37 protein-coding genes are annotated in these 43,730 nt (G+C 39.5%); 6 read left to right on the forward strand and 31 right to left on the reverse strand.

Annotated elements, in window-relative coordinates:
* Together RM545_RS15075 and RM545_RS15080 are read right to left on the reverse strand one after the other, a co-directional pair.
* The coding region (locus tag RM545_RS15075; RefSeq protein WP_311496119.1) for a DMT family transporter at window positions 1-375 on the reverse strand (375 nt) is incomplete at its 3' end.
* Window positions 376-438: 63 nt separating this feature from the next.
* Complete coding sequence (locus RM545_RS15080) at window positions 439-1,983, reverse strand: hypothetical protein (RefSeq protein ID WP_311496120.1); 1,545 nt, start codon at window positions 1,981-1,983, stop codon at window positions 439-441.
* Window positions 1,984-2,130: 147 nt separating this feature from the next.
* On the opposite strand from RM545_RS15080, the gene RM545_RS15085 reads away from it, so the two are divergent.
* The 4 genes from RM545_RS15085 to leuB all read left to right on the forward strand — a co-directional run bounded on the left by RM545_RS15085 (window position 2,131) and on the right by leuB (window position 6,523).
* Window positions 2,131-3,300 carry a 2-isopropylmalate synthase gene (locus tag RM545_RS15085; protein WP_311496121.1) on the forward strand — a complete coding sequence of 390 codons (1,170 nt, stop codon included), beginning with the start codon at window positions 2,131-2,133 and terminating at the stop codon, window positions 3,298-3,300.
* Window positions 3,300-4,682, forward strand: a complete 1,383-nt coding sequence (leuC, locus tag RM545_RS15090) for a 3-isopropylmalate dehydratase large subunit (RefSeq protein WP_311496122.1) — start codon at window positions 3,300-3,302, stop codon at window positions 4,680-4,682. The genes RM545_RS15085 and leuC overlap by 1 nt, the downstream gene beginning before the upstream one ends.
* Window positions 4,682-5,293, forward strand: a complete 612-nt coding sequence (leuD, locus tag RM545_RS15095) for a 3-isopropylmalate dehydratase small subunit (RefSeq protein WP_311496123.1) — start codon at window positions 4,682-4,684, stop codon at window positions 5,291-5,293. Before leuC ends, leuD begins: the two co-directional genes overlap by 1 nt.
* 114 nt (window positions 5,294-5,407) lie before the next feature.
* Entirely contained in the window at window positions 5,408-6,523 is a 1,116-nt protein-coding gene (leuB, locus tag RM545_RS15100) for a 3-isopropylmalate dehydrogenase (protein WP_311496124.1), read from the forward strand.
* Between the two features lie 203 nt (window positions 6,524-6,726).
* On the opposite strand, the gene argH is transcribed toward leuB, so the two are convergent.
* The 29 genes from argH to RM545_RS15245 form a co-directional block, all read right to left on the reverse strand.
* A complete protein-coding gene (gene argH, locus RM545_RS15105) occupies window positions 6,727-8,010 on the reverse strand; it encodes an argininosuccinate lyase (RefSeq protein ID WP_311496125.1) in 1,284 nt (427 codons plus the stop codon).
* A gap of 240 nt (window positions 8,011-8,250) precedes the next feature.
* Window positions 8,251-9,321, reverse strand: coding sequence for a M20 family metallo-hydrolase (locus RM545_RS15110; protein ID WP_311496126.1), 1,071 nt, complete (start codon window positions 9,319-9,321; stop codon window positions 8,251-8,253).
* Entirely contained in the window at window positions 9,321-10,100 is a 780-nt protein-coding gene (argB, locus tag RM545_RS15115; RefSeq protein ID WP_311496127.1) for an acetylglutamate kinase, read from the reverse strand. The genes RM545_RS15110 and argB overlap by 1 nt, the downstream gene beginning before the upstream one ends.
* A gap of 60 nt (window positions 10,101-10,160) precedes the next feature.
* Window positions 10,161-11,105, reverse strand: a complete 945-nt coding sequence (locus tag RM545_RS15120) for an N-acetylornithine carbamoyltransferase (protein WP_311496128.1) — start codon at window positions 11,103-11,105, stop codon at window positions 10,161-10,163.
* A gap of 108 nt (window positions 11,106-11,213) precedes the next feature.
* On the reverse strand, window positions 11,214-12,341 hold the full coding sequence (locus RM545_RS15125) for an aspartate aminotransferase family protein (protein ID WP_311496129.1): 1,128 nt from the start codon (window positions 12,339-12,341) through the stop codon (window positions 11,214-11,216).
* A gap of 2 nt (window positions 12,342-12,343) precedes the next feature.
* Window positions 12,344-13,138 (reverse strand): pyrroline-5-carboxylate reductase, encoded by a 795-nt coding sequence (proC, locus tag RM545_RS15130; RefSeq protein ID WP_311496130.1) that lies wholly within the window; start codon window positions 13,136-13,138, stop codon window positions 12,344-12,346.
* Window positions 13,139-13,354: 216 nt separating this feature from the next.
* A complete protein-coding gene (gene argC / locus RM545_RS15135) occupies window positions 13,355-14,320 on the reverse strand; it encodes an N-acetyl-gamma-glutamyl-phosphate reductase (protein WP_311496131.1) in 966 nt (321 codons plus the stop codon).
* Window positions 14,317-15,504: an argininosuccinate synthase gene (locus tag RM545_RS15140; RefSeq protein WP_311496132.1), complete on the reverse strand. Its 1,188-nt coding sequence runs from the start codon at window positions 15,502-15,504 to the stop codon at window positions 14,317-14,319. Before RM545_RS15140 ends, argC begins: the two co-directional genes overlap by 4 nt.
* Window positions 15,505-15,598: 94 nt before the next feature.
* Window positions 15,599-16,228: a GNAT family N-acetyltransferase gene (locus RM545_RS15145; protein ID WP_311496133.1), complete on the reverse strand. Its 630-nt coding sequence runs from the start codon at window positions 16,226-16,228 to the stop codon at window positions 15,599-15,601.
* A gap of 333 nt (window positions 16,229-16,561) precedes the next feature.
* Window positions 16,562-17,836 (reverse strand): threonine ammonia-lyase IlvA, encoded by a 1,275-nt coding sequence (gene ilvA, locus RM545_RS15150; RefSeq protein WP_311496134.1) that lies wholly within the window; start codon window positions 17,834-17,836, stop codon window positions 16,562-16,564.
* Window positions 17,836-19,311, reverse strand: coding sequence for a ketol-acid reductoisomerase (gene ilvC / locus RM545_RS15155; RefSeq protein ID WP_311496135.1), 1,476 nt, complete (start codon window positions 19,309-19,311; stop codon window positions 17,836-17,838). The genes ilvA and ilvC overlap by 1 nt, the downstream gene beginning before the upstream one ends.
* Complete coding sequence (gene ilvN, locus RM545_RS15160) at window positions 19,308-19,847, reverse strand: acetolactate synthase small subunit (RefSeq protein WP_311496136.1); 540 nt, start codon at window positions 19,845-19,847, stop codon at window positions 19,308-19,310. The genes ilvC and ilvN overlap by 4 nt, the downstream gene beginning before the upstream one ends.
* A complete protein-coding gene (gene ilvB / locus RM545_RS15165) occupies window positions 19,847-21,580 on the reverse strand; it encodes a biosynthetic-type acetolactate synthase large subunit (protein ID WP_311496137.1) in 1,734 nt (577 codons plus the stop codon). The genes ilvN and ilvB overlap by 1 nt, the downstream gene beginning before the upstream one ends.
* Before the next feature lie 11 nt (window positions 21,581-21,591).
* On the reverse strand, window positions 21,592-23,265 hold the full coding sequence (gene ilvD, locus RM545_RS15170; protein ID WP_311496138.1) for a dihydroxy-acid dehydratase: 1,674 nt from the start codon (window positions 23,263-23,265) through the stop codon (window positions 21,592-21,594).
* Between the two features lie 672 nt (window positions 23,266-23,937).
* Window positions 23,938-25,479, reverse strand: a complete 1,542-nt coding sequence (locus RM545_RS15175; RefSeq protein ID WP_311496139.1) for an acyl-CoA carboxylase subunit beta — start codon at window positions 25,477-25,479, stop codon at window positions 23,938-23,940.
* A 10-nt stretch (window positions 25,480-25,489) separates the two neighbouring features.
* Window positions 25,490-26,929 carry an acetyl-CoA carboxylase biotin carboxylase subunit gene (gene accC, locus RM545_RS15180; RefSeq protein ID WP_311496140.1) on the reverse strand — a complete coding sequence of 480 codons (1,440 nt, stop codon included), beginning with the start codon at window positions 26,927-26,929 and terminating at the stop codon, window positions 25,490-25,492.
* 78 nt (window positions 26,930-27,007) lie between these two features.
* The gene (locus tag RM545_RS15185; RefSeq protein ID WP_311496141.1) at window positions 27,008-27,493 is read right to left on the reverse strand and encodes an acyl-CoA carboxylase biotin carboxyl carrier protein subunit; all 486 of its coding nucleotides are present in this window, start codon (window positions 27,491-27,493) and stop codon (window positions 27,008-27,010) included.
* 141 nt (window positions 27,494-27,634) lie between these two features.
* On the reverse strand, window positions 27,635-28,048 hold the full coding sequence (locus RM545_RS15190) for a hypothetical protein (protein WP_311496142.1): 414 nt from the start codon (window positions 28,046-28,048) through the stop codon (window positions 27,635-27,637).
* Between the two features lie 210 nt (window positions 28,049-28,258).
* Complete coding sequence (locus RM545_RS15195; protein WP_311496143.1) at window positions 28,259-28,747, reverse strand: DUF2231 domain-containing protein; 489 nt, start codon at window positions 28,745-28,747, stop codon at window positions 28,259-28,261.
* 2 nt (window positions 28,748-28,749) lie between these two features.
* Window positions 28,750-29,064: a hypothetical protein gene (locus tag RM545_RS15200; RefSeq protein ID WP_311496144.1), complete on the reverse strand. Its 315-nt coding sequence runs from the start codon at window positions 29,062-29,064 to the stop codon at window positions 28,750-28,752.
* Window positions 29,065-29,199: 135 nt separating this feature from the next.
* A complete protein-coding gene (locus RM545_RS15205; protein ID WP_311496145.1) occupies window positions 29,200-30,255 on the reverse strand; it encodes an MBL fold metallo-hydrolase in 1,056 nt (351 codons plus the stop codon).
* Between the two features lie 18 nt (window positions 30,256-30,273).
* Complete coding sequence (locus tag RM545_RS15210; protein WP_311496146.1) at window positions 30,274-31,314, reverse strand: cytochrome d ubiquinol oxidase subunit II; 1,041 nt, start codon at window positions 31,312-31,314, stop codon at window positions 30,274-30,276.
* A 2-nt stretch (window positions 31,315-31,316) separates the two neighbouring features.
* The gene (locus RM545_RS15215; protein ID WP_311496147.1) at window positions 31,317-32,618 is read right to left on the reverse strand and encodes a cytochrome ubiquinol oxidase subunit I; all 1,302 of its coding nucleotides are present in this window, start codon (window positions 32,616-32,618) and stop codon (window positions 31,317-31,319) included.
* 292 nt (window positions 32,619-32,910) lie between these two features.
* Window positions 32,911-33,255 (reverse strand): rhodanese-like domain-containing protein, encoded by a 345-nt coding sequence (locus RM545_RS15220; protein WP_311496148.1) that lies wholly within the window; start codon window positions 33,253-33,255, stop codon window positions 32,911-32,913.
* Window positions 33,256-33,444: 189 nt separating this feature from the next.
* A complete protein-coding gene (locus RM545_RS15225) occupies window positions 33,445-34,845 on the reverse strand; it encodes a TolC family protein (protein WP_311496149.1) in 1,401 nt (466 codons plus the stop codon).
* A 2-nt stretch (window positions 34,846-34,847) separates the two neighbouring features.
* Window positions 34,848-36,203 carry an HlyD family secretion protein gene (locus RM545_RS15230; protein ID WP_311496150.1) on the reverse strand — a complete coding sequence of 452 codons (1,356 nt, stop codon included), beginning with the start codon at window positions 36,201-36,203 and terminating at the stop codon, window positions 34,848-34,850.
* Window positions 36,204-36,209: 6 nt separating this feature from the next.
* Window positions 36,210-37,874, reverse strand: coding sequence for a peptidase domain-containing ABC transporter (locus RM545_RS15235; RefSeq protein ID WP_311496151.1), 1,665 nt, complete (start codon window positions 37,872-37,874; stop codon window positions 36,210-36,212).
* Entirely contained in the window at window positions 37,874-38,554 is a 681-nt protein-coding gene (locus tag RM545_RS15240) for a TetR/AcrR family transcriptional regulator (RefSeq protein ID WP_311496152.1), read from the reverse strand. The genes RM545_RS15235 and RM545_RS15240 overlap by 1 nt, the downstream gene beginning before the upstream one ends.
* A gap of 765 nt (window positions 38,555-39,319) precedes the next feature.
* A complete protein-coding gene (locus tag RM545_RS15245) occupies window positions 39,320-39,736 on the reverse strand; it encodes a Dabb family protein (RefSeq protein WP_311496153.1) in 417 nt (138 codons plus the stop codon).
* Between the two features lie 759 nt (window positions 39,737-40,495).
* Here RM545_RS15245 and RM545_RS15250 point away from each other — a divergent pair.
* Both RM545_RS15250 and RM545_RS15255 read left to right on the forward strand, forming a co-directional pair.
* Complete coding sequence (locus RM545_RS15250; RefSeq protein WP_311496154.1) at window positions 40,496-42,178, forward strand: alpha/beta hydrolase-fold protein; 1,683 nt, start codon at window positions 40,496-40,498, stop codon at window positions 42,176-42,178.
* A 349-nt stretch (window positions 42,179-42,527) separates the two neighbouring features.
* Entirely contained in the window at window positions 42,528-43,712 is a 1,185-nt protein-coding gene (locus RM545_RS15255) for an MFS transporter (protein WP_311496155.1), read from the forward strand.
* Window positions 43,713-43,730 lie beyond the last annotated feature (18 nt).

Below are 43,730 nucleotides of genomic sequence, written 5' to 3' on the forward strand. Positions count from 1 at the left end.
AAACTCGGGAACCAGAAAATAAATTCCGAAGAGAACTAAAACTGCCAGTCCCAAATGCATTTTGCTGAACCTGGTCTTCAGCAGTAAAGGCTCCAGAAAAGTAGTAATAACAGGATATGTATAAATAGACAACATCCCAATCGCCACGCTGGAAAGGCTGAGTGAGTGAAAATAGGTTACCCAGTGGATTCCCATTAGACAACCTCCAATAATGACTTTAAGCAAATCTTTTTTATTGGCGATGCTAATTTTGAATTTCCTGAACCTGCAAAAAATGTACAAAACTATCCCAGCCAAAATTGCCCGGAAGGTAATAATCACAAAAGGATCTAATGTAATGTACCTGCCCAAAGTCCCGGAGGTACTTATAAGCATTACCGCAAAATTGAGTTGAAGAATATGCCGGAAATGGCTGGATTTAATAGTCAAATTATGAGATTACCTTATTACTTGCTGTGCTTTTTCACTAATTATTTTCCCTACCGGTTTATTTTCTATCTTGCTCTCAAGCCACGAAATTATGTCCAGATAAAGAAAAGCCCTACGCTCAAAAGGATGATCTTCGTATTGCTTTAAAGTTGCATGCAACTGCCGGAACTCATTTTTAATTTCCAGAGGAGAAACGTCGGGTAGATTTCTAAGAAATTTGATCATTTCCAGTTGCACTTCATGTAAATCATTCATTCGAATCAGGAACTTGTAAGTAGATTTTATAAGTCTTTCCAGATGATAATCCAGTCCGGCTTCGTAATGTGCAACAAGGTTAAGAATACGCGCAAAGCACATAAGGTCTTCCCGCATTTCCAGATCTTTGTTATTGATGATCTTTTTCAGAAAATCTATGGATTTTTTATTTTCCCCATTACCAAAATAGAGACAGGCGATCTTATAGTAAAACACCATAATATGATGCTCGTCTATCCTGCTTCGGTACTTCTTAATTTTCTTCTGAATTTTCTCTACCAGCCCATCTCCATCAGCAAATTCTCCTTTCATAAACCGAAGGTTCAGTTTATTGGAGTATAAATACAGGAAAGAAAGCGCAGCAATATTATCATCATCCGGAACCCTTGGATCTTTCAGGCTTGTTTCTAAATCTTTCAGTACCTTCTCGAATAACGTAGCGTGGTTCAGATAAAAAAGCGCTTCCAGTAAATAATGATTTCCTTTTAAGTAAGAAACGGGGTGAACGGCAATTAAATGCTTATTGTCATTAAAAAGTTCTATCCACTTTGAAGCGTATCTAAAGCATGCTAAAAAATCCTGGGTAATAAAACTGTACCATAAATAAGCTTTATAAAGCCACAATTTTTCTCTGAATCCCAAATCGCTGAATTTGTACTCCGGAAGTCCTCGCTGGAAATCCTCTTTTACCTGTATGGCCTCTGCCTCGGTACGGGCATATCCCATTTTCAGGAAAATCGCATAAAGATGTAGCGATAAATTAGAAAGTTTGCTGGCAACAACGCTCAGTTCAGTAAGTTCTTCGGTTTGATTAATAAGCGTTTCTGCACGATTATGGATACTGCGGGTAATATACTGTGATTCAATTATTTTCTCCCAGTCCAGAATCTCGTAAGCGATATTCTTTTCCTCATAATATAAAGCGGTGGATTTTACCTTATCAAGCAGTTTCAGGCTTTGCTTGTAAAGACCCTTCCGGTACAGGATAATTGCAAAATCCAGTTGTTCCCTTATTTGAACCGGCATGCTTTGATGCGACGGATTCAGTCTTAAACTGATAAGAATCTGACGGTACAAATGTGCTTTTACATTCGATAATTGCCGTTTACTGATCTTCGTATTCTTGAGGATAACATCTTCATCATACTTTTTCAGTTTCGACATTACCTTGAATAAATTTAGAAATTTACTATCGGTGTTTACTCCAATCCTACCAACATAGAGCGAAAATTGCCGTTTTTCTGAAGGGGAAAGCGATTGAATGAGAGAAAAAAGATTATCTGATAATTCGTTGGTCATTGTAACAAAAAGCTTTTTAACTAGCTGTGTATCAGCATGATTACGTTCTTATCTACGGTTTAATTATCGTAACGATCACTTATTGAAGGCCTTAAATTGTAGATGTAAGTAATACTTTAGTTAAAGATAAAGTAAAAAATATCGCTTATGAGTACTGAAAAGGTAGAAATTTTCGACACAACGTTACGGGATGGGGAACAAGTACCAGGCTGCAAATTAAACACAGCCCAAAAATTAAAAATTGCTGCACGACTCGATGACCTGGGAGTAGATGTTATTGAAGCAGGTTTTCCTGTTTCCAGCCCCGGTGATTTCCAATCGGTTTCTGAAATATCAAAGCTGGTGAAGAATGCCGCTGTTTGCGGATTAACGCGTGCTGTTAGAAAAGATATCGAAGTTGCTGCTGAAGCACTCAAACATGCAAAGAAACCAAGAATTCACACGGGAATAGGAACTTCCGATTCTCACATTAAATATAAATTTAATTCTACACCAGAGAAGATAATCGAAAGGGCTAAAGATGCAGTTGCTTACGCAAAAACCTTCGTAGAAGATGTGGAATTTTATGCTGAAGATGCAGGTCGTACAGATAATGTGTTTCTCGCTAAAGTTTGCGAAGCAGCAGTTAAAGCCGGTGCTACCGTTTTAAATATTCCCGACACTACCGGATATTGTCTTCCGGAGGAGTATGGTAAGAAAATCAAATATTTAAAGGAAAATGTGAAAGGCATTGAAAATGTGCGTATTTCCTGCCATTGCCATAATGATCTTGGCCTTGCCACCGCAAATGCCCTTGCAGGCATCACCAATGGAGCGAGACAAATAGAATGTACTATTAATGGAATTGGAGAACGTGCAGGGAACACTGCTTTAGAAGAAATCGTGATGATCTTAAGGCAACATCCTACGCTGAATTTCCACACTAACATTAATCCTAAGTTCCTTTTTGACACCAGCGTAATGGTGTCCAGGGAAATGGGAATGTTTGTACAACCGAATAAAGCAATTGTTGGTGCCAATGCCTTTGCCCACAGCTCAGGAATTCACCAGGACGGAGTAATTAAGAACCGGGAAACCTATGAAATTATGGATCCCGCAGATGTTGGTGTAACCGAATCTGCGATTGTACTAACCGCAAGAAGCGGAAGAGCTGCTTTGGCTTACCGTGCCAAGAAAATGGGGTACGAACTAACAAAACTTCAATTGGATTGTGTCTATAATGAATTTTTAGACTACGCCGATTGTAGAAAAGAAGTCGTCGATAATGACATCCATGAAATCGTGGCGATGTCTAGAAAACACATGGCTATTGCATAATGAAGAAAACACTTTTTGATAAAATCTGGGATTCTCATATTGTAGAATCTATACCTGACGGGCCTGATATTTTATATATCGACAAACACCTTATCCACGAGGTAACGAGTCCGCAGGCATTTAATGAATTAAAGGAAAGGGACGTTCCGCTTTTTCGTCCCGAACAAACGGTCGCTACGGCAGATCATAATACGCCTACAGAAAATCAACACCTTCCGGTTAAAGACCTTCTCTCAAGAAAACAGTTGAAGGAATTAACCCAAAATTGCGAGGAAAACAATATTACCCTTTATGGCTTGGGCCATCCTTATAACGGAATTGTTCACGTAATGGCTCCCGAGCTTGGAATTACCCAGCCGGGAATGACCATAGTTTGCGGGGACAGCCACACCTCCACCCACGGTGCTTTTGGAACCATTGCTTTTGGCATTGGGACCAGCCAGGTTGCACAGGTTTTTGCGAGCCAGTGCCTTTTGGTAGAAAAACCGAAAAAGTTAAGGGTAAACGTGAATGGTAAACTGAAAAAAGGAGTTCTTCCAAAGGACGTTATTTTATATATCATTAGTAAACTCGGTACAAATTCCGGTACCGGATATTTTTGCGAATATGCAGGAGATGTTTTCGAAAACATGTCTATGGAAGGCCGTATGACGGTTTGTAATATGAGCATCGAGATGGGCGCCCGTGGCGGATTAATTGCTCCGGATGATACTACTTTTGATTATGTTGAAGGAAAAGAATTTGCTCCAAAAGGAGAAGAATTCGAAAACCTGAAGGCTTATTGGAAAACATTAAAAACAGACAAAGAAGCTGAATTTGATCAGGAATATTCTTTTGATGCTGAAGATATCGAGCCAATGATTACTTACGGCACAAATCCCGGAATGGGGATTAAACTTAGCGGATCAATTCCTGTGGAAGGTACCAAGAGCGATGCCAAAGCATTATCTTATATGGGCTTCCAGCCAGGCGAATCGTTATTGGAGAAACCAATTAATTACATCTTTATAGGAAGTTGTACCAATTCCAGAATTGAAGATTTTAGAACAGCAGCAGCTTATATTAAAGGAAAAAGAAAAGCTGATAATGTAAATGCTTTAATTGTTCCCGGATCAAGGCAGGTTGCCGCCCAGATTCAGGAAGAAGGCCTGAATCTCATCTTTGAAGAAGCCGGATTTACCCTGCGACAGCCCGGATGTTCCGCTTGTCTGGCAATGAACGACGATAAAATACCGGCCGGGGAATATTGTGTTTCTACAAGTAACCGGAATTTTGAAGGAAGACAGGGCCAGGGATCAAGAACAATCCTTGCCAGTCCGCTAACCGCCGCTGCAACCGCAATCGCAGGAAAATTAACAGACTATACAAAAATGCTTAACTAATGGAAAAATTTACCACACTTACAGATACCGCTGTTCCATTAGATATAGAAAATGTGGATACAGACCAGATTATTCCTGCCAGGTTTCTAAAAGCTACCGATAAGGCAGGTTTCGGAGAAAACCTCTTCCGGGACTGGAGATTTGACAAGGATGATGAACCTAATCCCGATTTTCCTTTAAACAATCCAAATTTTTCAGGCTCAATTCTGGTTGCCGGAAATAATTTTGGATGTGGATCCAGCCGGGAACATGCCGCCTGGGCAATTAAAGCCTATGGTTTTAAAGTAGTTGTTTCCAGCTATTTCGCAGATATTTTTAAGGGGAATTCCTTGAATAACGGATTATTGCCGGTGCAGGTAAACCAGGAGTTTCTTGATGAAATTTTCCTGGCTATCCAGAAGAATTCCGAAGAAAAGATCACGGTAGATCTGGAAAACCAGGAAATAAGTATAGAAAGCACTGGAGCATCTCAGCATTTCGATATCGATCCTTACAAGAAGACCTGTATGATCAATGGTTTTGACGATATAGATTTTTTAGTAAGTAAATGGGAAGCAATAAAGAAATACGAAGAAAATAATAAAACCACCCCTACCCCGGTAGGCGTTTAATAAAGAAGAAAGCATGGCTTACATCAACCTGGACTTGTTTCAGGTTCAGTTTATGTAACGTTGGAAAAGTTTGGAATGGTGGAAGCCGAGAAATTTCTTTTTAAAAAAGTCAGAATGAAATTAAATATAGCAGTATTACCCGGAGACGGAATAGGACCTGAAATTACACAGCAATCAGTAAAAGTGTTAAAAGCGGTAGCAGATCGATTTGATCACGAATTTCAATTTGATGACGCCTTGGTAGGAGCAGCAGCAATAGATTTGCTGGAAAATCCATTACCTGAAGCTACCCTGGATTTATGCCTTAAATCTGATGCTGTGTTATTCGGGGCCATTGGTCACCCCAAATACGACAATAATCCCGATGCAAAGGTACGCCCGGAGCAGGGACTACTTAAACTTAGAAAAGAACTCGGACTTTTTGCAAATATCAGACCTGTAAGAACATATGAAAAACTTCTGGATCAATCTCCGCTAAAAAGAGAGCGCATTGCAGGAGCCGACATGGTGATTTATCGCGAATTGACCGGCGGAATTTATTTCGGTGAAAAAAGCACAGCCGAAGATGGAAAAAGCGCCCAGGATCTATGCTTCTATTCTGAAGAAGAAATAGACCGTATAGCTCATCTTGCCTTTAAAGCTGCGCAGCAAAGGCGCAACAAACTGACTTTGGTGGACAAAGCCAATGTTCTGGAAACTTCAAGATTATGGCGCAAAACGGTTAAGACCATTGCCAGGGAATATCCCGATGTGGAACTGGATTTCCTGTTTGTAGATAACGCGGCCATGCAAATGATACTGAATCCTAAACAATTTGATGTCATTCTAACAGAGAATATGTTCGGCGACATTCTTTCTGATGAAGCGAGTGTGATTGGAGGAAGTATAGGACTACTTGCTTCGGCTTCAGTAGGAACTAAAAACGCGATGTTCGAGCCTATTCACGGTTCTTACCCGCAGGCTACCGGCAAAGGAATTGCCAATCCCGTAGCCTCTGTACTTTCTGCTGCAATGCTTCTGGATCATTTCAATTTAATTGAAGAAGCCAATGCAGTGCGGAAAGCTGTGGAACTGAGTATTAAGCTAAATGTTTGTACAGAAGATATTAATAAAGATAATCACTATTCCACTGAGAAAGTTGGAGATTTTCTCGAAGGCCTAATTGCTGAAATTGATAGCATCAATATCAACGATGAAAATATGAACCTGGGACAAATGACGATTATATAGATAAACTTTCTAAGATTTTTCGGCCTCTCGCTTTGTGTGGTTTTAGCGGGAGGCTTTGTTTTTATATCACTTTAAGTTCTTTAATGGATTATTTGCAATTCCTGAAAGCTACAGTCACTAATCACAAAAAATTAGCTAAGACCCGTCAGGTTTTAAAAACCTGACGGGTCTTTCTGTTGGAGTTAACAGGAGTGATCTTCGGTCTACAACTTTACATCCTTCTTCTTTTTCGCAATTTCTTCTAGCGCCAGGTTGTCCTTACTTCCCAAATGAGAATGCTTTTTATTTGCTGCAGGACGATAATTGCCACTTTGGACCTGTCCCCCTATTTCCTTATACGCTTCCCTAAAAGACTGCCCCTGCATCACCAGGTCGTTAATACTATCTACTGTAAAGAGATATTTGTATTTTTCATCATTTAAATCAACATCTTTAACTTTAATTAAAGCTATGGAATGGATAAAAACATCCAGAATTTCCTTAATATTCTCCACAGCGTAAATACTATTCTCTTTTATAAGCTGAAAATCCCTGTGGTAACCGCTGGGAAGGTTATTCGTGATCAAAATCATCTCATTTGCAATACTCTGAAGCTTATTACATTTCCCCCTTATCAATTCAAAGACATCCGGATTCTTTTTATGTGGCATAATACTGGAACCTGTAGTAAGTTCGTCGGGAAAGGTGATAAAATCAAAATTCTGACTCATATAAAGGCAAATATCCATCGCAAACCGTGATAAGGTATTCGCTACAGACGCAATATTTGATGTCACCGTACGCTCACATTTCCCCCTGCTCATTTGCGCGGCGACAACGTTATATTTTAATGTCGAAAAACCTAGTTCTTTAGTGGTAAATTCCCTGTCTATAGGAAAGGAAGAACCGTAACCTGCTGCAGATCCCAATGGATTCTGATCCACAATTTTTAATCCGGCTTCCAGCAAGTAAAGATCATCAATTAACAATTCTGCATAAGCCGAAAACCACAATCCGAAGGAAGACGGCATCGCCACCTGAAGATGTGTATACCCCGGAAGTAATTTCCCCTCATATTTTTTAGCCAAATCTAATAAAACATCTATGAGTTCACCTGTTTTACCAGAAATCTGCTGAAGGTTTTCCTTAAAATAAAGCTGCATAGCTACCAGAACCTGATCGTTTCTGGAACGTGCGGTATGTATCTTCTTTCCGGTGTCTCCAAGAGCTTCTGTAAGATCAAATTCAATTTTGGAGTGAACATCTTCAAATTCTTCTGCTATATGAAAATTGCCATTTTCGAGTTGTCGTTGTAATTTCTCCAGTTCCTTATCAATAGCAGTAACTTCTTCAGCATCTAAAATCCCCACTTTCCCAAGCATTTTCGCATGGGCTTTAGAAGCTTTTATATCGTACTCGGCCAGAAACATATCCAGTTCGCGGTCGTTTCCTACGGTAAATTTTTCTATCTTTTTATCTATGGATATTCCTTTGTCCCAGAGTTTCATACTTAATTTTCGGTTTTATCTTCTTCTGAGACCTCACAGGTTTTGAAAACCTGTGAGGTCTGTAATTCCTTTTTCGCCACTAATGCACGAATATTTTTTAAAATCATTTCTCTAAATATTCAGGCGCCGTCAATATTTACAATTAATTATTCGTGTATTAGTGGTCTAATCACTTTTCGATACCAATATCTTCATATTTTTCACCACTAAGAACATATTTGTTGATTCCTGCCCTAAATTCTACTTCTTCAGCGCCTTGTCCAGGAGCTTTATATATTTATGAATACCTTCTTCTATTTCCTTCACATATATAAATTCATCTGCGGAATGTGACCTTGTGGAATCTCCGGGTCCGAGCTTCAGGGACGGGCATTTCAGCATCGCCTGATCTGAAAGTGTGGGTGAACCGTAAGTTTCCATTCCCAGACTGATGCCGGCTTGCACCAAATCATGTTCCTGCGGAATAGATGACGAATTTAACAGAAGCGACCTCGGGGTAATTTCGTCTACCGGCGCTTGTTTCTGAAGAATTTCTGCAACTTCAGCATTGCTGTAGCAGTCGTTTACACGTACGTCAATCACCAAATCTACCTTTCCAGGCACCACGTTATGCTGACTGCCAGCCTTAATCTGAGTAACAGTAAGTTTAACTTCACCCAGAGCTTCTGAAACGTCCTTAAACCGGAAGTTTTCAAACCACTGCAGCACTTTTGCTGTTTTGTATATCGCGTTATTATCATTTGGATGAGCGGCATGAGATGGCGTTCCTTTTACCACAGCATCAAAAACGACAAGACCTTTTTCCGCTACCGCCAGTTGCATTAAAGTTGGCTCACCCACAATAGCCACGTCGATATTTGGCATTTTAGGCAGCAGGCATGAAATTCCGTTTTTTCCGTTGGTTTCTTCTTCAGCAGAACCTGCAAAAACAATGTTGTACTCTAAATCTTCAGCTTCATAAAACCACGTAAAGGTTGCTAAAAGAGAAACAAGACATCCGCCGGCATCGTTACTCCCGAGGCCGAATAACTTTCCGTCTTCAATTTCAGCTTTAAAAGGATCCCTGGTGTAGCCGGAATTGGGTTTAACAGTATCCTGATGAGAATTGAGCAGTAAAGTAGGCTTCGACTCATCAAAATTTTTATTAACCGCCCAAACATTGTTCAGGTGCCTCTGAAAATTGATGTTATGGCTTGTGCACCAGTTTTCCAAAAGCCTGGCCGTACCATCTTCCTCTTCTGAAAAAGACTTGGTTTCAATTAGATTTTTCAGCAAATCAAGCGCCTGACTCTGAAGTTCTGATAAGCTCATTATTTTACTATTTTGGTATGTACTGAATTTTTCTTTAGTAGATTAGAGTCCCCTAATCTGATTTTTGTAACGCCATGATGAAGTGCCTGAAAGCAATTATGAAGTTTTGGCAGCATCCCTTCACTAATTACGCCTCTGTTCATCAATTGCTTATAAAGTTGTTCATCAATCTCTTTAATGACAGATTCGTCATTATCCACATCTGTAAGCACACCCTTTTTTTCAAAGCAAAAATCAAGTTCTGTATCATAAATGGCAGACATAGCTTTGGCAACTTCGGCAGCAACAGAATCTCCGTTGGTATTGTAAAGTTGTCCGTCACCACTATAAGAAATTGCTGAAAATACCGGGATAATCCCCTGCTCCAAAAGGGAAGAAATAAAAGAGGCGTTAATTTTCACAATATCGCCCACAAATCCAAAATCGATTTCCTTAACTTCCCTTTTTTTCGAAACTATACTTGCTCCATCTGCACCACATAAGCCTATAGCATTTGTGCCTCGCGCCTGCAGTTTTGCTACAATATTTTTATTAATGAGCCCGCCGTAAACCATGGTGATTACTTTTATGGAATTGGCATCGGTAATCCTTCTCCCATCCACCATTTTAGTTTCGTAACCAAGCTTTTGAGCAATTTTGGTAGCCATGCTTCCGCCACCATGAATAAGAATTTTGGGAGTCTCTAACTCTGAGAAATCATTGAGGAATTCCCTGAGCTTATTCTCATCCTCAATTAACTTCCCTCCTATTTTTACAACTTTAACAACTTTTTTCTCCATTTCCTTTTGCCCTTAATTGTAATCCCGATTCAAATCTTCTGAAATAATATTTTTGAATTATTATTTCTTTTCCAGAATCCTTCTCAATACTGCCTGTGCAGCAAAAGTCCTGTTGCCGGCCTGGTGAATCACTACCGAATTTTCACTATCCAGCACCTCATCTGCAATTACCATGTTCCTCCTTACCGGCAGGCAATGCATCACTTTGGCATTGTTGGTTTTTTTCAGTTTATCTCCCGTTAGTGTCCAGGAAGTATCTGTTTTTAAGGCTTTTCCGTACTGTTCATAACTACTCCAGTTTTTCACATACACAAAATCAGCATCTTTTAAAGCCTCATCCTGATCGTGAGTAACTTCAACATCTTTAGTGATTGAAGGATTAAGATTATAACCCTCAGGATTCGCAATTACAAAATCAGCATTTAATCTCTGCATGACTTCAGCAAAAGAATTCGGTACAGATTGCGGTAGTGCTTTTGGATGTGGCGCCCAGGTTAAAACAACTTTCGGTTTTTTATCTGTCTTTAATTCTGAAATGGTAATTGCATCTGTAAGTGCCTGCAAAGGGTGTCCCGTGGCGCTTTCAAGATTTATTACGGGCACAGAAGCGTACTTCTGAAAACTTTTAAGCACCAATTCTGCTTCGTCTTTCTCTTTATCTTTTAAGTCAGGAAAGGCACGTACAGCAATAATATCACAATACTGTGAAAGCACTGCAGCAGCTTCTTTAATATGTTCCGCTTTATTGGAATCCATTACGGCTCCATCTTCAAATTCCAACGCCCAACCGTCTTTATCAGCATTCATTACCATCACTTCCATTCCCAGTAATTTTGCAGCTTTCTCTGTGCTTAAACGCGTACGCAGACTTGGATTGAAAAACAGCATTCCCAGCGTTTTTCCTTTTCCAACTACTCCTGCGGTATTTTTGTTTTTTAGCTGAAGCGCCTCATCAATTAATTCCTGTAAATTTTCAATGTCTGATAACGTGATGTAATTGTTCATTTAGCTAATTTCTAATTCTTCATTCTTATTTTTATTCAAGACCTCACAGGTTCTTGAAAACCTGTGGGGTCTAATGAGTTTCTGAAACTCTAGATTTCCGGTAAAATTTTACTTCAACGCCATCTTTAAAGCTTCAAAGAAAACATCAAACTGTTCCTTTTTAATATTTAAAGGAGGTAAAATCCGAAGCAGATTTTTATTTGAAGCCGCCCCTGTAAAGACCTGATGTTCGAATAATAATTTCTTTCTTAAGGATGCAATTTCAAAGTCAAATTCCAGACCTATCATTAGTCCTCTTCCTTTCACTTTTTTGATCTGCGGAATCTGAGCAGCGTGTTCTTTTACATATTCAAAAAGAGCTTTGGCATTCCCAATAAGTTCTTCTTTTTCAATAATTTCCAGCACAGCAATTCCTGCAGCACAGGCAAGGTGATTACCTCCAAAGGTGGTTCCCAGCATTCCATATTTCGCCTGAATGTTCTTATCGACTAAAATTCCGCCGATCGGAAAACCATTCCCCATTCCTTTGGCCATAGAAATAATATCTGGTCTAATTCCGTGCTTTTGAAAAGCAAAAAAGTCTCCCGTCCTGCCATAACCGGCCTGGACTTCATCTGCAATTAAAATAGCTCCATGCTTTTTACATAATTCCGAAGCTTTTTTATAAAATTCAGTGCTGGCTTCATCCAGTCCTCCCACACCCTGAATAACTTCAAAAATTACTGCGGCAACATCTCCTTTTTTCAGCTCATTTTCCAGTGCTTCAGTATCATCAAAAGCTAACTTTTTGGCATTATGTCCTTTATTAAAAGGTGCTTTTATGCCTTCATTATCTGTTACTGCCACAACTCCGGAAGTCCTTCCGTGGAAAGCTTTTTCGAAATAAATCACCTTATCTCTTCCTGTCTGAAAAGAAGCGAGCTTTAAAGCATTCTCATTGGCTTCAGCGCCGGAATTACATAAAAACAAGCTGTAATCTTTAACTCCGGAAATTTTTTCCAGCTTTTCCGCAAGTTCGTTCTGCAATGGATTTTTTATAGAATTAGAATAAAAACCAAGCTTATTCAACTGATCGCTGATGGCTTTTACATAAACCGGATGAGAATGCCCCACTGAAATTACGGCATGACCGCCATATAAATCCAGATATTCTTTATTGTTTTTATCAAAAACATAAGCGCCTTCGCCTTTTACCGGCGTAATGTCGTAAAGCGGATATACATCAAATAAATCCATAGTTATTGATCTGAAATTGAATTAATTTTTTTGAAAGATGCCTGTATTCCTTGTATGAGCGAAGAACTGAGTCCGTTATGTTCCATTTCATTCAAACCTTCAATAGTACAGCCTCTCGGGGTCGTAACTTTATCAATTTCTTCCTCGGGATGTTTACCTGATTCTATTAAAAGACTGGCGGCACCCAGGCAGGTTTGCATAGACAGCTCCTGAGCTTCTTTTGCATCAAATCCTAATTGTACGGCTCCCTGAGTCGTGGCGCGGATTAAGCGCATCCAGAATGCTACTCCGCTGGCGCAAATTACTGTTGCGGCCTGCATCTTATTTTCAGGAATAATAATACTGCTGCCAAGTCGGTTAAAAATAGCTTCAGCAATCGCAATGCGCTTTTCCCCTTTTTTATTACTGCAAAGACAGGTCATCGATTTTCCAACCGCAATTGCCGTATTTGGCATGGAACGGATTATAAATTGATCTTCTCCAACAATAGCTTCTATCCTCGGAATTTTGAACCCGGTAACTGTAGATATAAGAACGTGCTTATCTGTAAGTACATCTTTAATTTCTTCCAGAATACCTTCCAGCTGAGTGGGCTGAACTGCAAATATCAGGATATCGGAATTATTTACCGCCTCCAGGTTGTCTGAAGTAACACTCACTTTAGAATATTCCTCATAATCTTTAATATTATCCACTTTCCTTTTACTCAGATAAAGTGTGGTAAAAGCGTTATTTACGATAAGACCTTTAGCAATTGAAAGTCCGAGGTTCCCGGCTCCTAAAATGGCAATTTTCATCCTTGATTATTTTAAATTTTAAATGCTAATTTTGAATTTAATTAGTAAAGCTCCGGAAACATTAATATCATGGTCTTTTCCTTTATCTCTTTACCTTTTTCCTGTTATTGCGAGCAAAGTTTCAATGCCGCGAAGCAATCTTATATATACGACTATCTTCTTTTAAATATTTTTCCCCCATCTCTCCTTAACTCTTTTCCTCTTTTACTTTTTTTATTAAAAATAGGTCGCTTTTAAATGCAATCCTGCAGTCTCTTCCAATCCAAACATCAGGTTCATATTCTGCACTGCCTGTCCTGAAGCCCCTTTCAGCAAATTATCGATAATACTTGTTATTAAGAGCTTATCTCCAAACTTCTGCAATCTCACTAATCCCTTATTTGTATTTACAACCTGCTTCAAGTGAAGTGCTTCATCTGTCACAAAAGTAAAAGCGGCATCTTTATAAGCTTCCTGATAAATTTCCCTGGCTTCTTCCAGGCTTCCTGAGAATTTCGTGTAGGCAGTAGCATGTATTCCGCGGGAGAAATTCCCCCTGTTCGGAATAAAATTAATTTCAGCATCGTGCTTCGGCTGAAAATTCTTAACGCTCTGAGTAAGCTCATTCAAGTGCTGATGTTCAAAAGATTTATAGGCAGAAAAATTATTGTCCCGCCAGGTAAAGTGCGTGGTTTCAGATAAAGAAGTGCCCGCACCGGTAGCTCCGGTTACAGCGTTTATATGAATATCTTCCTTTAACAAATTTTCCTTAGCCAGAGGCAAAATCGCGATGCTAATCGCAGTGGCAAAACATCCCGGATTTGCGACGAAATTTGCCATTTTAATCGCCTCTATGTTAAATTCAGGTAAGCCGTAAACAAAAGAATGATCTTCCCTTGACATACGGTAATCAGTACTTAAGTCTACAATTTTTGTTTTTTCTGAGAATTTATTTTCAGAAAGAAATTTTACTGAGTTCCCATGCCCCAGACAAAGAAAAACTACGTCAACTTCCTTGTTTATTTCTCCGCTAAACTGCAAGTCTGTTTCTCCTAATAAATCCTGATGCACGTTTGCAACGGGTTTTCCCGGTTGTGATGTACTGTAGACAAAATTTATGTTTACTTCCGGATGCCTGAGCAGTATTCTTATTAATTCCCCCGCTGTGTAACCGGCTCCTCCAATAATTCCTGCCTCTATCATTGCTCCTGCTTTACATGTTGATAAATCTTCCCGGCGTTCGAAAGGATTTTGATAAATCCTTTTGCATCGTCTGCTGTCCAGGCTTTGTTTTCTTCTCCGTATTTTCCAAAACTGCTGCTCATTAAATCGTATTTAGATTTAATTCCATCCAGCGTAAACCTGTAGGGATGGAGCGTCACAAATACTTCGCCTGTTACCTGCTCCTGTGAGCTTTGTAGGAACGCCTCCAGATTTCTCATCACAGGATCCAGATACTGACCTTCATGGAGGTGCGTACCGTACCAGTTGGCTATATAATCCTTATGCTGAAGCTGCCATTTACTAAGTGTATGTTTTTCCAGCAAATGATGTGCTTTTATGGTAATTAAAGCAGCGGAAGCTTCAAAGCCAACTCTTCCCTTAATTCCGATAATAGTGTCTCCTACATGAATATCCCTGCCAATTGCATATTTTGAAGCAATACTTTCCAGGATTTCGATATTTTTTTCGGGAGCGTTTTCTTTTCCGTTTACAGCGGTGAGTTCTCCTTTTGTAAAGCTTAAACTAACTTGTTTTGGTTCTTTCTCTTTTAGTTGTGAAGGATAAGCTTCTTCAGGTAGAGGTTTTTCTGAAGTTAAAGTTTCAGCACCGCCAACACTTGTTCCCCACAAACCTTTGTTAACTGAATATTTTGCTTTTTCCCAATTCATATCCACACCATTGGCCTTAAGATATTCAATTTCTTCCTGTCGGGTGAGTTGTTTGTCTCTGATTGGGGTGATAATTTGAATATTTGGAGCGATGGTTTGAAAAATCATATCAAACCTTACCTGGTCGTTTCCTGCACCGGTACTACCGTGAGCAATATATCCGGCTCCAATCTCTTTTGCGTGATTTACTATTTCTATGGCCTGTATAATACGCTCTGCACTTACGGAAAGCGGATAGGTGTTATTTTTAAGAACATTACCGAAAATGAGGAATTTTACCACCTTGTCATAAAAGGAAGCAACCGCATCTATGTTTTTGTAAGTTTTCGCTCCAATCTTTTGAGCATTGGAACCTATTTTCTCTATTTCTTCTTCTGAAAAACCTCCGGTATTTACACTTACCGCATGAACTTCAAAATTTTCTTCTTTAGATAAATACTTAGCACAATAGGAAGTATCAAGACCGCCACTATATGCTATTACTACTTTCTTCATTTTTTAATTTTTCTTAGATGTTGGTTTGCCATGAACTATAATACTCTATGTTCCCCTCCTTGTTAGAAGGAGGGGTGGCCGCAGGACGGGGTGGTCAGCTTTCACTTTTCTCTTTTTTATAAAAGAGCGTCTGTTTAATATTTTTTAACCTTTTGAAAGCCTTATCGTTCAGACTCTCCTTTTTTTCTGCTTTCTCCTTCTTTTTTTCAGGATCATACATCATCCCGGTACAAAGGCACATTTTGCGCTCTGTTCTGGTAAGGATGTCGTAATTCTTGCAGGTCTGGCAGCCTTTCCAAAAGCTGTCATCATCGGTAAGTTCAGAAAAAGTTACGGGCTGGTATCCTAGCTCGTAATTGATCTTCATCACAGCCAGTCCGGTTGTGATCCCAAAGATTTTGGCTGTCGGATATTTTTCTCGTGAATATTTGAAGATAACTTCCTTTATTTCCTTTGCCAATCCCTGATTCCTGTAGTCAGGATGCACAATAAGCCCGGAATTTGCCACATATTTTTCATGGCTCCAGGTCTCGATATAACAAAAGCCAGCGAACTTGTGGCCATCGAAAGCTATTATCGCATTTCCCTTTTCCATCTTACTGATGATATATTCAGGAGTACGACGTGCAATGCCGGTACCACGGACTTTTGCCGATTCTTCTATTGTGTTACAAATGATCTCTGCATAGGAAGCATGAGATTTGTTAGCAATGATAATCTTCATCTGCTAAAAATTTTGTTGAAAAAATTAATTCGATTTTTGTCTTCTGAGAGGGGAACCGGACTCACCTTGAGTTCCATAAATTACACACGCACTTACGTGCGGGGGAAAAAGCGGCGCATGGGAGAAACTTCAGAATAAAATCTGAAATTTGCCGTTTTTAGTATGTCGTTTAGATTTTTCAATGTAGATGATTTCAAAATAATAATTACCTTTTGCACGGAAACAAATCGCTTACCTGCGAATGCGGGGGCAGCGGCGAAACTCGGGTAATATTATTTGTCTTGTTGAAATCATATTATAAATGTACACAAAATTATTAAGCGACAAAATCCCTCAGACTAAAAATTGAAATAAATTTGGTTTATCATTTAAATATTCTCCATAAAAATTCTTTTTCTTCATTCTTTCCACCAGCGGACCAAAATCGGCAGGATCTTTTAACTCAATACCAACAACGGCTGGCCCGTTTTCCCTGTGGTGTTTTTTAGAATATTCAAAATGAGTAATATCATCATACGGCCCAAGTACTTTAGCTACAAACTCCTTCAAAGCCCCGGCACGTTGAGGAAAACTGATAATGAAATAATGCTTAAGACCGGAATATAACAGTGCCCTCTCTTTAATTTCAGCCGTACGGGTGATGTCATTATTGCTTCCGCTCACCATACATACCACATTCTTACCTTTTATTTCTTCAGCAAAAGAATCCAGGGCACAAATTGCCATGGCTCCTGCAGGTTCTACTACAATCGCATCCTGATTATAAAGATCGAGAATAGTCTGGCAAATTTTTCCTTCAGGAACAGTTACCATTCTATCCAGATTTTCCTTACAAATCTCAAAATTTCTGGAACCTACTTTTTGCACAGCCGCTCCATCAACAAACCTTTCTATTTCTGCCAATTCCACTACTTTACCTTCTTTTAAAGAATAAGTCATGGAAGGTGCACCTTCCGGCTCTACACCAATTATTTTTGTATTTGGGGAAAGCTGCTTAAAAACCGAAGAAATTCCGGCTAGTAGTCCGCCGCCTCCAAGAGGGGCAAAAACATAATCTATAGGCGCATCGGCCTGCTCCAATATCTCTAAAGCAATTGTCGCCTGGCCTTCGATTACCTTCTCATCATCAAAAGGATGAATAAAGACAAGTCCTGATTTATCTCCGTGTTTTATAGCGCTCTTATAGGAATCATCAAATGTATCCCCTTTAAGAACAACATCTACCCATTCTCCTCCAAACATCTGCGTTTGTTCCACCTTTTGTCTTGGAGTTGTAATTGGCATATAGATAATACCTTTTGCCTGCAATTTATTACAGGCAAAAGCCACTCCCTGTGCATGATTACCGGCACTGGCGCATATTACGCCCTTATCCAGCTGCTCCTGTGTTAAACTTGAAATCTTGTTATATGCACCACGAATTTTATAAGAACGAACCTGCTGAAGATCTTCTCTTTTAAGCATCACCCTCGCCTCGTACCTGCTACTGTAGGTAAAAGAATCTGCCAAAGGAGTCTTTATTACAACCTTGGAAATACGTTCTGCAGCATCTTTTACTGCTTCCAATTTTGGTCTGTATGTTTTTTGATCTGTCAGCAAAGTATCCATTATGCGTGTATTTTTTCCATTGCAGTCATTGCTTTTCTCAGCACACCACCCACTTTCTCAACCGGATGATTCCTGATAGCATCGTTAACTGCGATTAATTCCTGATTATCCACTCCGGTATAATCAGTTCCGTATGATTTTCCTGCTACTTCAGGCTCAAGACTATTTATATAATCCTTAATAAGCGGCTTGGCAGAATGATCAAACAGGTAGCAACCATATTCTGCAGTATCAGAAATTATTCGGTTCATTTCGTATAATTTCTTCCTTGCAATGGTATTAGCGATTAGCGGAGTCTCATGTAGTGACTCGTAATAAGCTGACTCAGCAATTATTCCAGCTTCCACCATGGTTTCAAAAGCAAGTTCTACTCCCGATTTTACAAAAGCAACGAGAAGGACTCCTTTATCAAAATATTCCTGTTCTTTAATTTCTTCTGAAGTTGCCTCAGTTTTCTCAAAGGCAGTATTTTCTGTAGCAGCACGCCATTCAAGCAACTCTTTATCGTCATTAGCCCAATCTTTCATCATTCGGCTGCTAAAAGCACCGGAAATAATATCATCCATATGCTTCTGAAAAAGAGGACGCATTTGTTGCTTCAGTTCTTCAGAAATTTCATTGGCTCTTAACTTTGCAGGATTTGATAATCTGTCCAACATATTTGTAATACCACCATGCTTTAGAGCTTCAGTAATGGTTTCCCAACCATACTGGATAAGTTTTGCTGCATAAGAAGGTTCAATTCCATCTGCAACCATTTTATCAAAAGTAAGAATAGAGCCGGTCTGAAGAACACCACAAAGAATAGTCTGTTCTCCCATTAAATCAGATTTTACTTCAGCTACAAACGATGAAGCCAATACTCCGGCTTTATGACCTCCTGTTGCCACAGCATAGGCTTTTGCCCAATCGAAGCCAATTCCCTGAGGATCATTTTCAGGATGTACAGCAATTAAAGTTGGCACACCAAAACCTCTTTTATATTCTTCCCTAACTTCAGATCCCGGAGATTTAGGAGCTACCATAATTACGGTGATATCATCCCGAACCTGCATTCCTTCTTCCACGATATTGAAACCGTGAGAATAAGAAAGCACAGCATCTCTTTTAATATGTGGCATAATAGCCTTTACTACAGAAGTATGCTGCTTATCTGGTGTAAGGTTGATCACCAAATCTGCATGCGGAATCATCTCTTCGTAAGTTCCGACATTAAAATTATTTTCTGTTGCGTTTTTCCAGGACTGGCGCTTTTCTTTAATAGCACCTTCTCTTAGAGTATAGGAAATATCCAGACCGCTGTCCCGCATATTTAAACCCTGATGAAGTCCCTGGGCTCCACAGCCCACGATAACTATTTTTTTATTTTTTAAGGCAGCCACACCCTCGCTGAATTCATCTAGTGCCATAAAGCGGCAGGTTCCCAGCTGGGCTAATTGTTCACGTAAAGAAAGGCTGTTAAAATAGTTTGTCATGATGTAGTTTTTGTAGTATTAAATTTTTCTAATATTCCTGATATTGGCATTTCGTTTTTAGTAACTGCAATGGTGCCGGATCTAACAAATTGCATTAGTCCATAAGGTTTTAAAATCTCGTACAAATGATCTACCTCGTGGCGTTTTCCGGTTTTTTCGACTACAAAAAAGTCCCGCGTAACGGTTACAATCCTGGCATTTGTCTCTTTGATAAAATCCTGAATATTTAAATCGTTCAGAAAATCTTCAGATTTGATTTTATAGAGCGCTGTTTCCTGGTAAATAGTTTCCTTATCTGTGTGATAAAAAGCTTTAATAACTTCAATCTGCTTTTCTATCTGTCCGATAATTTTTCTGACCTGCTCTTCGGTTACGTTCACCACAATAATGAACCGCATTACCTCATTCACTTCACTTGGCGAAGCAGTAATACTCTCAATATTAATATGTCTCTTAAGGAAAATTGCAGCAATCCTGCTCAATAACCCCAGATTGTTTTCCGTATAAATTGATACGGTATAATTTTTCTTTTCCATTACTCTAGTAGTATTTCTGAAACTGCCGCTCCGGTTGGTATCATTGGGAATACGTTCTCTTCCTGTTCAACTTTAACTTCAAGGAAATAGGCATCCTTAGATTCCATCATTTCCTTAATAGCATCTTTTAACTGCGATCGCTCTGTAACCTGATTGGCTTTAATATGATATCCTTTGGCTATTGTAACAAAATCAGGGTTCACCATTTCTGTTGAAGCATAGCGCTTGTCAAAAAATAATTGCTGCCATTGCCTTACCATTCCTAAAAAGCCGTTGTTTAAAACCACAATCTTAACCGGCACTTTAGTCTGGAAAATAGTCCCCAGTTCCTGAATGGTCATTTGATAACCACCGTCCCCGATTATGGCCACTACCTCTCGTTGCGGTGCCCCCATTTTAGCTCCTATCGCAGCCGGCAATGCAAATCCCATAGTTCCCAATCCGCCGGAAGTAACATTGCTCCTGGTAAAATTAAACTTCGCATATCTGCAGGCAGCCATCTGGTGCTGACCAACATCAGAAACAATTACCGCGTCCCCATTAGAGAAGTTGTTTATTTCCTGGATCACCTCACCCATTCCAAGGTTAGCTTTAGTAACATCCATATTACCTTTTATGACTTTCTCATATTCGGTTTTATACATGTCTTTAAACTGCTGATGCCAGCTTTCATGCTTATTAGGCTTTAAAAGCTCAAGTAAAGTCTTAAGCGTTTCCTTTACATTACCCAAAACAGGAATATCGGCATGAACATTTTTATTAATTTCTGCAGGATCAATTTCAAAATGGATCACCTTAGCCTGTTTGGCGTAATGCTCCAGATTACCGGTTACCCTGTCGTCAAACCTCATCCCAATTGCAATAAGAACATCACATTCATTCGTAAGCATATTTGGACCATAATTCCCATGCATTCCAACCATTCCCACGTTTAGAGGATGCTCTGTTGGCAAGGCTGAAAGACCCAGGATGGTCCAAGCTGCAGGAACACCAGATTTTTCCACAACCTGTTTAAAAAGATCTTCGGCGCCACCAAGGATAACACCCTGCCCCCAAACTATTAGAGGTTTCTTAGCATTGTTTATCGCTTCTGCAGCCTTTTGTACCTGCGCAAGATTTACTTCAGGATAAGGATTATAACTCCTGATTCCCGAACATTTTTTATAACTGAAATCAATAGACGCAAATTGTGCATCTTTGGTGATATCTACCAATACCGGACCTGGACGACCTGATCTAGCGATATAAAATGCTTTGGCAATTATCTCCGGAATTTCTTCTGCTTTGGTTATCTGGTAATTCCACTTGGTGATGGGAGTCGAAATTCCCACAATATCGGTCTCCTGGAAAGCATCACTCCCCAGCAAATGTGATCCCACCTGGCCTGTTATACAAACCATTGGTGTAGAATCTATCTGGGCATCTGCGATACCGGTGACAAGATTTGTCGCTCCCGGACCTGAAGTAGCCACAGCTACGCCTACTTTTCCGGTAACCCGGGCATAACCCTGAGCAGCATGTGTAGCTCCCTGCTCATGTCTTGTAAGGACATGATGTAACTTATCCTGATATTTGTATAACTCATCATAAACGGGCATAATAGCGCCACCAGGATATCCGTAGATGGTGTCCACACCTTCCTCCAGCAAACATTTTATTACCGCTTCGGCCCCGGACACTTTTGTTGTTGTCTGGGTCTGTACTTTTTCGAAACTAGCTGTTTTTACTTCCATAATTCACCATATTAAAATTCATCGGTAACACAGCCTTGTGAAGCCGAAGAAACCGTTCTCGCATATTTATAAAGAACTCCTTTGTTAAACTTTAAGGCAGGAGCTACCCAGTTTTTCTTTCTTTCTGCTATTTCTTCTTCTGAAAGAGCTACTTCAATCCTGTTTGTTTCAGCATTAATGGTAATCTCGTCGCCGTCCTTAAGAAAAGCCAGAAGTCCGCCTTCCTGAGCTTCGGGGGTGATGTGACCAACTACAAAGCCATGTGTTCCACCAGAAAATCTACCATCTGTAATAAGTGCTACATCTTTCCCAAGTTTAGCCCCCATAATTGCAGCTGTAGGTTTAAGCATTTCAGGCATTCCGGGGCCACCTTTAGGGCCTTCATAGCGGATTACCACTACATCTCCTTTTTTCACTTTCCCTTCAGAAATACCATCGTTTGCTTCGTATTCGCTATTAAAAACCCTTGCTTTTCCTGTAAACTGCAGGCCTTCTTTTCCTGTTATTTTCGCCACAGAACCTCCTTCAGCTAAATTTCCGTAAAGAATACGGATATGGCCCGTCTTCTTGATTGGATCATCCAAAGTTCTCAATACATCCTGTCCTTCTTCGAGGTCCGGAACTTCACTAAGATTTTCAGCAAGTGTTTTTCCTGTAACCGTTAAACAATCACCGTGAAGCATATCATTCTTCAGCATATACTTAAGTACCGCCGGAATTCCTCCCACTCTGTGCACATCTTCCATTGCGTACTTTCCGCTAGGCTTCAGATCTGCTAAAAACGGAGTACTGTCACATATTCTCTCAAAATCGGTAAGCGTGAAATCCACTTCAGCAGCTTTGGCTATCGCCAGGAAGTGCAGCACCGCATTGGTAGAACCACCCAATACTGTAAGAAGCCTGATCGCATTCTCTATCGCTTCCTTAGTCACAATATCCCGTGGTTTGATATCCCTCTCTATAAGCAGGTTCATTGCTTTTCCTGCTTCAATACTTTCTGCACTTTTCTCTTCTCCAACTGCAGGATTAGAAGAATTATAAGGTAATGCCATCCCAAGTGCTTCTATTGCTGAAGCCATCGTATTAGCCGTGTACATACCTCCACAGGCACCTGCACCAGGACACGCCTTTTCTATTACTGCGTTGTAATCTTCATCGCTTATATCTCCCGACACTTTTGATCCCCAGGCTTCAAAAACCGAAACCACATCCAGTTTTTGATCTTTATGACAACCTGAAGCTATCGTTCCGCCGTAGACTAAAATTGCAGGCCGATTGATACGCAGCATCGCCATAAGCGCGCCGGGCATGTTTTTATCACAACCAACAACTGTGACCATCCCGTCATAGGACATTGCATGCACCACAGTTTCCATAGAATCTGCAATAATATCCCGGGAAGGCAAAGAGTAACGCATACCAGGAGTCCCCATGGAAATCCCGTCGCTCACTCCAATAGTATGAAATATAAGGCCTACAAGTTCATTCTCGTTACAACCTTGTTTTACCAATTTCGCCAGGTCATTAAGGTGCATATTACACGGGTTACCTTCATACCCGGTACTCGCAATTCCTACAAATGGTTTTTTAAAATCTTCTTTGGTTAATCCTATTGCGTGAAGCATCGCCTGGGAAGCTGGCTGTGATTCACTTTGAGTTAAAATCTTACTATATTTATTATTCATTCTTAGATTTATTCGCTTATAAAAGTTTAAAGTTAAGTTCTTAGAAATACTCCCGATGAAAATGTGAAGAATTTAAACTACTTTCAAAAAAACTCAAACAACTATAATGCATTGATTATCAATTTTTTAATCCTTTTATCTTTACGATAGCTGGATGTTTTTGGTGGAAGGTTAAAAAAGCCCAATCGAACTGATTTTACTGCAATTTTCAGGCTTTTTAAGAGCTAAAATTCGATTATTTCAATTTTATGCCCATTTTTCCTTCTGAAAAAACACATAACCTACTTAAAAATTCTTTTTTTATGAAAAATCAGGTATAAAAAATACCTGTCCTTGGGACAGCTGTCTAAAATGACAATTATCGACCTTTACAGGTACAAAATAAGAAGGATAAGGAACGAAATCTTTTCTCTCTCCTTTACTTAGGATGAATGCAGGTGAAACGTGTTGACAAAGCGTATTTTCTTCCGCAGATAGTGAAGATTTTAGCAGAAAATTTTCAGCTGAACTCTCCACTTCTTTCGTTGACTTCAAAAGGAAAAATCCACGCATGTATGAATAATTATTCCAGCAGAAACTGTAATTTCCAATAATCAATTTTTCACGCTTCACTAATCACTTTCCTCTTTACTCTCTTTAAATTATCGACTTTTCACCTTTTTTACGTCAAACTCACAACGGAATATTCCCATGCTTCCTGTCAATCCTCAACACCTGCTTATTTTCGAGCATACTGAAAGCCTTCAGTAGTTTTCTTCTGGTATCCCGCGGCATAATTACTTCATCTATAAATCCTCGCTGCGCTGCTTTAAACGGATTCGCAAACTTTTCAGCATATTCAGCTTCCTTTTCTGAAAGTTTGACTTCCGAATCTTCGGCCTCTTTAATTTCTTTTCTGAAAATAATTTCACTCGCACCTTTGGCTCCCATTACAGCAATTTCCGCAGTTGGCCAGGCATAATTAAGATCGGCACCAATATGTTTGCTGTTCATCACATCATAAGCACCACCATAAGCCTTACGAGTAATTACCGTTACCCTGGGCACTGTGGCTTCACTTAAAGCATACAATAACTTGGCACCATGCAAAATAATTCCATTCCATTCCTGGTCAGTCCCCGGTAAGAATCCCGGAACATCAACAAGCACGAGCAACGGAATATTAAAGCAATCACAAAAACGTGTAAAACGTGCCGCTTTTTTTGAACTATCCACATCGAGCACCCCGGCCAAACTCATTGGCTGATTGGCTACAATCCCGATACTTCTCCCTCCAAGCCGGGCAAAACCAACTATAATATTCTCGGCATAATCTTTATGAATTTCAAAAAATGAATCTTCATCTATAATTCCTTTTATCACCTCATGCATATCATAAGGTTTTGTGGAACTATCAGGAATCATGCTGTCCAACGAGTTTCTTATCTCATCTCCCAACTCGTAAGGAAGCTTTTCCGGTGTTTCTTTATTATTCTGCGGAAGATAACCCATCAAGGTTTTGATATCTTCCAGACAGGTAATATCATTAAATGAAGTAATATGTGTCACTCCCGACTTGGTAGAATGCGTGCTGGCACCGCCAAGCTCTTCAGAAGTGACTTCTTCGTTTGTTACCGTTTTTACAACGTTTGGTCCGGTTACAAACATATAACTGGTATCCTGCACCATCAGCGTAAAATCTGTCATTGCCGGGGAATACACGGCTCCTCCCGCACAAGGTCCCATAATTGCCGATATTTGCGGAATTACACCCGACGCCTGTACATTTCTATAAAAAATATCTGCATATCCACCCAGTGATTTCACCCCTTCCTGAATCCTGGCACCACCCGAATCATTCAATCCTATAATAGGCGCTCCAACTTTCATGGCATGATCCATTACTTTGCATATTTTTTCAGCGTGGGTTTCAGATAAAGCGCCTCCAAAAACAGTAAAATCCTGCGCAAACACGTAAACAAGCCGGCCGTGAATAGTTCCATATCCGGTTACCACTCCGTCGCCATAATACTGCTGTTTGTCCATTCCGAAATCGGTCGTACGATGCGTTACCAATATTCCGAGTTCTTCAAAGGAGCCTTCATCCAGCAAATAATCTACTCTTTCCCGGGCAGTTAACTTCTTCTTTTCGTGCTGTTTGGCAATCCGTTTTTCACCGCCACCCAAATGAGCTTGCTGTATTTTTTCGTTTAGCTTTTCTATATTCTGACTCATCTCTTAAATTCTATTTTGGTAAACGGACTAGTTTCTGATCCTTTAAATATTGCTTCAATGCAATCAATCCCGCAAGTTTGGCTTCTTCTTCGATTTTTGCTTCCAGCTTTTCTGCGGAATAATACTTTTTCACAAAATGAGTATCAAAATTTCCACTTCTGAAGGCCTCATGTTCAAATACAAATCTTCCGAAGGGCAGCGTGGTCATCACTCCCTTCACTTCGTAATCATCAATCGCCTTTATCATTAGCTGAATGGCTTCTTCCCTGCTCTTCCCGTAAGTGATAAGTTTTGCGAGCATCGGGTCGTAATAGATGGGAACTTCCATTCCTTCTTCAAAGCCATCATCCAAACGGATTCCTTCTCCTACAGGACCACGGTACCTTTCAAGAGTTCCCACGCTGGGCATAAAATCTTCCATAGGATCTTCAGCATAAACCCGAAGTTCGAGTGCATGTCCGTTGATTTTTAGATCTTCCTGTGAAAATTGCAATTTTTGACCCCTGGCTATTTTTATCTGTTGTTCCACAAGATCGATTCCGGTAATCAATTCAGTTACCGGATGTTCCACCTGCAGGCGCGTATTCATTTCGAGGAAGTAAAAATTTTTATCTTCATCCATCAGGAACTCCACAGTACCGGCCCCAACATAATCACAGGCCTTGGCTACTTTAACGGCAGCCTCTCCCATTTGCTTCCGCAGTTTTTCATCCAGAATTACTGACGGGGCTTCTTCCACCACCTTCTGGTGACGCCTTTGGATACTACACTCCCGCTCAAAAAGATGAAGAAAATTTCCATGAGTATCTGATAATACCTGGATTTCTATATGTCGCGGCGAACCAACATATTTTTCAATAAAAACCGACCCATCACCAAAAGCAGATTCCGCTTCACTTATCGCACGCTTCATTTGGTCTGCTAAATCATTTTCTTTTTCAACAATACGCATTCCTTTTCCACCACCACCGGCAGAAGCTTTAATTAAAATCGGAAACCCGATCTCCCGGCCGATTTCTTTGGCTTTTTCCACATCGGTAATCGCTTCATCTATTCCCGGAACCATAGGAATATCGTACTTCTTTACAGCATCTTTCGCGGCGAGTTTGCTCCCCATTATTTTAATGGCTTTGGAACCGGGACCAATCCAGGTGATGCCGTTTTTTTCCACATTTTCGGCAAATCCGGCGTTTTCACTTAGGAATCCGTAACCGGGATGAATACCGTCCACTCCAAGATCTTTTGCAACTTCTATAATTTTATCACCCCGCAAATAGGATTCGCTGGAAGGGGCTTCTCCAATGCAAACCGCTTCATCTGCAAATTTTACATGCGGTGCATTCCTGTCTGCCTTCGAGAAAACAGCCACGGTTTTTATTCCCATTTTCTGTGCGGTTTTCATCACCCGCAATGCGATTTCTCCGCGGTTGGCTACTAAGATTTTCTTCATCTGTAATTATCTTTTTTGAAATAGTTTATCTGCCCGCTATCATGGCTTTGAACTTTTCACTTTTCACTTTTCACTTATTTACTCCAGTTCGATCAATAATTGATTTTTATCTACCGTTTGCCCTTTTTCAACATGTACAGATTTTATGATTCCGTCGCCAGGAGCAGAGAGCGTATTTTCCATTTTCATAGCTTCGAGCACAAGCAGGTAATCCCCTGCTTTCACCTCATCACCTTCCTTTGCCATTACATCGAGAATGAGACCCGGCATTGGCGCCTTTATATCGTTTACAGCCTGAGCAGAACCCAGTGAAAGTCCCATTTCTTCAATAAGCAAATCCAGCTCATTGGCAATATCTACTTCATAAATATTGGAATTGATCCTCACCGTGTATCTTTTCTTATTAAAATCAGCACACAAAACTTCGGCTTTGTTGGATTTATGCTCCTTTAAAACATGAAATTTAGAACCGGAAAGTTCCTGTTGATCTAAAGAGGTAATGTCATCAATGGAAAATTGATACTCATAAGCACCATTTACCTTTACCTTATATTTTTTTTCCATAATTCTTAGTTAAACGGGGCTTTTGAAGCCTGTTTCGTAAATATAGAAAAAGTTTGAAGTAATAATTAAAGACTTTATAAAGCTTTTTGAAAAAAGCTGTATAATAAGATGGATCGTAGGACAACAGAAGCGAAAATATGATTATTTATGTTCTATTAGCCGCAGATAGTCGTTTTTGCCAAAAGTTACAAAGTATAACAGATATCCGAAGAAAAGAAACATAAGAAAAGCAAGAAAAATTGAATTAACATCGTACACGATATTCAGAAAAAAAAATAGAAATGCATTAAAGAGCGCCACTGGCAGGAACCAGTCAGAAAAAATGAATCCTTTAATCTCCACCAGTTTCTCTTCCCCTTCGCTAATCTCAAAATGCAGCGGACGGCTTCCGCACCAGTCCAATTGAGCTCGCAAAGTATGTTTCCCGGGAGGAATTTGAAATTCTTTAATCTCGCCATCTTCAATATTGTCCAGGATTTTACCGTCCAAAACAATTTGAAAAGAGCGAACGCTATTAGCCAATTCTGAGTTTCTTTTTATCTTAAGGCTGGACATGATAGAAATTTTCAATTTGCGCTGAAATGAAAAGAAAGTGTAAATCTCTGATTCATTTATTCTATCAGAATCAAAAATATATGAGGATCGAAAATTGGTAATTTTCGACATTGATTCAGAAAAACGGTCTTCAGAAGTTTAGCTTTAATAGTGCTAAAATTCTATTTAAATTAAGAAAAAAACTTCAGAAGAATTCTTGTAAATGAAAAATTATTCAAATTCCGCGCAATTTCCTGAAGGAATATTAACGCCGGCGGCCTGCTGATAAACCAGAGTGGCTCCAAGATGCCCTACATACATTAAAACTCCCGTTCCTGCAGCCAGTCCTAAAACAAGAACGATTTGGACAATCATTTTGCGGAAAAAATAAGTTTTAAAATAAGCAGCAAGATCCACAAGCAAGCTTCCGCTAAAAATATAAGCGGAGAGATAAGCCATATTTTCGTGGTCTTTAAGAATTGTAGGATCACATAATTTCCTGGAAACGACACCATCGGCAAGATTTCCGGTGTAAATGGCGATCCAGATTCCGGCAACCCCAAGTAACAACATGAGTGTTCCTCCTGTTTCCCAAAGCTCCCGTTTAAACTTTAATGCGAAGAGTTTGAAGATAAAGGCTAGTAACAATAAAACTATCGGAAAATGAACGGACAGAGGATGGTATACCTCTGTCCGCCAAAATTCTGGTATTTCTGCCATACTTACTCCATTATTTCAACTGAAATAGGATCAAGTCTCTGTCCATTCTTTTCAACTACAACTTCCACCTTCTGACCTTCCTCAAGTTCAGAAAAATCTACGGTACTGCCGTTCCTGGTAAGTTGTGTTTCTTCTGTAAAGTAAAGTTCCAGAGTTTTATCGTCATCAGTCTTTACATAGATTTCATCTTTAGATGGCTCTACCTCGTCTATAGTCCCCTGGTAAGTACCAGATTCTACGACGTCTGTACTTTCACCGCAAGCGATGAAAAGGAAAAATGAACTTACTAATAGTGTACTTAAAATTTTGGTTTTCATATTAAACTGGTTTAATGTTTATTTATTCATTTTAATTGTTAAAACTAAATTAACCAAATACCTGCACACCCCAAACATATTGGTATCATTTCAATAAAATTTCACAAAGTTATAAAAGTTGCAGCGTCGTCACTACTACTTCTCTTCAAAATTCCACCAGGTTTCCTGATTAAAATCTTCTCCCAATTTATAAGGTTCTCCTATCTTTGGCACTACGTATTGCTGCCCTGCTTTTTTTGCAGAAGCCACAAACCTTTTTACAGGCTCGTTCCAGGAGTGTATGGATAAGGTGAATTTTCCCCAATGCACCGGAATTGCAATTTTTGCATTAAGATCTTTAGCAGCGGTGACTGCCTGCTCGGGAAACATATGAATCTCCGGCCAGTTTTCATTATACTGCCCGCATTCCATAAAGGCCAAATTAAAAGGACCAAACCTTCTTCCTATTTCTTTAAACTGCTGACTGTAACCAGAATCACCTCCTATATAAATTTTGTAGTCGCTGAATTCAAGAATAAAGGAGGACCAAAGCGTTGCAAAACGCGTGGTTCCCCTACCCGAAAAATGCCGTGAGGGTGCTGCAGTAATCTTTAACTTTTCATTTATTCGTTTATGTTCCCACCAGTCTAATTCTGTAATGCCGGATTTTTCCAACCCCCAATACTCCAGGTGCGCTCCCACTCCCAGAGAAGTAACAATTTTCTTTATTCTGGATTTCAGTTTCATAATTGAAGGATAATCCAGATGGTCGTAATGATCGTGCGTAAGAATGAGCAGATCTATTTCAGGAAAATCTTCAACTTCATATTTGTCTGCTCCGCGAAATGATTTTCCGAAGAATTTAACCGGAGAAGCATTTCGGCTAAAAACAGGGTCAACAAGAACACGGTACCCGTTGAAATCAATGAAATAGGAAGAATGTCCAAACCAGACAATAACCGGTTTGTCTGAAGAAATTTGCGAAAGGTCTGTTTTTACATTCGGAAGTTCTGCGGAAGGTCTCACCGACTTTGGCCGCGTCACAAAATCCTTAAGAACAGTGATCATCGACACATCATCCGGACTTACCGCTGTAGGCTGTACATTGTGGAATTTTCCGTTAGCACTGTTGGAAGATTTTTCTATCCTTTCCAGCCGCTCCCCTTCAGGCATCTTCCCAAACGATTTTTTAAAACTTTTAATTCCGCCCACAATTATTATTTTAGTTACTTACTCTTCAAGTTCTTTGGCATCCTTTTCATATACCTTAATCATATTGAATGACTTCATAAGATGGAAAAGTCCCGGTAAGATAACAAATCCGCCAATAATTAAAGAAATCCCCAGAGTAGTAATTACCGCTTCCGGAGCCACACCTTCAAGAATACTCAATTCTTCTCCTGCAGTAATTATTATATACGGAAAATGTGCAATAAGCGCGGCAAACAAGATGAGAATTACCTGAAATCCGGCCAGATAACGACTGGCTATCCTGTTCTGTTTTCTAATGGAATTCCAAAGCGGAATAAGAAGAATTCCGGATAAAACGACAGCAACTATAGAAATTGGATTCGTTATAAAATCTTCGATAAACGCAATATCTGAAATATAACCAAAGACAATAAGGATAAAGCCTATTGTGACAAGAGCAATGGTAAAATATCGTGATTTTCGGCTGTACATTTTCCTGATCTTTCCTTCGCTTTCGCCAATTAATAAAGTTGATGCAAGAAAAGCACAAAGCGCGGCATAGAACAAGCCCACCAAAAAAGAGAATATATTCAACCACGGGTGCATAAAGATTTGGCTGAAGGAATAGTTGGCATAATCTTCTGTTCTAATAATTTCCCCACCAATTAAAGCGGCAAAGGACATTCCCAGAAAAACCGGAGTTATAAAACTGGAAATACGGAACATCACATTATAAAGATATTGTGAGCGATCTTCTATGGCATCGTAATGCCGAAAAATAAAAGCTACTCCGCGCATGGTAATTCCCAGAAGTACCAATGTAAGCGGAATGTGCAAGTAAATAATTATAACATTAAAATACACCGGAAAAGCGATCCAGAGGATTACTATGAGGATAATTAGCCAAATATGATTGGCCTCCCAAACCGGGCCCATCACTTTATAGATCGTATCGCGGTTAATCTTTTTATTTTCCTTCGAAGAAAAAAGCTCTACAATGCCCGCACCAAAATCTGCCCCGCCCAGCAGTACATAAAGAAAAAACGAAAAGAGCGTAAAGAAAAGGACGACGTATAGCATAGTTATTCTTTATCTGCATTTAAAACTCTAATTTGCCTTTTCATAAGCCAGGTGACGGTAAAAGCGAGAATAATGTAAACCATCAAATACATATAAAAGCTAAATTTTATTCCCGGCATTGGCGTTACGGCATCTTCGGTACGCATAATACCATAAATTATCCATGGCTGGCGCCCGACTTCTGTCACCACCCAACCAGCTTCCAGAGCAATAAAACCAAGTGGTGCAAGCAACATAAAAAACCACCAATATTTGCGGCTATCCATCCATAATTTCTTCTTCAGACTAATAAAATAAAGTAGTCCTGCAAGCATTAGTAATGTACCAATCCCAACCATCGTCTGGAACGCATAGTGTACTATAGCGACTGGAGGAAGCTCGTCTTCAGGAAAGTCATTAAGCCCCTTTACTTCGGCATCAAAGTCTCCAAAAGCAAGAAAAGAAAGTGCATTCGGAATTTCTAATTTGTTGGTCACCTCCTTATTTTCTTCATCTACTATTCCGCCGATATAGAGCGGAACTCCTTTATCGGTTTCATAATGGGCTTCCATGGCAGCAAGCTTTACCGGCTGCCTTTCTGCAACATCTTTAGCTGAAAGATCACCACTTAAAGGCTGCAGGATTGCTGCGACCGCACCAAAGGAAATGGCGATTTTAAATGCCTGTTTATGCAGTTCCGGGTTATTGTTACGCAAAATCTGATATGCATGAAGGCCGGCCACCGCAAAACTGGTGGCAACAAAAGCCGCAAGCGTCATGTGTAATGCCTGGGTAAACCAGGCAGGATTTAAAAATGCCTGGACAGGATCTATATTTGTGAATTCACCATTAATATAATCAAAACCCGAAGGAGCATTCATCCAGCCATTTGCTGAAACGACCAGTATTCCAGATGCTACTCCTGAAATGCCAATTATTATACCTGTAAACCAGTGAAATTTTTCCGGAAGTTTATTCCAGCCGTAAAGATAAAAGCCAAGGGCAATTGCTTCCACAAAAAATGCCGCTCCTTCCAGTGAAAACGGCATTCCTATAATTGGGCCGGCATGTTTCATAAATTCCGGCCAGAGCATACCTAGCTCAAAGGAGAGTGCTGTTCCGGAAACTGCACCGGTCACAAAAAATATTGCTACGCCTTTTAGCCAGGCCTTTGTAAGCTTCAGGTAAAGCGGATTTCTGGTGTTTAGCCATTTCCGGTGGGCTATTACCATGAAAAAAGGCATAACCATCCCGATACAGGCAAAAATAATGTGAAATCCAAGAGTAAAGGCCATTTGCAGCCTTGCGTATTCCAGATTTTCCATAGAAAATTCTAAGAACCTACTTCAAAATAATGATTTTCAGTTCATTACAAATGGTCAGGAACTGTTCCTGCTCTCCGATAAATTTAAGTAAAAATTGAACGGTGACAGAGCGGTTTCAGAAGGAATTACATAGGATAATTCTTGTAGAAAATTGATTTGTCATTATCTATAAGTTCCAATGAAAATCCAGAAAGAAGCACTTGATTTTCTCTGAAGCTAAAAAAAGCCACTAAGCTTTTTCATAATCTTTATTATTGAATGCTTTAGTGGCTCAAAATTTATAATTGCTATTCTACTTCTGCCAGGCTAGAAATCCACCTTTAAGATCATAAATCTCTAAAAAGCCCTCCTTCACCATTCGTTTTGCAGCGCGTGCACTTCTGGCTCCGTTCCGGCAATAAATAAACACGGGTTGATCTTTATTTAAGCTTGTAATCCTGCTCATGAAGCGGGAATCGTAAAAATTAATGTTCCTGGCATTCTCAATATGATCTTCGAGAAACTCCTTGGGAGTGCGAACATCAATTAAGACACCTTGAGTATCTAAAAGGTATTTTTTGAATTGATCTTCTTTAAAGACTTGAATTTTTGCATTGGTTCGGGAGCCGAAACCAAACAAAGACTTTATAATTTGCATTTTATAGGTTCTCCTATGTTTTTATAGTTATTCTTGAGACGGTATATATTTTCTTCGAAAAGGAAGCAAAAGCGTTCTAAACTTTTCCCTTTAAGTCCAGAAGAAATATATCAAATAACATACCTAATTTTTTAACCGTTTTGAAGCCTGAGATAGATCAATAAATCTGACAGTAATTTAGATAGAAATCTAATCAAGTTCCGGAATTATCCCAAGACTCTGGAAAAGGCGGGCTTTTGCATACATGAATTTCGTGAGCACTTCATTTTGTTTTAGTTGTGCTTCTATAAGCTTAATTTCCCTGCTGTTTATGAGGAAGATGGAGCTTTCCCCAAAGCTCATCTTTCGTTCTTCCGCAGCGAGCATTATAATATAGTTTTCTACCATTTCGCTCACAATGACATTCTGAATTTTATAGGATTCCAGTTCCTGAAAAACGGCCCTTATTTTATTCTCAATTTGCCTTTCATTCAGCTGAAGGTCAAAATATGTATCTTGTACCTTCAATTCAGCAAGACGCAAATCCCCGCGTTCCTTCCTAAGAAACAAAGGCACACTTAAGCTTATTCCAGCTTTATAATTTGCTGTATTAAGGGTTTGAAATTCCGGCTCCGGAGTAATAAAGTTGTATTCCAAATTTATAGCAGGCAGTAATTTATTAGCTTTTAAACGTCTTTCGATTTCAAGAGCCTGAAGCTTAAATTCGAGGGAACGTAATTTGGGATGATCTTCTATATCAATTTGATCTGGGGTTAAAGGGGGGAGCTCGAGAGTTAAGTCCAAATCTTCCTGTAAACTCGTATCCGGAATTATATTGGGCTGTAGTTCAACCGGGACATTGTTTGCGAGCCATAAATAATTGGACAGATTTAGCCTTTCCTTCATTAGTCTTACCCTTGCCTGCTCCAACTCTAATGTACGGCTTTGAACAGGAATCTTTGCTTCTACCGTATCTATGGCGGCTACTTCTCCCAGCCGGGCGTTCTGTTTTACACCCAAAAATCGTTCTGCAGCATTTTCCAGAAACTCTTCGTAGATAATCACTTCGTTATAAACTTTTAGCCATTCGAAATAAGCAATGGCCGCATTGTAAAGCACCTGATTTACCATCAAATCCCGCTCGGCTAATGTCTGCTGCCGGAAAGCTCTTGCACTCTTTAGAGTTGCCATACGATCGTTGATCCACATCCCCTGTCCCACATCAACAGAAACTCCGGCGCTGAACAGTCCGTCTTCAGGAACTGTTTTTTGCGGATTCAGATAATAGCCCTCATTTTGTTCAAAACCTGCTTTTACTTCTACTCCGTACCAGGTCGGAATTTTAAAAGTGGAATTCAGGATGTCGTAGTACTCTGTTCCCTTAAATTCCTTCCTGTCATAATCAACTTCAATTTTTGGGTCAAAACCACCCCGGGCCTTCAGCAGCTGTGCTTCTCCCATAGAAATCTGAAGCTCTGCCTGGCCTGCTACAGGGTGATATTCCTTTACATAGGCCATATATTCCTCAAAACTCAACACTTCTGGAAGTTGTTCCTGAGCTTTGAGAAAAAAGCAGGAAAAAACAGAAAATAAAAATAAATATCCTTTCATGTTTACTTCTTTTCCTTGTTGGCTTGAGAAGATCCTTCAGGCTGGTAGTAATTTGGAGGAAAGCCATTCAAATTTCGCCATATTTCATACCAGATGGGGACATCTTCCAGTAATGCAATTGTAGTTGCTCCGGAACCTACTCTAATTGCTTCAGGCCATGGATGATCATTAGGGTCTGGTGCAAGGAGAACACGATATTTCCCATTATCGCTTATAAAGTTATCTATTGCGACCACCCTGGAACCGTATGTCCCGTAAGACAGGTTCTCCCAGCCACTAAAAACTATCGAAGGCCATCCGTCAAATTGCACCCTCATCTCTTCACCTATGTGAATTAAAGGAATGTCAATAGGACTGATATATGTTTCTACCGCCAACATAAAATCTGATGGCATTATCCCTACTAGTCGCTCTCCTTCTTTAAAAGTCTCTCCAATCCCGGCACGCAGTGCTTTAGTTATGTATCCACTCTGCGGTGCTAATACATAATTCATTTGGCTTCTAATCACATAATTGGAATAATCACTTTCCAGCTTACTCACCTGTGCTTCGGCATCCAGTTGGTTTGAACGTGCTGTATTTAGATCACTTTCCGCCTTAGCTATTTTATTGATATATTCTGCTTCAATTCTATTAATTTCCAGCTGCGCATTAATAACTTCATTTTCACTAGCTAATAATTTATTTTGTTGAGAAATTAATTTTGCCTGAGTTTCCTGCAGTTTTAATCTCTTCTCCTCCACATCGGGTAAAGCTTTAAGACCTTCTTCCTGCAATTGCACAGTACGTGCGTATTGCGTCTCAGCAATATTAAGATTTGTTCTGGCTGCCTCCAGGTCTATACTGTCACTCTCCACTTTTAAACGGGCCTGTCTCAGTTTATTGCTCGCCTGTTTCAGTTTTAAAGCCAATTCATTTTGCAAAGCTGCTATTTGAGCACGAAGCGCAATAATTTTGCCCCCGTAAGAGTTGACAGAGCCTGTCTTTGCTTCAATCTGGTTTCCTGTCCTTTCTACCAGCATGGGATCAAAATATTCACTTTTCACTTCTGAAATATGGAGAATGGTATCTCCCTCATTTACAAACTCACCTTCTTCCACAAACCACTGTTCGATCCTGCCAGGGATGGCAGATTGTATTGTTTGAGGCCTGTGCTCGGGGCTTAATGTGGTCACATATCCAGAGCCGGAAACATTCTGCGTCCAGGGTAGAAACATGACTAACACAATAAAAATCGTAAAACCGAGAAGAATCTTGTTGAATAAATCATATTTCGTTCTGTAAAAGGCATATTTCACAGATTTATATTCTGAAATGTCCACCCTCCTGTTCAGTTTATCTTTGGATATATTAAGCATCTTTTGCTAAAATTTATTCTTTATTGTACCATTTTCCAGAATGATCGTCTCATCACAAAATTTTTCCCAAAGTTCATTCCTGCTTGCCACCAACAGAGACCATGGGCGGGAACTATCTGTAAAGAAATGAAGAAGGCGACTGGCTTCTTCATTCTCAAATTGTTCCAGAGGTTCTTTAAGAATAAGCAAATCTGGTTTTCTAACGATTGCCCGGGCAAGTATAATTCGTTTACCTATTAGTGACGAAAGATATTTCCCCTCTGGGTAAATAATACTTTTAAGGCCTTCTGGTTGCTCTTTTACAAATTGTGACAAGCCCATAGTGTCTATTGCCCATTGAATATCTTTATCTGATACCTTGTCATCACCAAAAGCTATGTTATCACGCAAGGTTCCTTCAAAAGGAAATTCTTCAGGCAGATAGACCCCCAGTCTTCCCCGGTAGTCATTTATGGCTAAGCTTTTCAAAGAATAATTATTTACGTAGATGTTTCCGCGTGTGGCTTCAAGTATTCCTGCAACAACTTTTAAAAGCGTTGTGCGTCCACTACCATTTGATCCTTTAATAAGGAAATTTTTCCCGGCAGGAATATTCAGGGAAATATTTCTAAGAATAATTTTATTACCTGTGGGTGCGGTGTACGATACATCATCTAATTCTACATCTAAAGGGACTGCATCTGATAGGGCATTATCACCTTCAGTTTTTTCCAGTTCTTTGTCTACTACCTGCCCAAGTTTTTCCAGTGAAGTAAGCAAATCATAAACGGTGTCCAATCCTCTTATCAATTTTTCTACAGATCCCATAATAAGGAGGATGATTATTTCTGCAGCTACAAATTGCCCAATGTTCATTTGTTGATTTAAAACCAGCATCCCACCAATGGCAAGAAGTCCCCCGGTTACTAGAACCTTAAAAGCTATTAGTTTTATAAACTGAATTATTAAAACGCCAAAATGACCTTCGCGGGAATGGAGATAATTATTGGTCAGATAATCACTTTTATCCATTGCAAGGCTTCTTTTTCCTGAAACTTTAAAACTAATAATCTCCCTGGCCATTTCCTGAAGCCAGTGGGCCACTTTATATTTATGTTTGGACTCATCCAGACTGGTTTCCATTCCCTTTCGTGCCGTGAATTTGAAAACAAGCCACAGAAGGACCACCAATAAGAACCCATAAATTATGAAGAATGGGTGGTAAAGGGAAAGCAGGATCAAACCAAGAATAATTTGCACTATAGCAGAAGGAAAATCCAGCAGCAGTTTAGCCATGCCTTTTTGAACATTAATAGTATCAAAAAAGCGGTTTGCAAGTTCTGGGGGATAAGAAGAATTTAACTGTTCCATTTTAATTTTTGGAAACCTGTAGGTAAATTCAAAAGAAGACCTTGTAAATATTTTTTGCTGGATATTTTCTACGATACGCACCTGCATTAGTTCCAGCACCCCTACGAATCCCACCGCCAGAGTAACCAGCACTACAAGTACTATCCAGGAGGTACTTACCCGACCTCCCTGGATTAAGTTTACAATAGCCTGTATACCCAGGGGCACAGAAAGGTTTATTAATCCTGCAAAAATCGCATAATAAATAGTTTGTAAGACATCTCTCCTGTCGAGCTTTAAGAGGCCGTACAATCGGTTAAGTGCATAGGTTCCTTTAGCCATTATTTTGGTAAGTTTAAAGTTGAAGAAACAAGGTGAATAAAAAATTGAGAAGGCAATATCTTATCATTACATTCTGTAAGTGAAGAAAAATGTTCTTTTAGAAAATGCTGGTGTAAAGTCCCTTCCATGATGGTACTTGCCAAAGAAGATGGAAAAGGATAACTACTGTCTACTGCCAAAATCATTTGCTTCAACCTTATTGCTAAGCGGTTATAAACAGCAAAAAATCCTTCTTTATTTTCCTTATCCACCTCTTTTGAAAGAAAGGATTTGGAATATTCATTAATCACCACTTTATTAAGAATCACCTCATCTATATGGGAGATAAAAGAATCTCTTTCTACGCTTCGGGTCAAAACCTGAATTCCCGTCTCCAGCTTCTTTTTGGGATTTTCGATATTGGCTGTAGCAAATACTAATTGATATTCTTTCCATCCCCAATACCAGGAAGTGAGATAAAGTAGCAGCTTGTGTTTGTTCTCAAAATAGCGGTAAACAGAACTCTCATTAGAATTTATTTTAGCTCCGAGCTTTTTAAAGGTGAAATGCTCAAACCCCATTTCATGTATTAAAAGAATGCTGTGCTCCACAATTTTTTTTCCTAATGCTGAAGATTCCGGATCCTTGACATACAGGTTCTTGTTGATTTCAATCTTTATACTTGCAAACAGATTTTTCATCCCATAAGATTTTAAATCGCTAAGATAATAGTAATACTATCATATTTGCAAATAATGCGATTATTAGTAACATTAATTTAACCTAAGAGAATCCTATTTCGGGATTACGGTTCGTCAAAACAGCAAAATACTTGAAAATGGTTCGTTTGCTTAAGAATCTGGTTAGCTCCTTTTTTACAATTTTTGTTTTTCCAGACTTTGCGTTTACTGGGGAGAGATATATAGGAGTTATATTTTCCTATATAAAAACAAATTTTAGGTGGGCAATTAATATCTGGACTTTTACTTTTTTCCCATAAATAAAATACAGAAATTTTATTTCTATTTTACCATAAAGTGCTCATTTTCGGCTTCAGATCTTCGGAAAAAATTCAGTTTTTGAGAATTTTGACTAATGGTAAAGTATCATCCATTACTTTCCAAAGTACAGATTTCTATACCTCTTTAAAAGAAATGGAAATATTCAGAGAAAGTGAGATTAGATTTAAATTTGCTGCCATTTAAGAATATCCTGGTTCCTTTTTTTTTTGCGGATTTAAAAAGGTTATTCCCAGCACGGATTGCATAAATTTTCTCATTATTGAAGGTGAAGCACCTCCCCCAAGCAGCACATCTTCTGCACAAAATTTGTCTCTTGCGCAGTATTAAAAAGTTTTATTGATGTTGCTCCATTTCAGAATCAAGTTTCCCGCTCAAGACGACGGACTCCTATAAAAACTCAGGATGAACCAATAAAAAGGAAATCTAAATACGCTAAAATCCAGCTTATTTTTCCGCTAATTTATCGATTCCAACAGAATCATAAACCTGAACTTTTTTCCACAGATGAGATGATTCTTCTATAAACATTTTATGAGCTGGTTCTGTCTGGTACTTATTTTGAATCTCTTTTGAAGGAAAACTTAGAATCAAAGAATACGTATAAGAGTTATCGACTACATCCCGTGGTGTTCCTGCCGGAACTCCAATAAATTTAGTCTGTGCATATTCACTGTTTTTCATGAACTTTTTTAGAGAAGTTTCAAAAGCCTGGCGATCTTCAGCACTATCAGGATTATGAAACCAGAAATAAACAACGTGTGTAAAATTAGAGTCAAATTCCATTTTCTCTTCCTGAGCCGAGAGGTTATTAGCTCCTAATACGACCGTAGCAATAACTAAGGTTTTTAAAATTTTGGACATTTTTCTATTGATTTTAAAGTTCCTAAATTACAATAAATTAGACAGGTTCAAAGATTTTCTTTAAAATTTAAATAAATGTGCAGCGGAAACATCTTCCTGATTACGTATCGATATTTGTTATTTTTAGCACTTCATCTTAAAAGGCCAAAAATATTTAGAAAAATCCACTCATCTCTTTCTCTGTATGTTAAATTTTTAGCTGTTCGGAAGTTATTAGAACCGAAAACCTGCTATATAAAACGAAAATACTGAAAATTGAGAATGATTCTTAAAAAAAGGAAATTCAGCAGATGCGTATTACGCAAGATTCACTGCTGAAGGGAACAATTGAAAAAAAACTACTGGTTTAAAACTGATTATGACGCTACAAATCTCACAGAGTTTGGAGTTGAGAATCCGCAGAGCACTCTCAAAGATTCACTTCGCCAAAGAACCGCTCTTATTCCTTTAAATGATGTTTTTGGGAGGCACCATTAGATTTGGAAACATTCAGTGGTGGGGCAAAAATGGATCATTGCTGATTATAGCGATGGTCATATTCAGGAAAGGTCAATTTTTCTGTACAACTTAGGTAATCACGGAGAATTGAATTTTAAGGTTCTGGATTCCGCAGAATATTAAAATAAAATCGTTTACTTGATGTAATTGATTGATTACTAATCAGTAGTTTCTGATAATTTTATATATTTAACAAATCCAGCCCTCAGGAAGTTTCTGTTAACCACAATTTTGCAGCGCGTTGTAGCGAATTTATTGCCTATGAAAGATCTAATTTTTTGTTGCTTGTTTTTTCTATTTCCAATTTTAATTTGCACTTCCCAGTCACAACAGGATATCCCGAAAGGGGAAATAAAGGGTCCTTATATATGGAAAAGTAAAATTTACCCCGGCACAGAAAGGGAATACTGGATTTATGTGCCCCAGCAATATGACCAAAATAAGCCTGCATGCCTAATGGTTATGCAGGACGGGCTTCCTGGCGCTAACTGGTGGAATTTACCAACGGCGCTTGATTCGCTAATTGCAACCCAAAAAATTCCGGTAATAATTGGTGTTCTAATTGGCCACGGGAAAGTAGCTGCAGAGAATGAAAGCTTCCCCCGCTACAACCGCAGTTTTGAATACGACGCCACCGGAGACAACTATTCCCGTCTCCTTATGGAAGAAATTTTACCTGAAGTGAACAAAACCTATAATATAAGTTCAGATCCTAATGATCGCTCCATTGCCGGGGCCAGCTCTGGCGCCATTGCTGCGTTTAACGTCGCCTGGGAACACCCAGATGCCTTCCGGAGGGTGATGAGTGCCATTGGTTCCTATGTGCATTTACGGGGAGGTGAAGATATCCCCAAGCTAATTCGGGTTTCCGAACCCAGGCCAATACGCGTTTTTTTGGAGGACGGAAGCAATGACCTTAATATCTACGCCGGCGATTGGTGGATGGCCAATCAAACAATGTTATCAGCTTTAAAATGGTCGGGATATGAGGTGGAACATAACTGGGGCGATGGAGGTCATAGCGGCGAACACGCTGCTTCTATAATTTCCGATGCGCTAACCTGGCTTTGGAAAGATTATCCCGAACCTGTAAAAACGCATCCCGAAAACACTTCCCGTCGCGTAGATGTATTGATCCCGGGAGAACCCTGGAAAGAAATTCCGCTGAAAAATTTAAAAGCAGATCAAATTGCCGTAAATCAGGAGGGTGAAATATTCTTTTCTGAAGAAAAAGCTGTTTATAAATTAAATGAAACCGGAGACCCCGTACTTTTCGCAGAATTAAATTCCAACATTAGCGGACTTTCTTTTCACAGTGATGGTAAACTTTACATAGGTGATCCAGAAAACCGAAAGCTGTTAAGCATAAATAATATAGGAAATATTGCGGAGGTTATTTCAGATGTAGAACCTAAATTCCTGGCGGTCTCCAACAAGGGGATTTACTTTAGCGAAGCCGAAGCAAATAGAATAGGATTTTTCAATTTTACTGACAAAGAGCTGCAATATTTTGATGTTCCGGGAGAACCCGGCGGCCTGGCAATTTCAGCCGAACAAACGTTTCTAAATGTCGCAATTTCCGATGGTTTATTTGGCTATTCTTTTAAAATTGAAGAAAACGGAAGCCTTAATTATGGTCAGGATTATATCCATTATTATAAACCTTACGGAAATCCTTTTCCGCTTGCTGAAGGTTTGGCTGTAGACTCAGATAATAACGTTTATACCGCAACCAGCCTGGGTATCCAGGTTTCTGATCAGCTGGGACGGATAAATTTCATCTTTTCCAATCCTGAAGATAATCCAACAGATGTGAAAATTGGAGGAGAGAACTTTAATACCCTATACCTCTCTGCCAATGGTAAAATTTTCAGTAGAAAAATAAACGCCAAAGGTGTTTTATCGTGGAAGAGCCCTGTTACCCCGCCAGAACCGGGGTTGTAGCATAAGAAAAATAGTATTTCCTCCTAAAATGAAAAGCATAAGTTGCTTTTCATTTTAGGAGGAAATTAAAAAAAGGAAAGTTGCTGTAAAAAAATTGCAGGCCTGGCCTGAAGCGGTAATAGTTGCCGAAAATTGCCATTTTCAACCAGCTACTAAACTGATTGGTTTTTATTCGTCCCGAACAAATTTTCACCTCTTCAGCATAGCTATATAAACTGCTGTTTTTTGAGCTTATTTTCCAATTTTGGCTATTTTCGTTTCCGAAAATGCAAATCTATTTTTAAAAGCCGATTCTTCACCCTCCTTTATAGCACATTTTTGCTTTTCTTCGCATCAAATCAACCAGATAATGCTTGTTGCAAAGCGTATATTACCAATTATAGTTTTTTCCCAGTTTTGCTGTACTTCGCTCTGGTTTGCGAGCAATGCAGTAATGCCAGATTTGCTGCTGAATTATAACCTGGGAGCTTCCGCTTTGGGGCATTTGACTTCTGCTGTGCAATTTGGATTTATAAGCGGCACCCTTATTTTTGCAATTTTCGGCATCGCAGATCGGTTTTCGCCCTCCAAAGTATTCCTTATCTGTGCCCTTTTGGGAGCCTTCTTTAATCTCACTATAATTTCTGAAGGGCATACTTTAAACACCCTGTTACTGCTGCGTTTTCTTACCGGATTTTCCCTCGCCGGAATTTATCCTGTAGGAATGAAGATCGCTTCAGATTATTACCTAAAGGGACTGGGAAAATCACTTGGTTTTCTTGTAGGAGCCCTGGTGCTGGGGACCGCATTTCCTCATTTATTAAAAGATATTACAACCACCGGCACCTTACCATGGATGACTGTTCTTATAACAACTTCTGTTTTATCTGTTTTGGGCGGATTGCTGATTTTTCTATTAATTCCGGATGGGCCGTACAGGCACCCAAAATTGAAAAAGGATTTTTCTGCGCCTTTTAAGGTTTTTAGAAATTCGAGATTTAGAGCTGCCGCTTTTGGTTATTTTGGTCATATGTGGGAACTCTATGCTTTCTGGGCTTTTGTACCGGTAGCTTTGCAAATTTATCGGGAAATACACCCCGGTGCTATTTTTAATATTCCTTTGCTTTCGTTCATTATTATCGGCTCCGGCGGAATAGCATGTGTGTTAGGGGGTTATATTTCTGCAAATTTCGGTATCCGGAAGACTGCAGCCACGGCGCTTTTTCTTTCAGGATGTTGTTGTCTTCTTTCTCCTTTGCTGCTACTTCAAAATTCTCCGACTGCTGTGATCGTTTTCCTGATTTTCTGGGGACTAATGGTGGTTGCAGACTCGCCTCTTTTTTCCACATTGGTAGCTCAAAATGCAATTGCAGAATCCCGGGGTACCGCCCTTACCATCGTAAACTCTATTGGATTTGGTATTACTATTTTAAGCATCCAAATCCTTAATTTCTTAACGGAAGTTATTGATCCCATTTACCTGTTCGTCGTACTGGCAACGGGACCAACCTTTGGATTACGGTCCCTGTTTAGAAAAAGTTCTTCGGAAGTCTGAACCCTTCCGTCTTTATCA

This window comes from Autumnicola lenta (assembly GCF_031846515.1).
In the GTDB taxonomy this organism is placed as follows: domain Bacteria; phylum Bacteroidota; class Bacteroidia; order Flavobacteriales; family Flavobacteriaceae; genus Autumnicola; species Autumnicola lenta.

Bases quoted from the DNA above. Each gene is read 5' to 3' on its own strand.
- RM545_RS15080 (WP_311496120.1), bottom strand. From the start codon at position 1,983: ATGACCAACGAATTATCAGATAATCTTTTTTCTCTCATTCAATCGCTT.
- RM545_RS15085 (WP_311496121.1), top strand. From the start codon at position 2,131: ATGAGTACTGAAAAGGTAGAAATTTTCGACACAACGTTACGGGATGGG.
- leuC (WP_311496122.1), top strand. From the start codon at position 3,300: ATGAAGAAAACACTTTTTGATAAAATCTGGGATTCTCATATTGTAGAA.
- leuD (WP_311496123.1), top strand. From the start codon at position 4,682: ATGGAAAAATTTACCACACTTACAGATACCGCTGTTCCATTAGATATA.
- leuB (WP_311496124.1), top strand. From the start codon at position 5,408: ATGAAATTAAATATAGCAGTATTACCCGGAGACGGAATAGGACCTGAA.
- argH (WP_311496125.1), bottom strand. From the start codon at position 8,010: ATGAAACTCTGGGACAAAGGAATATCCATAGATAAAAAGATAGAAAAA.
- RM545_RS15110 (WP_311496126.1), bottom strand. From the start codon at position 9,321: ATGAGCTTATCAGAACTTCAGAGTCAGGCGCTTGATTTGCTGAAAAAT.
- argB (WP_311496127.1), bottom strand. From the start codon at position 10,100: ATGGAGAAAAAAGTTGTTAAAGTTGTAAAAATAGGAGGGAAGTTAATT.
- RM545_RS15120 (WP_311496128.1), bottom strand. From the start codon at position 11,105: ATGAACAATTACATCACGTTATCAGACATTGAAAATTTACAGGAATTA.
- RM545_RS15125 (WP_311496129.1), bottom strand. From the start codon at position 12,341: ATGGATTTATTTGATGTATATCCGCTTTACGACATTACGCCGGTAAAA.
- proC (WP_311496130.1), bottom strand. From the start codon at position 13,138: ATGAAAATTGCCATTTTAGGAGCCGGGAACCTCGGACTTTCAATTGCT.
- argC (WP_311496131.1), bottom strand. From the start codon at position 14,320: ATGATAGAGGCAGGAATTATTGGAGGAGCCGGTTACACAGCGGGGGAA.
- RM545_RS15140 (WP_311496132.1), bottom strand. From the start codon at position 15,504: ATGAAGAAAGTAGTAATAGCATATAGTGGCGGTCTTGATACTTCCTAT.
- RM545_RS15145 (WP_311496133.1), bottom strand. From the start codon at position 16,228: ATGAAGATTATCATTGCTAACAAATCTCATGCTTCCTATGCAGAGATC.
- ilvA (WP_311496134.1), bottom strand. From the start codon at position 17,836: ATGGATACTTTGCTGACAGATCAAAAAACATACAGACCAAAATTGGAA.
- ilvC (WP_311496135.1), bottom strand. From the start codon at position 19,311: ATGACAAACTATTTTAACAGCCTTTCTTTACGTGAACAATTAGCCCAG.
- ilvN (WP_311496136.1), bottom strand. From the start codon at position 19,847: ATGGAAAAGAAAAATTATACCGTATCAATTTATACGGAAAACAATCTG.
- ilvB (WP_311496137.1), bottom strand. From the start codon at position 21,580: ATGGAAGTAAAAACAGCTAGTTTCGAAAAAGTACAGACCCAGACAACA.
- ilvD (WP_311496138.1), bottom strand. From the start codon at position 23,265: ATGAATAATAAATATAGTAAGATTTTAACTCAAAGTGAATCACAGCCA.
- RM545_RS15175 (WP_311496139.1), bottom strand. From the start codon at position 25,479: ATGAGTCAGAATATAGAAAAGCTAAACGAAAAAATACAGCAAGCTCAT.
- accC (WP_311496140.1), bottom strand. From the start codon at position 26,929: ATGAAGAAAATCTTAGTAGCCAACCGCGGAGAAATCGCATTGCGGGTG.
- RM545_RS15185 (WP_311496141.1), bottom strand. From the start codon at position 27,493: ATGGAAAAAAAATATAAGGTAAAGGTAAATGGTGCTTATGAGTATCAA.
- RM545_RS15190 (WP_311496142.1), bottom strand. From the start codon at position 28,048: ATGTCCAGCCTTAAGATAAAAAGAAACTCAGAATTGGCTAATAGCGTT.
- RM545_RS15195 (WP_311496143.1), bottom strand. From the start codon at position 28,747: ATGGCAGAAATACCAGAATTTTGGCGGACAGAGGTATACCATCCTCTG.
- RM545_RS15200 (WP_311496144.1), bottom strand. From the start codon at position 29,064: ATGAAAACCAAAATTTTAAGTACACTATTAGTAAGTTCATTTTTCCTT.
- RM545_RS15210 (WP_311496146.1), bottom strand. From the start codon at position 31,314: ATGCTATACGTCGTCCTTTTCTTTACGCTCTTTTCGTTTTTTCTTTAT.
- RM545_RS15215 (WP_311496147.1), bottom strand. From the start codon at position 32,618: ATGGAAAATCTGGAATACGCAAGGCTGCAAATGGCCTTTACTCTTGGA.
- RM545_RS15220 (WP_311496148.1), bottom strand. From the start codon at position 33,255: ATGCAAATTATAAAGTCTTTGTTTGGTTTCGGCTCCCGAACCAATGCA.
- RM545_RS15225 (WP_311496149.1), bottom strand. From the start codon at position 34,845: ATGAAAGGATATTTATTTTTATTTTCTGTTTTTTCCTGCTTTTTTCTC.
- RM545_RS15230 (WP_311496150.1), bottom strand. From the start codon at position 36,203: ATGCTTAATATATCCAAAGATAAACTGAACAGGAGGGTGGACATTTCA.
- RM545_RS15235 (WP_311496151.1), bottom strand. From the start codon at position 37,874: ATGGCTAAAGGAACCTATGCACTTAACCGATTGTACGGCCTCTTAAAG.
- RM545_RS15240 (WP_311496152.1), bottom strand. From the start codon at position 38,554: ATGAAAAATCTGTTTGCAAGTATAAAGATTGAAATCAACAAGAACCTG.
- RM545_RS15245 (WP_311496153.1), bottom strand. From the start codon at position 39,736: ATGTCCAAAATTTTAAAAACCTTAGTTATTGCTACGGTCGTATTAGGA.
- RM545_RS15250 (WP_311496154.1), top strand. From the start codon at position 40,496: ATGAAAGATCTAATTTTTTGTTGCTTGTTTTTTCTATTTCCAATTTTA.
- RM545_RS15255 (WP_311496155.1), top strand. From the start codon at position 42,528: ATGCTTGTTGCAAAGCGTATATTACCAATTATAGTTTTTTCCCAGTTT.